The organism is Streptomyces sp. NPDC002057 (assembly GCF_040296665.1).
In the GTDB taxonomy this organism is placed as follows: domain Bacteria; phylum Actinomycetota; class Actinomycetes; order Streptomycetales; family Streptomycetaceae; genus Streptomyces.
Window position 1 is genome coordinate 1 of the sequence record NZ_JBEOXR010000008.1, and the last position, 57433, is coordinate 57433.

General features: G+C 72.5%; 49 protein-coding genes (1 of these 49 cut by a window edge). 26 read left to right on the plus strand and 23 right to left on the minus strand.

Features of this window, described 5'->3' with window-relative positions; translation table 11 throughout:
- Positions 1 to 127: 127 nt before the first annotated feature.
- The 4 genes from ABT129_RS09175 to ctaC form a co-directional block, all read right to left on the minus strand.
- Complete coding sequence (locus ABT129_RS09175; protein WP_351898560.1) at positions 128 to 1384, minus strand: L,D-transpeptidase; 1257 nt, start codon at positions 1382 to 1384, stop codon at positions 128 to 130.
- A gap of 122 nt (positions 1385 to 1506) precedes the next feature.
- A complete protein-coding gene (locus ABT129_RS09180) occupies positions 1507 to 1905 on the minus strand; it encodes a cytochrome c oxidase subunit 4 (RefSeq protein WP_351898563.1) in 399 nt (132 codons plus the stop codon).
- Positions 1902 to 3638, minus strand: coding sequence for an aa3-type cytochrome oxidase subunit I (ctaD, locus tag ABT129_RS09185; RefSeq protein ID WP_351898566.1), 1737 nt, complete (start codon positions 3636 to 3638; stop codon positions 1902 to 1904). The genes ABT129_RS09180 and ctaD overlap by 4 nt, the downstream gene beginning before the upstream one ends.
- Entirely contained in the window at positions 3635 to 4600 is a 966-nt protein-coding gene (gene ctaC / locus ABT129_RS09190) for an aa3-type cytochrome oxidase subunit II (protein ID WP_351898568.1), read from the minus strand. Before ctaC ends, ctaD begins: the two co-directional genes overlap by 4 nt.
- Positions 4601 to 4913: 313 nt before the next feature.
- Here ctaC and ABT129_RS09195 point away from each other — a divergent pair, with 313 nt between their 5' ends.
- Positions 4914 to 6332: a cysteine desulfurase/sulfurtransferase TusA family protein gene (locus ABT129_RS09195; protein WP_351898571.1), complete on the plus strand. Its 1419-nt coding sequence runs from the start codon at positions 4914 to 4916 to the stop codon at positions 6330 to 6332.
- Positions 6333 to 7237: 905 nt separating this feature from the next.
- On the opposite strand, the gene ABT129_RS09200 is transcribed toward ABT129_RS09195, so the two are convergent.
- Entirely contained in the window at positions 7238 to 8212 is a 975-nt protein-coding gene (locus ABT129_RS09200; protein WP_351898574.1) for a carbohydrate kinase family protein, read from the minus strand.
- Between the two features lie 130 nt (positions 8213 to 8342).
- Here ABT129_RS09200 and ABT129_RS09205 point away from each other — a divergent pair, with 130 nt between their 5' ends.
- Both ABT129_RS09205 and ABT129_RS09210 read left to right on the plus strand, forming a co-directional pair.
- Complete coding sequence (locus tag ABT129_RS09205; RefSeq protein WP_351898577.1) at positions 8343 to 8549, plus strand: hypothetical protein; 207 nt, start codon at positions 8343 to 8345, stop codon at positions 8547 to 8549.
- A gap of 67 nt (positions 8550 to 8616) precedes the next feature.
- Positions 8617 to 10131 (plus strand): hypothetical protein, encoded by a 1515-nt coding sequence (locus tag ABT129_RS09210; protein ID WP_351898580.1) that lies wholly within the window; start codon positions 8617 to 8619, stop codon positions 10129 to 10131.
- Positions 10132 to 10210: 79 nt separating this feature from the next.
- On the opposite strand, the gene erpA is transcribed toward ABT129_RS09210, so the two are convergent.
- Positions 10211 to 10567 (minus strand): iron-sulfur cluster insertion protein ErpA, encoded by a 357-nt coding sequence (erpA, locus tag ABT129_RS09215; protein ID WP_351898583.1) that lies wholly within the window; start codon positions 10565 to 10567, stop codon positions 10211 to 10213.
- A gap of 294 nt (positions 10568 to 10861) precedes the next feature.
- Here erpA and nadA point away from each other — a divergent pair, with 294 nt between their 5' ends.
- Positions 10862 to 12049: a quinolinate synthase NadA gene (gene nadA, locus ABT129_RS09220; RefSeq protein ID WP_351898586.1), complete on the plus strand. Its 1188-nt coding sequence runs from the start codon at positions 10862 to 10864 to the stop codon at positions 12047 to 12049.
- A 90-nt stretch (positions 12050 to 12139) separates the two neighbouring features.
- On the opposite strand, the gene ABT129_RS09225 is transcribed toward nadA, so the two are convergent.
- From ABT129_RS09225 to ABT129_RS09245, 5 genes are all read right to left on the minus strand, one after another.
- A complete protein-coding gene (locus ABT129_RS09225; protein ID WP_351898589.1) occupies positions 12140 to 15325 on the minus strand; it encodes an efflux RND transporter permease subunit in 3186 nt (1061 codons plus the stop codon).
- 223 nt (positions 15326 to 15548) lie between these two features.
- Positions 15549 to 16238: a response regulator gene (locus ABT129_RS09230; RefSeq protein WP_351898592.1), complete on the minus strand. Its 690-nt coding sequence runs from the start codon at positions 16236 to 16238 to the stop codon at positions 15549 to 15551.
- Positions 16235 to 17476: a sensor histidine kinase gene (locus tag ABT129_RS09235; RefSeq protein WP_351898594.1), complete on the minus strand. Its 1242-nt coding sequence runs from the start codon at positions 17474 to 17476 to the stop codon at positions 16235 to 16237. Before ABT129_RS09235 ends, ABT129_RS09230 begins: the two co-directional genes overlap by 4 nt.
- Before the next feature lie 320 nt (positions 17477 to 17796).
- Positions 17797 to 18075, minus strand: coding sequence for a PspA-associated protein PspAA (gene pspAA / locus ABT129_RS09240; protein ID WP_351898597.1), 279 nt, complete (start codon positions 18073 to 18075; stop codon positions 17797 to 17799).
- A 44-nt stretch (positions 18076 to 18119) separates the two neighbouring features.
- Positions 18120 to 18917 carry a PspA/IM30 family protein gene (locus ABT129_RS09245; RefSeq protein ID WP_351898599.1) on the minus strand — a complete coding sequence of 266 codons (798 nt, stop codon included), beginning with the start codon at positions 18915 to 18917 and terminating at the stop codon, positions 18120 to 18122.
- A gap of 273 nt (positions 18918 to 19190) precedes the next feature.
- On the opposite strand from ABT129_RS09245, the gene ABT129_RS09250 reads away from it, so the two are divergent.
- The 3 genes from ABT129_RS09250 (at position 19191) to ABT129_RS09260 (ending at position 21794) form a co-directional block, all read left to right on the plus strand.
- Positions 19191 to 19796 carry a DUF3043 domain-containing protein gene (locus tag ABT129_RS09250; RefSeq protein WP_351898602.1) on the plus strand — a complete coding sequence of 202 codons (606 nt, stop codon included), beginning with the start codon at positions 19191 to 19193 and terminating at the stop codon, positions 19794 to 19796.
- Between the two features lie 65 nt (positions 19797 to 19861).
- Complete coding sequence (locus tag ABT129_RS09255) at positions 19862 to 20638, plus strand: class I SAM-dependent methyltransferase (protein ID WP_351898604.1); 777 nt, start codon at positions 19862 to 19864, stop codon at positions 20636 to 20638.
- Between the two features lie 82 nt (positions 20639 to 20720).
- The gene (locus ABT129_RS09260) at positions 20721 to 21794 is read left to right on the plus strand and encodes a S1C family serine protease (RefSeq protein WP_351898606.1); all 1074 of its coding nucleotides are present in this window, start codon (positions 20721 to 20723) and stop codon (positions 21792 to 21794) included.
- Positions 21795 to 21873: 79 nt separating this feature from the next.
- Here the strand turns inward: ABT129_RS09260 and ABT129_RS09265 are convergent, their stop codons facing one another.
- Positions 21874 to 22080, minus strand: coding sequence for a hypothetical protein (locus tag ABT129_RS09265; RefSeq protein WP_056560402.1), 207 nt, complete (start codon positions 22078 to 22080; stop codon positions 21874 to 21876).
- 91 nt (positions 22081 to 22171) lie between these two features.
- On the opposite strand from ABT129_RS09265, the gene ABT129_RS09270 reads away from it, so the two are divergent.
- The 4 genes from ABT129_RS09270 to ABT129_RS09285 all read left to right on the plus strand — a co-directional run bounded on the left by ABT129_RS09270 (position 22172) and on the right by ABT129_RS09285 (position 27099).
- Positions 22172 to 23374: a bifunctional adenosylcobinamide kinase/adenosylcobinamide-phosphate guanylyltransferase gene (locus tag ABT129_RS09270; RefSeq protein ID WP_351898609.1), complete on the plus strand. Its 1203-nt coding sequence runs from the start codon at positions 22172 to 22174 to the stop codon at positions 23372 to 23374.
- Positions 23375 to 23419: 45 nt separating this feature from the next.
- A complete protein-coding gene (gene cobT, locus ABT129_RS09275) occupies positions 23420 to 24496 on the plus strand; it encodes a nicotinate-nucleotide--dimethylbenzimidazole phosphoribosyltransferase (protein ID WP_351898611.1) in 1077 nt (358 codons plus the stop codon).
- A gap of 132 nt (positions 24497 to 24628) precedes the next feature.
- Complete coding sequence (locus ABT129_RS09280) at positions 24629 to 26392, plus strand: phosphatidylglycerol lysyltransferase domain-containing protein (protein ID WP_351898613.1); 1764 nt, start codon at positions 24629 to 24631, stop codon at positions 26390 to 26392.
- Complete coding sequence (locus ABT129_RS09285; protein ID WP_351898615.1) at positions 26389 to 27099, plus strand: hypothetical protein; 711 nt, start codon at positions 26389 to 26391, stop codon at positions 27097 to 27099. The genes ABT129_RS09280 and ABT129_RS09285 overlap by 4 nt, the downstream gene beginning before the upstream one ends.
- On the opposite strand, the gene ABT129_RS09290 is transcribed toward ABT129_RS09285, so the two are convergent.
- Complete coding sequence (locus ABT129_RS09290) at positions 27039 to 27803, minus strand: hypothetical protein (protein WP_351898617.1); 765 nt, start codon at positions 27801 to 27803, stop codon at positions 27039 to 27041. The two genes, ABT129_RS09285 and ABT129_RS09290, sit on opposite strands and share 61 nt — an antisense overlap.
- 25 nt (positions 27804 to 27828) lie before the next feature.
- Here ABT129_RS09290 and ABT129_RS09295 point away from each other — a divergent pair, with 25 nt between their 5' ends.
- The gene (locus tag ABT129_RS09295; protein WP_502981696.1) at positions 27829 to 28635 is read left to right on the plus strand and encodes an adenosylcobinamide-GDP ribazoletransferase; all 807 of its coding nucleotides are present in this window, start codon (positions 27829 to 27831) and stop codon (positions 28633 to 28635) included.
- A gap of 27 nt (positions 28636 to 28662) precedes the next feature.
- Here the strand turns inward: ABT129_RS09295 and ABT129_RS09300 are convergent, their stop codons facing one another.
- From ABT129_RS09300 to ABT129_RS09320, 5 genes are read right to left on the minus strand one after another with little or no spacing between them, the layout of a single operon-like run.
- A complete protein-coding gene (locus ABT129_RS09300) occupies positions 28663 to 29451 on the minus strand; it encodes an endo alpha-1,4 polygalactosaminidase (RefSeq protein WP_351898622.1) in 789 nt (262 codons plus the stop codon).
- 31 nt (positions 29452 to 29482) lie between these two features.
- Positions 29483 to 30100, minus strand: a complete 618-nt coding sequence (locus ABT129_RS09305) for a spherulation-specific family 4 protein (RefSeq protein ID WP_351898624.1) — start codon at positions 30098 to 30100, stop codon at positions 29483 to 29485.
- A 12-nt stretch (positions 30101 to 30112) separates the two neighbouring features.
- Positions 30113 to 31660, minus strand: a complete 1548-nt coding sequence (locus ABT129_RS09310; RefSeq protein WP_351898627.1) for a hypothetical protein — start codon at positions 31658 to 31660, stop codon at positions 30113 to 30115.
- Positions 31657 to 33204 (minus strand): GT4 family glycosyltransferase PelF, encoded by a 1548-nt coding sequence (pelF, locus tag ABT129_RS09315; protein WP_351898629.1) that lies wholly within the window; start codon positions 33202 to 33204, stop codon positions 31657 to 31659. The genes ABT129_RS09310 and pelF overlap by 4 nt, the downstream gene beginning before the upstream one ends.
- A 26-nt stretch (positions 33205 to 33230) precedes the next feature.
- Positions 33231 to 35306 carry a hypothetical protein gene (locus ABT129_RS09320; RefSeq protein WP_351898631.1) on the minus strand — a complete coding sequence of 692 codons (2076 nt, stop codon included), beginning with the start codon at positions 35304 to 35306 and terminating at the stop codon, positions 33231 to 33233.
- Positions 35307 to 35620: 314 nt separating this feature from the next.
- Between ABT129_RS09320 and ABT129_RS09325 the strand changes: the two genes are divergently transcribed.
- From ABT129_RS09325 to ABT129_RS09350, 6 genes are all read left to right on the plus strand, one after another.
- Positions 35621 to 37129, plus strand: coding sequence for a leucyl aminopeptidase (locus ABT129_RS09325; protein ID WP_351898634.1), 1509 nt, complete (start codon positions 35621 to 35623; stop codon positions 37127 to 37129).
- Positions 37130 to 37419: 290 nt separating this feature from the next.
- Positions 37420 to 38808 (plus strand): dihydrolipoyl dehydrogenase, encoded by a 1389-nt coding sequence (gene lpdA / locus ABT129_RS09330; RefSeq protein WP_351898636.1) that lies wholly within the window; start codon positions 37420 to 37422, stop codon positions 38806 to 38808.
- Between the two features lie 63 nt (positions 38809 to 38871).
- Positions 38872 to 40668, plus strand: coding sequence for a 2-oxoglutarate dehydrogenase, E2 component, dihydrolipoamide succinyltransferase (gene sucB, locus ABT129_RS09335; RefSeq protein WP_351898639.1), 1797 nt, complete (start codon positions 38872 to 38874; stop codon positions 40666 to 40668).
- 119 nt (positions 40669 to 40787) lie between these two features.
- Positions 40788 to 41411 (plus strand): GntR family transcriptional regulator, encoded by a 624-nt coding sequence (locus tag ABT129_RS09340; protein ID WP_351898641.1) that lies wholly within the window; start codon positions 40788 to 40790, stop codon positions 41409 to 41411.
- Positions 41412 to 41900: 489 nt separating this feature from the next.
- The gene (gene aceE / locus ABT129_RS09345) at positions 41901 to 44606 is read left to right on the plus strand and encodes a pyruvate dehydrogenase (acetyl-transferring), homodimeric type (protein ID WP_351898643.1); all 2706 of its coding nucleotides are present in this window, start codon (positions 41901 to 41903) and stop codon (positions 44604 to 44606) included.
- Between the two features lie 53 nt (positions 44607 to 44659).
- Complete coding sequence (locus ABT129_RS09350) at positions 44660 to 45622, plus strand: helix-turn-helix transcriptional regulator (RefSeq protein WP_351898646.1); 963 nt, start codon at positions 44660 to 44662, stop codon at positions 45620 to 45622.
- A gap of 94 nt (positions 45623 to 45716) precedes the next feature.
- Here ABT129_RS09350 and ABT129_RS09355 read toward each other — a convergent pair whose 3' ends face one another.
- Positions 45717 to 46655 (minus strand): SDR family oxidoreductase, encoded by a 939-nt coding sequence (locus ABT129_RS09355; RefSeq protein WP_351898648.1) that lies wholly within the window; start codon positions 46653 to 46655, stop codon positions 45717 to 45719.
- A gap of 100 nt (positions 46656 to 46755) precedes the next feature.
- Here ABT129_RS09355 and ABT129_RS09360 point away from each other — a divergent pair, with 100 nt between their 5' ends.
- A complete protein-coding gene (locus tag ABT129_RS09360) occupies positions 46756 to 47277 on the plus strand; it encodes a DUF4240 domain-containing protein (RefSeq protein ID WP_351898963.1) in 522 nt (173 codons plus the stop codon).
- 69 nt (positions 47278 to 47346) lie between these two features.
- Here the strand turns inward: ABT129_RS09360 and ABT129_RS09365 are convergent, their stop codons facing one another.
- Positions 47347 to 48141: an SDR family NAD(P)-dependent oxidoreductase gene (locus ABT129_RS09365; protein WP_351898651.1), complete on the minus strand. Its 795-nt coding sequence runs from the start codon at positions 48139 to 48141 to the stop codon at positions 47347 to 47349.
- A gap of 151 nt (positions 48142 to 48292) precedes the next feature.
- On the opposite strand from ABT129_RS09365, the gene ABT129_RS09370 reads away from it, so the two are divergent.
- Positions 48293 to 48949: a TetR/AcrR family transcriptional regulator gene (locus ABT129_RS09370; RefSeq protein WP_351898653.1), complete on the plus strand. Its 657-nt coding sequence runs from the start codon at positions 48293 to 48295 to the stop codon at positions 48947 to 48949.
- Positions 48950 to 49069: 120 nt separating this feature from the next.
- Here ABT129_RS09370 and ABT129_RS09375 read toward each other — a convergent pair whose 3' ends face one another.
- The gene (locus ABT129_RS09375) at positions 49070 to 49573 is read right to left on the minus strand and encodes a GNAT family N-acetyltransferase (protein WP_351898656.1); all 504 of its coding nucleotides are present in this window, start codon (positions 49571 to 49573) and stop codon (positions 49070 to 49072) included.
- 38 nt (positions 49574 to 49611) lie between these two features.
- On the opposite strand from ABT129_RS09375, the gene ABT129_RS09380 reads away from it, so the two are divergent.
- Both ABT129_RS09380 and ABT129_RS09385 read left to right on the plus strand, forming a co-directional pair.
- Positions 49612 to 50532, plus strand: coding sequence for a TIGR01777 family oxidoreductase (locus tag ABT129_RS09380; RefSeq protein ID WP_351898658.1), 921 nt, complete (start codon positions 49612 to 49614; stop codon positions 50530 to 50532).
- A 366-nt stretch (positions 50533 to 50898) separates the two neighbouring features.
- Positions 50899 to 52275, plus strand: a complete 1377-nt coding sequence (locus tag ABT129_RS09385; protein ID WP_351898660.1) for an NAD(P)/FAD-dependent oxidoreductase — start codon at positions 50899 to 50901, stop codon at positions 52273 to 52275.
- A gap of 77 nt (positions 52276 to 52352) precedes the next feature.
- Here the strand turns inward: ABT129_RS09385 and ABT129_RS09390 are convergent, their stop codons facing one another.
- Positions 52353 to 53867, minus strand: coding sequence for an NsdA family TPR-like regulatory protein (locus ABT129_RS09390; RefSeq protein ID WP_351898663.1), 1515 nt, complete (start codon positions 53865 to 53867; stop codon positions 52353 to 52355).
- Positions 53868 to 54165: 298 nt separating this feature from the next.
- On the opposite strand from ABT129_RS09390, the gene lipB reads away from it, so the two are divergent.
- From lipB to ABT129_RS09410, 4 genes are all read left to right on the plus strand, one after another.
- Positions 54166 to 54975, plus strand: a complete 810-nt coding sequence (gene lipB / locus ABT129_RS09395; RefSeq protein ID WP_351898665.1) for a lipoyl(octanoyl) transferase LipB — start codon at positions 54166 to 54168, stop codon at positions 54973 to 54975.
- A gap of 137 nt (positions 54976 to 55112) precedes the next feature.
- Positions 55113 to 56081, plus strand: coding sequence for a lipoyl synthase (gene lipA, locus ABT129_RS09400; protein ID WP_351898668.1), 969 nt, complete (start codon positions 55113 to 55115; stop codon positions 56079 to 56081).
- Between the two features lie 254 nt (positions 56082 to 56335).
- Entirely contained in the window at positions 56336 to 56551 is a 216-nt protein-coding gene (locus ABT129_RS09405; RefSeq protein ID WP_030208220.1) for an SCO2195 family GlnR-regulated protein, read from the plus strand.
- 10 nt (positions 56552 to 56561) lie between these two features.
- A complete protein-coding gene (locus tag ABT129_RS09410; protein WP_351898671.1) occupies positions 56562 to 57266 on the plus strand; it encodes a DUF4191 domain-containing protein in 705 nt (234 codons plus the stop codon).
- A gap of 70 nt (positions 57267 to 57336) precedes the next feature.
- Here the strand turns inward: ABT129_RS09410 and ABT129_RS09415 are convergent, their stop codons facing one another.
- A protein-coding gene (locus ABT129_RS09415) for an RDD family protein (RefSeq protein WP_351898674.1) crosses the window boundary here: on the minus strand, positions 57337 to 57433 show its 3' end. The gene runs 371 nt beyond the window's last position; the window shows 97 of its 468 coding nt (coding positions 372–468); its start codon lies off the right edge, out of view — the gene reads right to left on this strand; its stop codon occupies positions 57337 to 57339.

The following is a 57433-nucleotide window of genomic DNA, read 5'->3' on the forward strand; positions in this document are numbered from 1 at the left end:
CTTAGTGGGGCTCTCCCTTCCGCGCGGGCCGTGCCAGCGCCGCGGCGCCGCGGGGGGGGGGGGGTGCGCCGAGGGGGCGCGCCGGGCCCTGTGTGCCCGGCGCGGCGCCTCCGGGGCGGACGGGGCCTTAGAGGGCGAGCGGCCTGAGGCGGGCCTTCTCGGTGGGGGCCACGGGGCTGTCTGCGGGCTCCACCAGGGCGCTGCCCTGGCGCCATTTGTCCCACGTCAGGTTCCAGTCGCCGAAGCCGTTGCCGAAGGTGTCCATCGTGTCGCCGTAGCTGTTGACGGTCCTGACGATGTCGCCGGCGCGGACGGTCTCGTAGAACCAGGCCGCGTTCCCCGTCGACATGCCGACGCAGCCGTGGCTGACGTTCGCCACGCCCTGGGAGCCGACCGACCACGGCGCGGCGTGCACGTACTCGCCGCTCCAGGTGACCCGGGTGGCGTAGTAGACCGGCAGGTCGTACGACTCGGAGCTGCCCTCCGAGATGCCGATGCTGGTGCCCCGCATCCGGACGTAGTACTCCTTGCCGAGCACCACTTTGATGCCGTTTCGGGTGGAGAAGCCCGGTTTCCCGGTGGTCACCGGAATGGTGTTGATCACTTCTCCGTTGCGCCGCACGGTCATGTAGTGCGAGCCGGCGTCCGCGACCGCCTCGATCCGGTCGCCGATCGTGAGCTTCAGCGGCCTGGACGGGCCGCCGTAGAGCTTGTCGCCGACCTTGAGGCCGTCCAGGTTGCCGGTGACCGTGACGCTGGCGCCGGCGGGCCAGTACTCCTTCGGGCGGAAGTGCAGCTTCTTGTCGTCCACCCAGTACCAGGAGCCCTCGACGGAGGGTGTGGAGCGGACCTTGAGGGCCCGTTCGACGGCCGCCCGGGCCTTGCGGTCCTTGACCGGGAGGCTGAGGTCGGCCGTGATGGGCTGCCCGACGCCGTACGTGCCCGCCTCCGGGCCGAAGGCGGCCGTCAGGGCCTTCTTCGCCGGAGCCGTCTCGAACGTGTACGTACGGGCGCCCGGGGCGCCGTCCTCGTCCTCCGTGGAGACGCGGACCGTGTAGCGGGCGCCGGCCGCCAGGGCGGCCGTGGAGCGCCAGCGCTGGCCGTCCGCGGTGAGTTCGCCCGCCAGGTGGCGCCCTGCGGCGTCGGTGGCGGTGACGTCGGTGATCCGGCCGTCGTCGCCCTTGGCGGTGATCTCCAGGGGCTTCTCGGGGTCCGCCTTGGCCCCGTCCGAGGGAGCGCTGACCGCGAGCTGGTCCGCCGCGTCGTACGCCCTCTCCGACAGGGGATGGTCCTCGGAGCCCGCGCAGGCACTGAGACCGGCGGTGACGGTGAGGGCCAGAAGGGTGCAGCTCAGAACAGTCCGAATGCGCGGCGTGTCGTTCATGACTTCACGCTAAGGACAATCTTCGCCGTCAGCGCGCCGAGTGCTGCAAAAGAGGGGCCCGGGCACTTCGCTGACGAAGTGTCCGGGCCCCTCGGTGTGCTCCGGTGCGGAGCGGGGTACCGCTACTGGTTCTGGTTCTCGCCCCGGTAGAACTCGAAGACCCAGCCGAAGAGGCCGACCAGGATCAGCGGGAAGGAGAAGTACAGGATCCACCAGCCCATCGCGACGGCGAGGAAGGCGAGCGCGCCACCGACGGCCAGCGAGAGCGGCTGCCAGCTGTGCGGGGCGAAGAAGCCCACCTCACCGGCCTCGTCCGCGACGTCGGCCTCCTTGTCGTCCTGCGCCATGGCGTCGACACGCTTGGCCGTGAAGGCCAGGTAGTAGCCGATCATGATCGACAGGCCGAAGGCGAGGAACAGCGCCGTCGTACCGACCGGCTCCTTCGACCAGACGCCGTACAGGACCGCCATGGCAAGGATGAAGATGCTCAGCCAGATGAACATCTTGCCTTGGATCTTCACTTGCCGGCCTCCTTGCTGCCCGTGAGGGCCTCGGCCTCGTGCGGCTTGTTCTCGAGCTGGTCGAGAGCGGCGATCTCAGGGTGGTGCAGGTCGAACGCCGGGGATTCCGAACGGATCCGCGGCAGGGTGAGGAAGTTGTGCCGCGGCGGCGGGCAGGACGTCGCCCATTCGAGCGAACGGCCGTAGCCCCACGGGTCGTCGACCTCGATCTTCTTGCCGTACTTGGCGGTCTTCCAGACGTTGTAGAGGAACGGCAGGATCGACAGACCGAGCAGGAAGGAGGAGATCGTCGAAATCGTGTTCAGCGCGGTGAAGCCGTCGGCGTCGAGGTAGTCCGCGTAACGACGCGGCATGCCCTCGGCACCGAGCCAGTGCTGCACCAGGAAGGTGCCGTGGAAGCCGATGAACAGCGTCCAGAACGTCATCTTGCCGAGCCGCTCGTCCAGCATCTTGCCCGTGAACTTCGGCCACCAGAAGTGGAAGCCGGCGAACATCGCGAAGACCACGGTGCCGAAGACGACGTAGTGGAAGTGCGCGACGACGAAGTACGAGTCGGAGACGTGGAAGTCCATCGGCGGCGAGGCCAGGATGACACCCGTCAGACCACCGAAGGTGAAGGTGATCAGGAAGCCGATCGTCCAGAGCATCGGTGTCTCGAAGGACAACGAGCCCTTCCACATCGTTCCGATCCAGTTGAAGAACTTCACGCCCGTCGGTACGGCGATGAGGAACGTCATGAAGGAGAAGAACGGTAGGAGCACGCCGCCCGTGACGTACATGTGGTGGGCCCACACGGTCACGGAGAGACCGGCGATCGCGATGGTCGCGGCCACCAGACCGATGTAGCCGAACATCGGCTTGCGGCTGAAGACCGGGATGACCTCGGAGACGATGCCGAAGAACGGCAGCGCGATGATGTACACCTCTGGATGGCCGAAGAACCAGAAGAGGTGCTGCCACAGCAGCGCTCCACCGTTGGCCGCGTCGAAGACGTGCGCACCGAACTTGCGGTCCGCCTCCAGGGCGAACAGCGCGGCCGCGAGGACCGGGAAGGCGAGCAGGACCAGGACACCGGTCAGCAGCACGTTCCAGGTGAAGATCGGCATGCGGAACATCGTCATGCCCGGAGCGCGCATGCAGATGATCGTGGTGATGAAGTTGACCGAACCGAGGATCGTGCCGAAGCCGGAGAAGGCCAGACCCATGATCCACATGTCGGCGCCGACACCCGGCGAGCGGACGGCGTCCGACAGCGGGGAGTAGGCGAACCAGCCGAAGTCGGCCGCACCCTGCGGGGTGAGGAAGCCGGCCACCGCGATGATCGAGCCGAAGAGGTACAGCCAGTACGCGAACATGTTCAGCCGCGGGAACGCCACGTCGGGCGCGCCGATCTGCAGCGGCATGATCCAGTTCGCGAATCCGGCGAACAGCGGCGTCGCGAACATCAGCAGCATGATCGTGCCGTGCATCGTGAACGCCTGGTTGAACTGCTCGTTCGACATGATCTGCGTACCCGGACGGGCCAGCTCGGCGCGCATGAAGAGCGCCATGAGTCCGCCGATGCAGAAGAAGACGAACGACGTGACCAGGTACATCGTCCCGATCGTCTTGTGATCGGTGGTGGTCAGCCACTTGATCACGACGTTGCCGGGCTGCTTGCGCCGTACGGGCAGCTCGTTCTCGTACGAGTCCTCAGCTGCGGCGGCACCCTGGGTTTCGTTGTGGATGCTCACAGTTGGTTCTTCTCCGCATTCCTGGCCGGGTCCGTCTGCTCGATGCCAGACGGGATGTAGCCGGTCTGCCCCTTCTCGGCCAGCTCCTTCAGGTGCTGCTGGTAGCGCTCCGGGGAGACCACCTTGACGTTGAAGAGCATCCGGGAGTGGTCGACGCCGCACAGCTCGGCACACTTGCCCATGAAGGTGCCCTCCCGCGTCGGAGTCACCTCGAAGGAGTTGGTGTGACCCGGGATGACGTCCTGCTTCATCAGGAAGGGGACCACCCAGAAGGAGTGGATGACGTCACGGGAGGTCAGGACGAACCGGACCTTCTCACCCTTCGGCAGCCACAGGGTCGGACCCGGGTTGCCGTTCTGCGGGTTCCGGTCGCCGGGGATACCGGCGTCGTACACGCCGCCGGCGTTCTCCGGGAAGTCCTCGAGGAACTTGTCCGGGATGGAGGCGAGGTTCTTGTCCGTCTTGGCGTCGCCGGTCACACCGGGCACGTTCTCGACGTAGTTGAAGCCCCAGCTCCACTGGTAGCCGACCACGTTGACCGTGTGCGCCGGCTTGGGGGTGAGCTCGAGGAGCTTCGACTCGTCACGCGCGGTGAAGTAGAAGAGCACCGAGACGATGATGAGCGGAGTGACCGTGTACAGCGCCTCGATGGGCATGTTGTAACGGGTCTGCGGAGGAACCTCGATCTTGGTCCTGCTCCGCCGGTGGAAGATGACGGACCAGATGATCAGGCCCCACACCAGGATTCCGGTGATGAGCGCGGCCGCCCACGAGCCCTGCCACAGGGAGAGGATCCGAGGCGCCTCTTCCGTGACGGGCGTGGGCATTCCAAGGCGGGGGAAGTCTTCCCAGTTGTACGAGCAGCCCGTGGCTGTCGCCAGGATCAGGCCCGCAGTCAGCACCTGCGGCAGCTTCCGCCGCATCGGGCGCCGCGACGAGCGGTCGGAGCCGTTGGGACTCACGTAGCGCCTTCCCGAGAGTCTCGGCCCGCGTTGGTCGGCCACGGCCGTCCGTCTCGCTGGTCGGTCGCCGCCCCGTGCCGCGGGCAGGGGTTTGGATGTTTATGCGGACCAAACCCTACTGGACGCTATTTGGGGTCGCGCGGGGAGGGTGCCCAACGCGCCGTCCGGGCCCCCGAAGGGGTGGACTCCGGGGTTCCGCAGGGGGGTCGGACACGTCCGTTCGGCGGTTCGGCGGTGCGCCGCGCCCCCCTTCTGACGAGGACTCACCACGGACGGACGAAGATCACCCACGTCCAGCGCCTACCGTGGGCGGATGCCGTACTTCGACGCCGCGTCCGCCGCCCCCCTGCACCCCGTCGCCCGTCAGGCGCTGCTCGCCTCCCTGGACGAGGGCTGGGCCGACCCGGCCCGGCTGTACCGGGAGGGACGGCGCGCCCGGCTGCTCCTCGACGCGGCGCGGGAGGCCGCGGCGGAGGCCGTGGGGTGCCGCCCGGACGAGCTCGCGTTCACTCCTTCGGGGACGCGCGCGGTTCACGCGGGAATCTCGGGATCCCTCGCGGGCCGTCGGCGTGTCGGGAACCGACTCGTGGTCTCCGCGGTCGAACACTCCTCCGTCCTGCACGCGGCCGAGACCCACGCGGCGGCCGGCGGCGCCGTCGCCGAGGTGCCGGTGGGCCGGTCCGGAGCGGTGGACGCGGACGTCTTCGCGGCGGCGCTCGACGCCGGGACGGCCCTGGCGTGCCTGCAGTCCGCCAACCACGAGGTGGGGACCGAACAGCCGGTGGCGGAGGTGGCCGAGGCCTGCCGGGCCGCCGGTGTGCCGCTGCTCGTGGACGCGGCCCAGTCGCTCGGCTGGGGGCCGGTGGAGGGGGCCTGGTCGCTGCTGGCCGCGAGCGCGCACAAGTGGGGCGGTCCGGCGGGCGTGGGCCTCCTCGCCGTACGGAAGGGTGTGCGCTTCGCACCCCAAGGCCCCTCGGACGAAAGGGAGTCGGGCCGGGCGCCCGGCTTCGAGAACCTCCCGGCGATCGTGGCGGCGGCGGCCTCCCTGCGGGCGGTCCGCGCGGAGGCGGTGGCCGAGGGCGCCCGGCTGCGGGCCCTGGTGGACCGGATCCGGGCGCGGGTGCCGGAGCTCGTCCCGGACGTGGAGGTGGTGGGCGATCCGGTGCGCCGGCTCCCCCATCTCGTCACCTTCTCCTGTCTCTATGTCGACGGAGAGACCTTGCTGCACGAGCTGGACCGGGAGGGTTTCTCCGTTTCGTCCGGTTCGTCGTGTACGAGTTCCACGCTGACGCCCAGCCATGTGCTGCGCGCGATGGGAGTACTGAGCGAGGGAAACGTCCGGGTCTCCCTGCCGGCCGGCACCCCCGCGGAGGACGTCGACCGCTTCCTCGACACGCTGCCGGGGGTGGTCGCGGGGGTACGGGAGCGGCTGGGCGCGCCGGCGGGAGCGGGAGCCGGTTCGGGGGCCGGGGCGGGAGTCGGCGTGGGGGTGCCGAGCCCCTCCGACTCGCTCGTGGTCGACGCGCTCGGCCGGCGCTGCCCGATCCCGGTGATCGAACTGGCGAAGGTGATCGGCGACGTACCGCTCGGCGGCACGGTGACGGTCCTCGCGGACGACGCGGCGGCTCGACTGGACATCCCGGCGTGGTGCGAGATGCGGGGCCAGGAGTACGTGGGCGAGTCGGCGTCGGTGGCGGGCGGGGTGGGGTACGTGGTGCGGCGGGTGGTGTGAACGGGTCGCTTGGCCGCGGGCGCGCGGGGTGATCCCGCCGCCCGCCTCGGCTGCCCGCCCGCCGCCGTCGCGAGGCGGGCTCCGCGCTGGGCTCCCCCGGCGTCGCGACCTGGACCGCCGCTGGGCTCCCGCCGCCTCGAACCGGGCTCCGCGCTGGGCTCCGGCCATCGCGACCGGGACCGCCGCCGGGTTTCCGCCTTCGCGAGCCGGACCCGCCGCTGGGTTTCCGCCTTCGCGAACCGGACCCGCAGCTCGGCTCCCGCCGTCGCGAACCGGACGCGCGGCTGGCCCCCGCCGACGCCGGGTCGGCCCTTCTTGCTGTGAGTCCCCTCGCCGCCGCCCCCGTTGTGGGCAATCGTTCCGCTGGGGCGGAACGGGTGGGCACAACGGACCTCGCCCCTGCCGGGCCCAGGCTTCCGCGCCCCGACCCGCACCCCGTGCACGGCGCACAAGGGGTGCGGGTCCAGGCACAAGGGGCGGAGGCGCCGCCGAGCGCGCCGTCCCGTGTGCCCACCCGTCCCGCCCTGCGGGACGATTGCCCACACGGGGGCGACGGACAGCGCGGGCGCAGCCCGGACCGGCGGTGAGGTGCGGAGGCCGCACGGACCGTGAGGTGCGGGGGTCATGGGGGCGCGGGCGCAGCCTAGGCGGCGGGCGCGGGGCGCGGACGCGGCCCAGGCGGTGGGGCCGGCCCCGGTGAAGTGCGGGGCGCCTGCCCGCCCGGGCCGGGGCGCCGGTGGAGTGCCGGGACGGGGCAGGTGGCGGGGTGGGTCCAGGGGCTACGAGCTCCGCCCCGGGACCGGTGGGGTCCCCGCCCGGGCCGGGGTCCGGTGGAGTGCCGGGCCCCGGCAGGCGGCGGGGTGGCCCAGGGGCTACGAGCCCCGACGTGGGGGCGGTGGGGTGGGTCAGGTCAGGTGGGACTGGACTTCGGTGGCGGCGTCGTCGCCGTACGCCTTCGTGAAGCGCTCCATGAAGTTGGCCCGCCGCAGCGTGTACTCCTGCGTGCCCAGCGTCTCGATGACCAGCGTGGCCAGCATGCAGCCGACCTGCGCCGCCCGCTCCAGGCCGACGCCCCAGGACAGACCGGTGAGGAAGCCCGCGCGGAAGGCGTCGCCGACGCCGGTCGGGTCGACCTTGGCGGTCTCCTCGGCGCAGCCGACCTCGATCGGGTCCTCGCCGACGCGCTCGATGCGCACACCCCGCGAGCCGAGCGTGGTGACGCGGTGGCCGACGCGGGAGAGGATCTCGGCGTCGGTCCAGCCCGTCTTGGACTCGATGAGGCCCTTCTCGTACTCGTTGGAGAAGAGGTAGGTGGCGCCTTCGAGGAGGGTGCGGATCTCGTCGCCGCCCATGCGGGCGATCTGCTGCGAGAAGTCGGCGGCGAAGGGGATCCCCCGCGTCTTGCACTCCTCGGTGTGGCGGAGCATCGCCTCGGGGTCGTCGGCCCCGATCAGGACCAGGTCGAGTCCGCCCACGCGGTCGGCGACGGCCTTGAGCTCGATCAGCCGGGCCTCGCTCATCGCGCCGGTGTAGAAGGAGCCGATCTGGTTGTGGTCCTTGTCGGTGGTGCAGACGAAGCGGGCCGTGTGCAGGACCTCGGAGATGCGCACCGAGCCGGTGTCGACGCCGTGCCGGTCGAGCCAGCCGCGGTACTCGTCGAAGTCGTAGCCGGCCGCGCCCACCAGGATCGGGCTGCCGCCGAGCTGTCCCATGCCGAAGCAGATGTTGGGGCCGACGCCACCGCGCCGGACGTCGAGGTTGTCGACGAGGAAGGAGAGGGACACCGTGTGGAGCTGGTCGGCCACGAGCTGGTCGGCGAACCGGCCGGGGAAGGTCATGAGGTGGTCGGTGGCGATGGAGCCGGTGACTGCGATACGCACGGCGGGGCGCTCCTGCGGGAAGGCGGTAATGACAGTTCACGCTACCCGCTGGGGGCGTTCCTGCCGAACAGTGGAAACTACCCCAGAGTAGGCCTTTTCCCCGGGGGCGTGCGGTGCATACGGTGCGCCCATGACCATCTACCCCGCTTCACGTGAGCGACACGAGTCCGAGTTGAGCCTCGCCGACCTGCGGGGCGACAGCGCTCGGATGGTTCCGCACTGGGTGACCCCGGTCTCTCCCGCACCCGCTCCGGTCTCCCCCGCGTTGATCCACGGGGTCGTCGTACCGGCGGCCTCGGCACGGCTGATCGACGCCACCGCGGAGTACGGGGGCTGACGGACGGGAACCGTCCGCCCGCCCGCTCCGTCCCATCGGCGTCCGGTCGAGACGAGGGAGCGTTGCGGTGAGCGGTACGGAGAACGTGCGGAGGCGACGGAACGTTTTGGCCGCCTCGGTGGCGGCGGGTGTGCTGCTCGCCGGGGGCGGTGGCGTCTATCTGGCCACCACGGCGTCCGGTGACGACACCGGCGCGGCCACCCGAGCGGCCGACGCGGGTGCGCCCCCGCCCCTGCGCCTGGAGCGCGGCGGCGGTACGGACGCCGGTGGTGGCGACACACGGGGCGGCCCCGGGATCGCACCCGGTGAGCCTGACCCCGGCGGCGGCCCGAACGGGACCGTCTACACAGCCAAGGGCCCACTCCCCCAAGGGCCCTCCTCGGCCGCGGTCCACCGGCCCGAGGGCCTGGTCACCTCCGCGGAGGTGACCAGGCTGGCCGAAGCGCTGGGCATCTCCGGCAGCCCCTCCCTGGTGGGTGAGGTCTGGACGATCCGTCCGGAGAAGGACGGGTCGGGGCCCCGCCTCGACGTGGCGCGGAAGGCGCCGGGGACCTGGACGTACTCCTGGTACGACGGCGGTCCGGCAGGTGACGCCTGCCTCAAGGGCAGGGCGTGCCCGCCCCCGGGGGAGTCGAAGCCCGCTCCGGGCGGTACGCCGCTGAGCGAGGCCGCGGCGAAGGCGGCGGCCGCGCCGGTCCTGAAGGCGATCGGCCAGGACGACGCGAAGGTCACCGCGACGCAGGTGATGAACGGTTCGGTGCGGGTGGTCAACGCCGATCCGGTGGTGGGCGGGCTGCCCACCTACGGCTGGTCGACGGGGCTGCACATCGCCCGGGACGGCCGGGCGGTCGCCGGGAGCGGCACGCTCAAGGAGCCGGCCGAGGCCGCCACGTATCCGGTGATCGGGGCGGCGAAGGCGCTCGCCGCGCTGAACGAGGACTCGAAGGGCACCGGCCCGATCGGCGTCGGGAGCTGCCCCACCGCTCCGCCGGCCGCGGGTGTGCCCGACTCGGGCCGGCCGGACACCGGGACCGGGCGGGAGCCCGCCCCCGGGACGCCCGAGCCGGCCGCGCCCTGCCAGACGATCGTCGACAGGGCGGCGCCGGACCGGGTGCCCGTGACCGCGGCGGTGCTGGGCCTGGCCGCGCAGGACGTGGACGGCGAGCGGGTGCTCGTACCGTCCTGGCTGTTCACGGCGGATCCGGCTGACGCGGCGCCGTACACGGTGGTCCGGACGGCGGTGGCCCCCGAGCACCTGGCGCCGCCGACCGAGCCCGCGCCGGCCCCCACGCCCCCTCCCGGGGACGGTACGGCGGCGCGGCAGGTCGAGTCGTTCCGCGCGGAGGACGACGGCCGGAAGCTGACGGTCACCTTCTGGGGCGGGGTGTGCAGCACGTACACGGTCACGGCCCAGGAGAGCGCGGACCGGGTGACGGTCCGGGTGAAGGAGGCTCCGACCGACCCCGACAAGGTGTGCATCGCCCTGGCGGTCGAGGTCACGAAGACGGTGACGCTGGAGAACCCGCTCGGCTCCCGGCCGGTGGTCGACGCGGCGAGCGGGGAGTCGGTGCCGCGCCGCTGAGACCGGCGGGGCCACGCGTGAGGGCGGCGGCCCGGGATCTCTCCCGGGCCGCCGCCCTCATGCGTACGGCGTGTGCGGCTTAGCTGAACGAGTCGCCGCAGGCGCAGGAACCCGTGGCGTTCGGGTTGTCGATGGTGAAGCCCTGCTTCTCGATGCTGTCGACGAAGTCGATCGAGGCACCGCCGAGGTACGGGGCGCTCATGCGGTCGGTGACGACCTTGACGCCGTCGAAGTCCTTCACGACATCGCCGTCGAGCGAACGCTCGTCGAAGAACAGCTGGTAACGCAGGCCGGAGCAGCCGCCGGGCTGAACGGCGACGCGCAGGGCCAGGTCCTCGCGGCCTTCCTGGTCGAGGAGGGCCTTGACCTTGGCCGCGGCGGCGTCGGACAGGAGGATGCCGTCGCTGACAGTGGTCTTCTCGTCCGATACGGACATCTGCTTCTCTCCCGGTGTGTACGGAGACTGCTTGCCGACGGTTGCAACCGACGGTGCCCCGGATTCATTCCGGGCCGAGTGGGTCTTTCCTCTTTCATGCTCGCACACCCTGTCCAGGTGCGGGGACGGCGAAGACCGGCCGCGGCGCCGACCATGGCGACGGCGGCGGAGGCGGCGGCGGGTCCAGCGAATTCGTCACATCGACACTATGGACATCGTCAACGTGACGTGAAGCGGTTATGATAGATAGCGTCATTTAGACGAAAAGGTTTCTCCGAAGAAAGGGTGCGTGACGTGACCACGGCCCAAACCCGTCATGAGCTCGACGTTCAGCCGACGCCGCTCGCCCTGCTCCTGCTCGGTCGCGAGGCCGACCCGAAGAGCGAGCGCGGCGTCGAGTGTCCCGGCGATCTGCCGTCGCCCTCCGACCCGGACCTCGTGGAGCGCGCCCGCGCGGCCAAGGAGAAGCTCGGGGACAAGGTCTTCGTGCTCGGCCACCACTACCAGCGCGACGAGGTCATCCAGTTCGCCGACGTCACCGGCGACTCCTTCAAGCTCGCGCGCGACGCGGCGGCCAAGCCCTCGGCCGAGTACATCGTCTTCTGCGGCGTGCACTTCATGGCGGAGTCGGCCGACATCCTCACCGGCGACGAGCAGAAGGTCGTCCTGCCCGACCTGGCGGCCGGCTGCTCGATGGCCGACATGGCCACCGCCGAGCAGGTCGCCGAGTGCTGGGACGTGCTGACCGAGGCCGGCGTCGCCGACCAGGTCGTGCCCGTCTCGTACATGAACTCCTCGGCCGACATCAAGGCCTTCACCGGCAAGCACGGGGGCACGATCTGCACCTCGTCCAACGCCGAGCGGGCCCTGGACTGGGCCTTCGAGCAGGGCGAGAAGGTGCTGTTCCTGCCCGACCAGCACCTGGGCCGGAACACCGCCGTCCGCGACATGGGCATGTCCCTGGACGACTGCGTCCTGTACAACCCGCACAAGCCGAACGGCGGGCTGACCGTCGAGCAGCTGCGCGCCGCCAAGATGATCCTGTGGCGGGGGCACTGCTCGGTGCACGGCCGCTTCTCGCTGGAGTCCGTCGAGGACGTCCGCGCGCGCATCCCGGGCGTGAACGTGCTCGTCCACCCCGAGTGCCGGCACGAGGTCGTCGCCGCCGCGGACTACGTGGGCTCGACCGAGTACATCATCAACACCCTGGAGGCGGCCCCGGCCGGTTCCAAGTGGGCGATCGGCACGGAGCTGAACCTGGTCCGGCGGCTGGCGAACCGATTCGCCGACCAGGACAAGGAGATCGTCTTCCTCGACAAGACGGTCTGCTTCTGCTCCACCATGAACCGCATCGACCTGCCGCACCTGGTGTGGACCCTGGAGTCGCTGGCCGAGGGCAACCTCGTCAACCAGATCCAGGTCGACAAGGAGACGGAGAGCTTCGCGAAGCTGGCGCTGGAGCGGATGCTCGCTCTGCCGTAACGGTTCTCCCCCCGTACGTACGCCGAAGGGCGCCCCGCATGCTCGCGGGGCGCCCTTCGCCGTGGGTCAGCGGCTCGCCGACTCGCCGACTCAGTCGAGGGCGTCGAGCAGGCTGGCATCCAGCGGGGAGACGTCCGGCTGGTCCGCGTTGTGCGTGTCGCCCTTCGCCTTCTTCTTCCCCGCCTTCTCGTCCTTCCGCCGGTCCGCCTTCCTGTCCGCCTTCTTCTTCGCGCGGCGCTCCTTGCGGAGCTCCACCATCGCGTAGAGCGTCGGGACGAGGAGCAGGGTCAGCAGCGTCGAGGTGATCAGACCGCCGATCACGACCACGGCCAGCGGCTGGGCGATGAAGCCGCCCTCGCCGGTGATGCCGAGGGCCATCGGCAGCAGGGCGAAGATCGTCGCGAGCGCGGTCATCAGGATCGGGCGGAGCCGGTGCCGGCCGCCCTCGATCACCGCTTCGACGACGCCCAGGCCCTGGGCCCGGTACTGGTTGATCAGGTCGATCAGGACGATCGCGTTGGTGACCACGATGCCGATCAGCATCAGCATGCCGATCATCGCCGGGACGCCCATCGCCGTGTCGGTGATCACGAGCAGACCGATCGCGCCGGTCGCCGCGAACGGGATCGAGACCAGCAGGATCAGCGGCTGGATCAGCGACCTGAAGGTGGCGACGAGGAGCATGAAGACGATCGCGACGGCCGCGAGCATCGCCAGGAACAGGTTGAGGAAGGCCTCGGTCTGGTCCTCGGAGACACCGCCGATGGTGGCGGTCGCGCCCTCGGGCAGGTCGAGCGCGTCGATCTCCGACTGGAGGGTGGCGCTCACCGCGCCGGTGTTGTCGCCGACCGGCTTCGCCGTGATGGTCGCGGCGCGGGCGCCGTCGATCCGGGTCATGGAGACCGGGCCGGGGACCAGCTCGACGGTGGCGATGTCGCCCAGCTTCACCGGGCCGAGCGGCAGGGCCTTGAGTCCGGCCAGGGTGGTGACCGGGCGCGCCGCGGTGATGAGGACGTCCCGCTCGCTGTCGTCGAGGATCGCCTTGGCCGCCGGGGTGCCCCGTACGGCCTGGGCGACGATCATGCCGAGCGAGGCGGAGTCGAAGCCGGCGTCGGCCGCCTTCTCGTTCGCCGTGACGGAGACGCGCGGCACGGACTGCGAGAGGTCGCTCTGTACGTCGGTGACGTCCTTGATCCCGGCGAGGGCGGCACGGACCTGCTCGGAGGCCTTCTTGAGGACCTCCGCGTCACCGGCCTTGACGACCACGCTGAGGTTCTGGCTGCCGAAGCCGTCGCCGGCCGCGAGGGTGGTGTCGCCGATCCCGTCGAGGGCGTCGAGACCCTTGGCGATGGCGTCGCGCGTCCTCTCGTACGGGGCGGACTCCTCCAGGCTGACCTGGTAGGTGGCCTGGTTGGAGCCGGTGCCGCCGCCGAAGGCCGCCATGAAGCCGGAGGAGCCGACGTTGACCTGGTAGTCCTTGACGCCGTCGGTGTCCGCGAGGAGCTTCTCGATCTTCTTCGCGGCCTCGTCGGAGGCGCTCAGGCTCGTGCCGGGCGCCAGCTCCTGCTTGATGCTGAGCACCTCCTGCTCGCCCTGGTCGAAGAAGTTCGTCTTCAGGAGCGGGGTCATGCCGAAGGTGATGACCAGGACGACGAGCGCGATGCCCAGGCTCGCGAGCCGGCGCCGGGTCGCGAACCTCAGGACCGGCACGTACAGGCGCTGGAGACGGCTCTTCTCCTCCTTCTCCTCGGCCAGCCTGCGGGCCTCCGCCAGGTCCTCCGAGGTGCCCTTGGGGGCGCGCAGGAACCAGAACGAGAGGACCGGGACGACCGTGAGGGAGACGACGAGCGAGGCCAGCAGGGCCGCCGTGATCGTCAGCGAGAACGAGCCGAACAGCTCGCCGATCATGCCGCCGGTCAGACCGATCGGCAGGAAGACGGCGACGGTGGTGAGCGTCGACGAGGTGACGGCGCCCGCCACCTCGCGGACGGCGGTGAGGATCGCGGCCTGGCGCTCCTCGCCGTAGCCCAGGTGACGCTTGATGTTCTCCAGGACCACGATCGAGTCGTCGACGACCCGGCCGATGGCGATGGTGAGCGCGCCGAGGGTCAGCATGTTGAGCGAGAGGTCGCGGGTCCAGAGCACGATGAGGGCGAGCACGACCGACAGCGGGATGGAGACCGCGGTGACCAGCGTCGAGCGGATCGACGTGAGGAAGACCAGGATCACCAGGACGGCCATGACGAGGCCGAGCGCGCCCTCGGTGGTCAGACCGGAGACGGCCTTGGCGACGGCCGGGCCCTGGTCGGAGACCACGGTCAGCTCGGCGCCGGCGCCGAGGTCGCGGCGCAGGTCGGGGAGCTTCTCCGCGACGGCGTCGGAGATCGCGACGGCGCTGCCGTCCTTGTCCATGGTGGCCATCACGGCGAGGCTGGGCTTGCCGTTGGTACGGGTGAGGGAGGCGCGCGGCGACTCCTCCTGGCGGACGGTGGCCACGTCACCGAGGCGGACGGCCTTGCCCTTGCCGGGGACGGCCGCCGGGATGCGCAGGTCCTCGATCTGCTTCAGCGAGGTGTAGCCCCCGCCGACCTGGATCGTGCGGCTCTTGCCGTCCTCCGCGAAGGAGCCGGCCGGGACGGTGCCGCCGCCGGAGCGCAGGGCCTCGGCGAGCTTCATGCCGCTGAGTCCGGCCGCGGCGAGCTTCCGCTCGTCCGGGGTGACGGAGACCTGGAGGTCCTGGACGCCGCTGACGGAGACCTGGCCGACGCCCTCGATGCCTTCGAGGGCGGGCACGACGGTCCGGTCGAGGAGATCGGCGAGGGCCTGCGGGTCCTTGTCGGAGGCGGCGGCGAGGACGACGGTCGGGATGTCGTCGGTCGAACCGGCCACGACCTGCGGGTCGACCGTGTCGGGCAGCTGCGCGCGGGCGCGGTTCACGGCCTGCTGCACGTCGGCGACGAGCTGCTTGGTGGACTCGTCGCCGTAGTCGAAGGAGGCCATGATCAGGGCCATGCCCTCGGAGGCGGTGGAGGTCACCGACTTCAGGCCGTCGACGGACTTGAGGTTGCTCTCCAGCGGCTCGACGACCTGCTTCTCGACCACATCGGGAGAGGCGCCCTGGTAGGGGGCGAGGACCGAGACCATGGGCAGCTCGATCGAGGGGAACAGCTGCTGCTTCAGCTGCGGTATCGCGATCGCCCCGAACACGAGGGCGACGATGGACACGAGCCCGATCAGGGCCCGTTGCGCGAGGCTGAATCTCGACAGCCAGGACATGGGGTCTCTCTTCTGTGGCGTACTCGTCGACGGGCGGGAGCAGCCGAGAATCCGGCCCCGATCCACTGGATCCGCCGGAGGTGCCCCCCGCCTATACGATCTGCCATCGGCGACCGGAAGTCCTCGGCCCCCGGGTCCACATCCTTATCCCGCGCATACCGCGTCTGGAGTACGCCGGAGCCTCCGGTCACTCCACCCTCGGAGGGATCACCCGGCCCACAGGTCACTCCACCCGAGGGCGCACCAGTCCCGACTCGTAGGCCGTGACCACCAGTTGGGCACGGTCGCGGGCCCCGAGCTTCGCCATCGCCCGGTTGACGTGGGTCTTCACGGTGAGCGGGCTGACGTCGAGCCGCTCGGCGATCTCGTCGTTGGAGAGTCCGCCCGCGACGAGCACGAGGACCTCGCGCTCCCGGGCGGTGAGCGCGGCAAGCCGCTCGGTGCGGCCTCGACCGCCCTCCCCCACGGCCTCCGCACCTGCGCCCTGCGCGAGGAACGTGGCGATCAGGCCCTTGGTGGCGGCCGGGGAGAGCAGGGCGTCGCCCGCGTGGGCGATCCGGATCGCGCCGAGCAGTTCCTCCGGCTCGGCCCCCTTGCCGAGGAAGCCCGAGGCGCCGGCGCGCAGCGACTGCACGACGTACTCGTCGACCTCGAAGGTGGTCAGCATGACGATCCGTACGCCGGAGAGCTGCGGGTCCGCGGTGATCATGCGGGTGGCGGCGAGGCCGTCCGTGCCCGGCATCCGGATGTCCATCAGGACGACGTCGGCCCGTTCGGAGCGGGCCAGGGCCACGGCCTGGGCGCCGTCGGCGGCCTCGCCGACGACCTCCATGTCCGGTTCGGAGTTCACCAGGACCTTGAAGGCGCTGCGGAGCAGGGCCTGGTCGTCGGCGAGCAGTACCCGGATCGTCATGTGTCCTCCCCCGTGCGGGACGTCACGGGCAGTATCGCCTGGACCCGGAAGCCGCCGCCGTACCGGGGGGCCGCGGTGAGGGTGCCGCCGAGCGCGCCGACCCGCTCCCGCATGCCGAGCAGCCCGTGGCCGCCGGTGGGGGTCGGGTCGGGGGCGGCGGGGGGCGTTCCGTTGTCGAGGACGGTGATCTCGACCGTACGGCCCACCCGGACGACGCTCACCTCGGCCTCGGCGTCCGGCCCCGCGTGCTTGCGCACGTTGGTCAGCGCCTCCTGCACGATCCGGTACGCGGCGAGGTCCACGGTCGCGGGCAGCGGCTTGTCCCCGTCGGTGCGGGCCACGGCCACCGGGAGCCCTGCCTTGCGGAAGCTGTCGAGCAGTCCGTCGAGCACGGCGAGGCCGGGGGCCGGTTCGGTGGGCGCCTCCGGGTCGCCGGACTGGCGCAGCAGGCCGACGGTGGCGCGCAACTCGTCGAGCGCGGACCGGCTGGCCTCCCGCACGTGGGCGAGGGCCTCCTTGGCCTGGTCGGGGCGCTTGTCCATGACGTGCGCGGCGACCCCGGCCTGGACGTTGACCAGGGCGATGTGGTGGGCGACGACGTCGTGCAGGTCACGGGCGATCCGCAGCCGTTCCTCCGCGACCCGGCGGCCCGCCTCCTCCTCGCGGGTCCGTTCGGCCCGCTCGGCGCGCTCCCTGATCGCGTCCACGAAGGCCCGGCGGCTGCGGACGGCGTCCCCCGCGGCCGCCGCCATCCCGGTCCAGGCGAACACGCCGAGGTTCTCCTGCGCGTACCACTGCGTCGGACCGAAGGCCATGGCGGCGGCGGTCAGCACGGCCATGGTGGCGAGCCCGACCCGCCAGGTGGTGGGCCGGTCGGTGCGGGAGGCGACGGTGTAGAGCGCGACGACGGCGCTCATCGCGATGGGGGCGGGCCGGTTGTCGTTGACCAGCTCCACGAGGCTGATCGCCACGATGAAGGCGAGCACCCGGAAGGGGTGCCGCCGGCGCAGCACCAGCGCGGAGGCACCGGCGACCATGATCAGCACGCTCAGCACACCGGGCGCGCGGTCGCCGAAGGTGGGCCCGGTCGGGCTGCCGTGCGGGTCGGTGAACGACCCGGCGATCATGCAGACGAGCGCACCGAACGCCAGCGTCGCGTCGAAGGCGAGCGGATGGGCGAGGAACCAGTCGCGGAGCCGCGTGTAGGGGGTGCCGGTGGCAGGTCCGGGGGGAGTCACGGGGGACAACGGTACGGGGCGGGCCGGGCGCGGGCGTGGGCGCCGTCCGAGAGCCCGGGCACAGGCGGGCCGGGCGGGCGCGGGGACGGGCGCGGTCCGGTGGTGGCTCGGGCACAGGCGGGCCGGGCGGGCGCGGGGACGGGCGCGGTCCGGTGGTGGCTCGGGCACGGGGACGGGCGCGGGCCGCCGGCGGCGCGGGCGCGGGTGGGGCGGGCGCGAGTCGCGTGTGGCGCGGGTCGCGGGTGGCGCGGGTAGGGCGGGCGCGGGGAAGCGGAAGGTCCCGTCACCCCGGAGGGTGGCGGGACCGTCGGCCGGAGTGGTCAGCCCGGGATGAGGCCGTCGTCGGAGAGCATCTCCCTGACCTCGTCCAGACTCGCGTCCGGAGCCGGGAGGATCAGCTCCGACGGCTCCAGGGCGTCGTCCGGGAGCGGCTCACCGAGCCGCCGGACGGCGTCGAGCAGGGCGCCGAGCGTGCCCCTGAAGCCGTCCGTGTCCCCCGACTCCATCTCTTCGAGCAGCTCGTCGTCGAGCCTGTTCAGCTCCACGAAGTGCCTGTCGGCCAGCTTCCACTGGCCCTCCCCCATGATCCGTACGATCATGACGCGTCCTGTCTGTTCGCGAGCCGTGGCCTGGTTCCCCGCGCCTACTTCTCGAAGCGCGGGTGGGACTGCTGCTGCGTGTTGTCCTGCGGCGCGGCCGTGCCACCGCCCTCGATCGCCTGCTTCTGCGCCGACGGGCCGCCGGCCAGCTCGGCCTTCATCCGGGCGAGCTCCAGCTCGACGTCCGTACCGCCGGACAGCCGGTCCAGCTCCGCCTGGATGTCGTCCTTCGCGAGCCCGGACTGGTCGTCCAGGGCGCCCGAGGCGAGCAGCTCGTCGATCGCGCCGGCGCGCGCCTGGAGCTGGGCGGTCTTGTCCTCGGCCCGCTGGATCGCGACGCCGACGTCGCTCATCTCCTCGGAGATGCCGGAGAAGGACTCGGCGATCCGGGTCTGCGCCTGGGCCGCCGTGTAGGTCGCCTTGATGGTCTCCTTCTTGGTGCGGAAGGCGTCCACCTTGGCCTGGAGACGCTGGGCGGCGAGAGTGAGCTTCTCCTCCTCGCCCTGCAGCGTCTGGTGCTGCACCTCCAGGTCGCTGACCTGCTGCTGCAGCGCGGCGCGGCGGGACAGCGCCTCGCGCGCCAGGTCCTCGCGGCCGAGGGCGAGCGCCTTGCGGCCCTGGTCCTCCAGCTTGGCGGACTGGCCCTGCAGCTGGTTCAGCTGGAGTTCGAGCCGCTTGCGGGAGGTGGCGACGTCGGCGACGCCCCGGCGCACCTTCTGCAGCAGCTCCAGCTGCTTCTGGTAGGAGTAGTCGAGCGTCTCGCGCGGGTCCTCGGCCCGGTCAAGGGCCTTGTTCGCCTTCGCGCGGAAGATCATCCCCATACGCTTCATGACACCGCTCATGGGCTTCGCGCGCCCCCTTCTGACGGACTTGGCTCCAGCTCTTCGACAGGGTCCACAGTACGGGCCCTGTCTCCATTACCGCACTGTTCGGGGCGGGATGCGCTCCTCCCCAAGGACGACTGCGCCCGGTCTCCCCTCCCGCGCAGGGAGTAGAGGGATCTAGGGGGAGACCCGGGTGCGTCCTCCGTACGTACCGGCGAAGACGCAGTCCGTTAGCGGATCGTTCCCGCCCGGCATGGGGTTCATGCCCACCACCCCGTACCCTTGGGTTTTGTGTTCCGTAGCCGTTCGAAGGACGAGAAGGCCCCCACCGACAAGGTGACGGCGGACCTCTCCACCAAGCAGCCCCGCGACCCCGAGGCCCCCAAGGGCCGCCCGACCCCGAAGCGGAGTGAGGCGCAGACCCAGCGCCGTCGCGCCGCGACGGTGCCGACCGACCGCAAGGAGGCTTCCAAGCGCCAGCGCGAGGCACGCCGCTCGGACCTGGCCCGTCAGCGCGAAGCGCTGGCCAGTGGCGACGAGCGTTACCTGCCGGCCCGCGACAAGGGTCCGGTCCGCCGTTTCGTGCGCGACTTCGTCGACTCGCGCTTCGCGATCGCCGAGTTCTTCCTGCCGATGGCCGTGGTGATCCTCGTGCTGTCGCTGTTCGGCAACACCAACCGGTCGCTGCAGAACATCTCTCTGCTGCTCTGGCTCGGTGTGATCATCCTGATCGTCATCGACTCGGTGGGTATCTGGATCCGCCTGCGGAAGCAGCTCGCCGAGCGCTTCCCGAACGAGCCGAAGCGCGGTGCCGTGGCCTACGGCCTGATGCGTACGCTCCAGATGCGCCGACTGCGGCTTCCGAAGCCGCAGGTCAAGCGCGGAGAGCGGCCCTGAGCGCCGACAGCTCGGAGCTCGGCGAGCGCGCTTTCGGCGCGGCGACGTCGGAGTCGGGTGGCCCGGTGCTGCCCGTCGTCGTGCACTGGCCCGCCGGTTCCGGCGTGCTGCGCGACACCATCCGGCAGGAGATCGTCGCCCGCCAGCTCGACGAGCAGATATCCGGCCGCTATCCCGTGGGACAGCGGCTGCGGATCCTCGACGCGGGCATGGGCCAGGGCACCCAGGCCCTGCGCCTCGCGCGCGCGGGGCACACGGTCACCGGCCTGGAGGCCGACCCGGATCTCCTGAAGGCGGCCCGTGAGTCGCTGGCGACCGAACCCGCCGGCATCCGCGAGCGGGTCCGGCTGATCGAGGGCGACGGCCGCGAGACCGGGGTGCACTTCCTCCCCGGCAGCTTCGACGTCGTCCTCTGCCACGGCGTCCTGATGTACGCGGACGAGCCCGACGCGCTGCTCGCGGGCCTGGCCCGGATGCTGGCCCCGGGCGGGCTCCTTTCCCTGGTCGTGCGGAACGGGGAGGCCCTCTCCATGCGGCCGGGGCTCGCCGGAGACTGGTCGGGAGCCCTCGCCGGGTTCGACTCCGACGTCTACACCGACGACAACGGCGTGAAGGTGCGGGCCGACCGCCTCGACGCGCTGACGGCGACGCTCGCGGGGATCGCGGCGCCGCTGCACGCCTGGTACGGGGTGCGGGTCTTCACCGACGCCGTGCCCGCCGAGGAGGGCCTGCCGGCCGCCGAGGAGCTGGATCGGCTGCTCGCCGCCGAGGACCGGGCCGGACGCACCGAACCGTACCGGCGGGTGGCGGCGCTGCTGCACCTGTGCGGGGTACGGGGCTGAGGAAGCCGACGGTTCGGGGACCGCACCCCTGATCGGGTGCGCTCGCCGGGCCCGGGGCGCGGGCCGATCGGATACTCCGGACATGGACGTATCCCGTGCCCATGCCCGTACCTCCCGCCTCCTCCTTGCCCTGACGGCCGCCGCCTGCGCCGCGGCACTCGTCGGCGGCTGCACCTCCGCGGGCGGCGCGTCCGCGCCGGAGCGCTCCACCCAGGCGGCGGCGCCGCTCGCCGCCAACGACCTGGAGGACGACTACCGGGCCGTCATCAGGAACGTCCTGCCGTCCGTCGTGCAGATCGACGCGGCCGAGAGCCTGGGCTCCGGGGTCGTCTACGACGACAAGGGCCACATCGTCACCAACGCGCACGTGGTCGGCCAGGAGAAGTCCTTCCAGGTCACCGCCGCCACGGGCGGGCAGCCGGTGACCGCCCGGCTCGTCAGCTCCTACCCGGAGCAGGACCTCGCGGTGATCAAACTGGAGTCGACGCCGCAGGGACTGAAGCCGGCGAGGTTCGGCGACTCCGCGGCCGTCGACATGGGACGGATCGTGCTGGCGATGGGCTCCCCGCTCGGCCTCTCCGGCAGCGTCACGCAGGGCATCGTGTCCGCGACCGGCCGCACCGTCAGCGAGGGGCGGACCGGTGGGGGCACGGGCGCGACCATCGCCGACATGGTCCAGACGTCGGCCGCGATCAACCCCGGCAACAGCGGGGGCGCGCTGGTGAACCTCGACAGCGAGGTCATCGGCATCCCGACGCTCGCGGCGAGCGACCCCGAGATGGGCGGCGGCTCGGCCCCCGGCATCGGGTTCGCGATCCCCTCGTCGATGGTGCGGACGGTCGCCGACCAGATCATCAAGGACGGCAAGGTGACGGACTCGGGCCGGGCGGCCCTGAACATCACCGGCCGCACGGTCCTGGACGACGACTACGAGCCGGCGGGCGTGGCGGTCGTCGAGGCTCCGGCGAGCGGGGCGGCGGGCAAGGCGGGGCTGAAGCCGGGCGATGTGATCACCCGGCTCGGCGACACGGAGATCACGACGATCACCTCGCTGTCGGAGGCCCTGGCCTCGCACCGGCCGGGCGACAAGGTGACGACGGTGTACGTCCGGGGGACGGCCACCGAGAAGGTGGAGGTCACGCTGGGCGAGATGTGACGGTCGCCCGCGGCGGTCACGGGCCGGAAGGGGTGCGGCGGCGGCAGCCCCCGCACCCCCGCCCTGGCCGCCGGGGGTTCTAGCCCTCGGCGTTCAGGGGCATCGGGCCGTAGATCTTCGTGTCGTCCTCCGAGAGGGTCACCTGGTCCGCGCCGCCGCCCAGGAGGTCACGCCAGTGTTCGCCGATCCAGCTCTCCGCGTCTCCCTGGGTGGTGAACTCCTCCGGGGTCACCACCGGCTCGACCTCCGTGCCGTCGGACTTCTCGAACCGCCACGTCCATGCCATGTCCGCCTCCTGGCGCTCACCGGATGATCGGTTTCCTGCCCGCAGAGTAGCCGGGCGCGCACGGCTCGCGGTGGCGCGGGAGGATCTGAGGGTGGAACTGACTCTGCTCGGCACCGGCGCCCCGCTCGGACTGCCCCGCCCCGACTGCCCCTGCGCCGTGTGCGCGCTCTCCCGCGGGCCCCGGGTCCGCGCGGCGACGTCGCTGCTCCTGGACGGGGCCCTGCTGCTCGATCTGACCCCGGGGGCCGCCCTGGCGGCCGCCCGGTCGGGCCATTCGCTGGTCGGCGTACGGCAGGTGCTGCTCACGCATCCGCACGACGGGCCCCCGGTGGAGATGCCCGCCGGGCTTCCCACCGCCGGGCGGGTGCCGGACGGCCGGGAGTTGACGCTGATCTCCGGGCACCGGGTGCGGGCGGTCCCGATGGACTCCCCCGGCACCGGGTACGAGGTGACCTCGGCGGAGGGCGAGCGGCTGCTGTACCTGCCGCCGGGCGGGGCCGTGGCCGGGCTTCCGGAGAACCACCAGGTGCCGTACGACATGGTGGTCGCCGATGTGACGGGCCGTCCGGACGGGCTGGCCCGGCTGCGGGCGACCGGGGCGGCGGGGCCGGCAACCGAGGTGATCGCCGTCCACCTGGACCACGACGTGCCGACGGGCGCGGAGCTGGACCGCCGGCTCGCGGCGGCGGGCGCCCGGGCGGTTGCGGACGGGACGACGCTGTACGTGGGCGAGTACCACGAGGTGCCGGACGTGCCGCGGCGCACCCTGGTGACCGGTGGGGCCCGGTCGGGGAAGTCGGTCGAGGCCGAGCGGCGCCTGGAGACCTTCCCCGACGTGCTGTACGTGGCGACGGGCGGCGGCCGGGAGGGCGACCCGGAGTGGGCGGAGCGGGTGGGACTGCACCGGGAGCGCCGGCCGGGGTCCTGGCGTACCGCCGAGACCTGTGACCTCGTACCGCTGCTCGAAGAGGACGGGCCCGCGCTGCTCGTGGACTGTCTGTCGCTGTGGCTGACGGACGCCATGGACCGGGTGGGCGCCTGGGACGACGAGCGGTGGGCGGCGGGCGGGCAGACGGCCCTGCGCGAGCGGACGGCGGAGCTGGTGGCGGCGGTGCGGGCCACCCGCCGCACGGTCGTGGCGGTGACGAACGAGGTCGGCTCGGGGGTGGTGCCCGCGACGGCGGCGGGGCGGCGTTTCCGGGACGAGCTGGGCCGGCTGAACGCGGCGTTCGCCGACGAGTGCGAGGAGGTCCTCCTCGTGGTCGCCGGACAGCCCCTGGTACTGCGCGGGTAGGGTGCCGATCACCGATGACCTCGCTGATGGCACAAGGCGGACCGCGTGAACCTGGACGACTTCTCCGATCTGATCGAGCGCCCCGACGGGGGGATCCGGCGCGACGCCGAGGAGCGCCGTGAGCGGCTGACCGTGCCGCCGGGGGCGCTCGGTCGGCTCGACGAGCTCGGTGAGTGGCTGTCGGCCGCGCAGGCCTCGGTCGAGGTGCGGGCGATCGAGCAGCCGAAGGTGGTGCTCTTCGCGGGCGACCACGGGGTGGCCTCGCTCGACGTGTCGGGGCGTCCGGCCGGGACCGCGTACGAGCTGGTGCGCGCGGTCCTCGACGGGGCGAGCCCGATCGCGGTGCTGGCCCGGTCGACGGACGTGCCGGTGCGGGTGGTGGACGCGGGTCTGGACTGCGACCCGGAGCTGCTGCCGGCCGAGGTGGCGCGCCACCGGGTGCGGCGCGGCAGCGGCCGGATCGACGTGGAGAACGCGCTGACGGCCGAGGAGACCGAGGCGGCGGTGCGGCTCGGTGTCGCGATCGCCGACGAGGAGGCGGACTCGGGCACCGATCTGGTGGTGCTCGGGGATCTGAGCGTGGGCGGGACGACGCCCGCGGCCACGCTGATCGCGGCCCTGTGCGGGACGGACGCGTCGGTGGTGACGGGCCGGGGCGGCGCGGGGATCGACGACCTGGCGTGGATGCGCAAGTGCGCGGCGATCCGGGACTCCCTGCGGCGGGCCCGGCCGGTGCTCGGCGATCAGCTGGAGCTGCTCGCGGCGGTCGGCGGGGCGGACCTGGCGGCGATGACGGGTTTCCTGCTGCAGGCCTCGGTGCGGCGGATGCCGGTGATCCTGGACGGTGTGGTGGGGGCGGCCTGCGCGCTGGTGGCGCAGCGGGCGGCGTTCCGGGCGCCGGACTGGTGGCTGGCGGGTCAGGTGAGCGGGGAGCCGGCGCAGGCGAAGGCCCTGGACCGGATGGCGCTCAACCCTCTGCTCGACCACGGCGTCCATGTGGGTGAGGGAACCGGGGCGTTGCTCGCGCTGCCCCTCGTCAGGGCCGCGGCGGCGTTCGCCGCGGAGCTGCCCGAACGTCCGGATCCGACCACTCCGGACACCGAGGACGGCTCCGGGGCCTGACGGGCGGGACGCGGGACGGACTGAGCGGCTCCGGAGGCGGCCGTACGCGCGGCGCACGGCAGGTGCGCGACGCGCGCGCGGCCGCCTCCGGCGTCGCCGCATGACAAACGATGCCCCATATGATCGCTTTTCATGGGAGAGGTCCGTTTGTCCGCCGAAGCAGCGCCCCGGGGCACCACCGCCCGATCACGGCGCAGCGCCGCGTTCGCCGTCTGGTACCTGCGCGTCGTCACGTTCATCAATTTCCTGAGTGCCGTCTGGGTCTCCTTCGGGCAGGACCTGCGCCGGCACAACGAGGACAACTACTTCACTCCGTACATGCTCACGGCGGGCTTCGCCTCGGGGGTCTTCACCCTCTTCCTGGCGATCACCATGCGGCGCCGCAAACGGGCCGCCTGGATCCTGAACCTGGTGCTCGGCGGACTGTTCCTGCTGCTCTTCTCGCTGGTGATGCTCTTCCCGGAGATCCGGCAGCACGCGCAGAACTGGATCTCGCTGGCCCTGACCGCCGCCTTCGTCCTGGCGCTGCTGCTGGGACGCAAGGAGTTCTACGCGAAGGGCGACCGTTCCAACCCGTGGCTGGCGGCGGTCGTGGCGGTCGGCGGGCTGCTCGTCACCTCGCTGCTCGCGGCCGCCCTGGTCACCGTCACCAACACCTCCACCGCGCACTCCACCTTCCTGGAGCGCTGGCGGTACGGCGTGATGCGGCTGATCACGCTGGCCTCCGACGACTCGCGGTTCGCCGGGATCACCACCCCCGGCTGGGTCGACGTCACCATCAACGTCCTGTCCACGCTGCTGCTCTTCGCGGTGCTCTTCGCCGCCTTCCGCTCCCGCCGGGCCACCGACCCGCTGACCGAGCAGGACGAGGAGCGGCTGCGGGCCCTGCTCGACAAGCAGGGGGACCGGGACTCGCTCGGCTACTTCGCGCTGCGCCGCGAGAAGAGCGTCGTGTGGTCGCCGAGCGAGAAGGCCGCCGTCACCTACCGGGTGGTCGGCGGGGTCTCGCTCGCCTCCGGCGACCCGATCGGCGACCCCGAGGCCTGGCCGGGCGCGATCGAGCCCTGGCTGGCCGAGGCGCGGGAGCACGGCTGGATCCCGGCGGTGATGGGGGCCAGCGAGGAGGCCGGCGTGATCTACGCGCGGCACGGACTGGACGCCCTGGAGCTGGGCGACGAGGCGATCGTGGAGACCGACGAGTTCACCCTCGACGGACGGGCCATGCGGACGGTCCGGCAGGCCTTCAACCGGGTCAAGCGGGCCGGGTACGAGGTACGGATCCGGCGCCACGAGGACATCCCGGCCGAGGAGATGGCCGAGCTGCTGCGCAAGGCCGACGACTGGCGGGACGGGGCCACCGAGCGGGGCTTCTCGATGGCGCTCGGGCGGCTCGGCGACCCGCGTGACGGCCGCTGCGTGATGCTGGAGTGCACCGACGGCGAGGGGGCCCTGCGGGCCGTGCTCTCCTTCGTGCCCTGGGGGCCGAAGGGCCTTTCGCTGGACCTGATGCGCCGTGACCGGGACTCCGAGAACGGGCTGATGGAGTTCATGGTCATCGAACTCCTCCAACGCGCCAAGGAGATCGGGATCACTCAGGTCTCACTGAACTTCGCGATGTTCCGCTCCGTCTTCGAACGTGGCTCGAAGCTCGGGGCGGGACCCGTGCTGCGCATGTGGCGTTCCCTGCTCAGCTTCTTCTCCCGCTGGTGGCAGATCGAGTCGCTGTACCGCGCCAACGCCAAGTACCGACCGATCTGGGAGCCCCGATTCATGCTCTTCGAGAAGAGTGCGGACCTGCTGCGCATCGGCCTCGCCGCCGGTCGCGCCGAAGGGTTCCTGGAGGCCCCGGGGCTGCCGAAGTGGATGCACCGCAGACATCTGGAGAGCGGCCGTTGAGCGGCTCCGTCGCGGGTTTCGCACGCCGCGAGTGGGGTCCGCTCCTCGGCACCGTGCGGGCGGCGCTCGTCACCCGGAGGTGGAGGGCGGTCCCGATGACGCTGGCCGCCGTCTGCCTCACCGCCCTCTTCCAGCTCGTGCAGAACCAGGACTGGGGCTACCAGCCGGTCCAGGACATCGGCTCCGTCCGCGCCGAGGACCCGCTCTGGCTCGCGCTGCTCCGCACCCCGCTCTCCCTGTTCGTGCCCGCGCTGGACCTGCCCGTCTGGGGCGCTCTCGCACAGGTCCTGCTGGTGTTCGGGATCGCCGAGATCTGTCTCGGGCGGTGGCGGACGCTCGCCGTCGCCTATCTGGCCACGCTCTGCGGGACGCTGTACGCGCGGGTGGGCATCGCGCTCGGCCCGGACACCCCCTTCGGACTGCCCGCCTCCGACGCGCTGGTCGTCGACACCGGGCCCTCGGCGGCCGTCGTCGGCCTCGCCGTCTACGTCTGCTGGCGGTACGGGGCCCGGTGGACGGGCGCGATGGTGGTCGTGGCGATGGTCGTCGAGGTGATCGTCAAGCCGAACCTGGCGGGCAAGGAGCATCTGGCGGCGATCGCCGGCGTCCTCGTCCTGATCGGGGTGCAGGCCTGGCGCGAGCGTCGTCAGGAGGGGGTGGAGCCCCGCCCCGGGACCCGCTCCTGGAAGCCGCCGATCAAGTCCTGAAAGCGGCGCCTGACCTTGACCCAGCGCTTGTCGTGGCGGTACGTGCGGATGCGGGACCGGGCCCGGGCCCGGTGGCGGCGCCCGTAGAACCTCCGGGCCCACCAGGAGCCGGGGCGGGCCAGCCGGACGGCGCCGACGATCGCCACGAAGGGGACGAGGGTCCCGAGGACGGCCATCCGGAACTTCCCCTTCACCAGGGTGATCAGGATGAAGAGGAAGTTCACCACCAGGGTCAGGACGAACGTGGCCCGGTCCTGGCGTTCGTCGGCGGTCACGTCGTCGACGCCGAGCGGCGAGAAGCCGCTCAGGGCGAGCAGGACCAGGGCGGCGGTGAGGACGACCACCTCGACGCTCTTGCGGCCCTCGTCGGTCCAGTACACGTCGTCCAGATGGAGGATCAGCGCGAACTCGTCGAGGACGAGCCCCGCGCCGATCCCGAAGACCACGGCGAAGACGGCCGCGCCGATCCCGTGCCGACCGCTGCCCACCGCGCCGAACCCGCCGAGGACGGTGAGCACCACGCCGGGTACGACGTGATGGATGTGGAGCCCACCGGAGGAGACGTTCCGGAAGGGTCCCTTCCCCGCCCTGATGAGCCGGGTGACCGTGCGGGTGACCAGGAATGTCACGACGAATGAGGTCAGAGCGAGAAGCGTCGGGAGCTTGCCCGGCTCGACGATGTTGCGGGCGAACCAGTGACCCATGCCACCCCCTTCCGATTTGGGCGGTATGCGCAATCTACCGTCCGGGGGCGACGATTACCCTGCCCGGATGGACGGCCTGCGTTTCGCCTTCGGCACCCTCACCGTGTTCCCCGCCCGCATCACCCGCTGGGACCGGGACGCGGCACGCGCCGGCATGCTCTGCGCACCCCTCGCCGGGCTGGTCGTCGGCCTCTGCGCCGCCGCGCTCGGCTCCGCGTTCCTGGCGCTCGGCTCCGGCCCGCTGCTCGCCGCCGTCGTCACCACCGCCGTCCCCGCCGCCCTCACCCGGGGCCTCCACCTCGACGGCCTCGCCGACACCGCCGACGGCCTCGGCAGCGCCAAGCCCGCCGAGGACGCGCTGCGCATCATGAAGCAGTCCGACGTCGGTCCGTTCGGCGTCGTCGTGCTGCTCCTCGTCCTGTTCGCCCAGGTCGCCGCGGTCTTCGAGCTGTACGGGGAGAGCTGGGCGCACGGCGCGGTCGGCGCCGTCCTCGCCGCGACCGTCGCCCGCCTCGCCCTGACCCACGCCTCACGCCACGGCGTCCCCGCGGCCCGCCCCGAGGGCCTCGGGGCCATCGTCGCCGCGACGGTCCCGGTCCGGTCCTCGACCCTCACGACCGCCCTCGTCCTGGTCGGCTGCGCCGCCACGGGCCTGCTGCTCTCGCCGTCCGACGCGGTCCACAACGTCCTGGCGGCGGGTGCGGCGCTCGGCGCGGCGGCCCTGCTGCTCCGCCGGTGCGTACGGCGGTTCGGCGGGGTGACGGGGGACGTGTTCGGCGCGGTCGAGGAGACGGCGGCGACGGCCGCCCTGGTGGCGCTGGCCCTGGGGTGACCCCTCCGGGCCCGGCGGCGGAGCGGGTCAGCAGGCCCGGCGCCAGACGCCCAGCTCGTACCGCTTCTGCAGGGAGCTGAAGCCAAGCTCGCGCACCTGGGGGCAGAACTCCTCGGCCTCCAGCTCGTACTCGACGTGGAAGACCGCCTTGCCCGCCGTCACGAACGGGACCAGACGGCCGCACTCGTCGTACTCCGCGCACTGCTCGTTGACCGCGAAGTCGAAGTCGGGGAGCAGCTGCGGGATCTGGTCCAGGTCGTTCTTGAGTCCCACCGCGAGGCCCCGTTCGTGCGCCAGGCGGGCGATCAGCCGGTTGTAGCGCAGCTGGTCGGCGGCGGTCAGGGGGAAGCCGGTGCGGTTCTTGTAGCCGTCCATGTTGTCGGGTTCGACGGCGTCGAAGCCCTTGTCGCGGCACATGTCGAGGCGCGCGGCCATCAGGGGTTCGAGGACGTCCGTGCGGCGGATGTCGAGCCAGCGCTCGCCCTTCCAGCCGTTGCCCTGGCCGAGCACGGACTTCGGGAACGCGGAGGCGTCCGGCCGGAAGTCCTCCCAGGCGCCGGTGGAGAGGTAGCAGATGACCTTGCGGCCCCGCCGGTGGAGGTCGGCGACGGTCGACGCCGGGTGGTCGAAGCCGTCGATGTCGTACACCGGGACGTCGACGGTCGGGTCGAGCCGGCCGCTGAGCTGCCACTGCCAGCCGACCCCCGGCTTCGGCCGCCACCGCTCCTCCCGCGGCTTCGGGTCCGGGTCCGGGGCCGTCGTACAGGCGGTGGCGAGGAGCAGCAGCCCCGCGAGCAGGGGCAGCAGTCGTCTCATCGGGCGGCTCGTCTCATCGGGCGGGCTCGTCTCATCGGGCGGGCTCCAAGAGGTGCGGAAGGGTGCCCCAGGGGTGTGCACCCGTGCCGGGGACGGCGCAGTGCACCCGGGTGGCCGGGCGGACCCCGGGCGGGGCCCCGTAGACGAGGTGGCAGTACCGGTCGGCGACCGGCAGATCGAGCGTCCGGTAGGTGTCCCAGGGGCCCTCGAAGGTGACGAGGAGGTCGGCGAACTCCTCGTATCCGGGGTCGGGGTGGGCGCCGTGGTTGAGCACCAGGGTCACGGCCCCGGCGGACCGGGCCGCGACCGCGATCCGGCGGTAGTGGGCGAGGGCGGCGGGCGCGGTCGCGACCTGGTCGAGGAAGGCGCCGTCGGTGCCGTACCAGTCGCGGTGGCGGACGAGGTCGGTGACGACCTCGGCGTGCGGGCGGCGACCGTAGTCGGTGTCCACGTAGCCGAGGAGCCGCACCCCGGCCCGCCGCAGCCGCCCGGCCGCCTCCGCGAACGCGGGGTCGGGGGCCTCGCCCGCGCCGCTCGCCGGGTTGACGACGACGCCGTACAGGGACGGCGCCGCGGCGACCAGCGCGGACCAGGCATCGGGGCGGTCGGCCGGGTGCTCGTAGAACGGCACCAGAAGGAGACGGTTCACGTGCCGGGTTCCCTAGACGCGGTGGGCGGTCGGTCGTACCAGCAGAACACAGGTGAGGACGGCCAGCACGGCCGCCGCCGCCCCGGCCACCAGCGGGCCCGCCGCCGGTTCCACCGTCTGCGCGGCCGCCGCGAGCAGACAGACGGCGGCCGCGCCGCGCACCGCGCCGAAGGCCTGGAGCAGCAGCCCCAGCCAGAGCACCGTCCCGATCACGAGCAGGCCGACGAGCCGCGGCAGCGTCGGCCAGGGAGCCCCGGGCCAGGCGAGGGCCACGGTGAGGGTGAGCGCGACGAGGACGGTCAGGAAGCCGCCGAGGCAGAGCACGAGGGTGCCGGTGACGGCCCGGCGGAACTCGCGGGCGGTGGAGAGGGTCCGCAGCCGGGTCAGGCTCTCGCCCCGGAAGCGGTGCAGCAGCCACTCGGCGGGTCCCATCGAGAGCGTGAGCGCTATGACCGCCCCCGCCCCGCTCACCGGGGTGACGCCGACGCCCGCCTGGAGGACGAGCAGACCGCTGCCGAGTCCGAACAGGCCGTACGGGAGGGAGGCGGCGCGCGGTGGGCCGCCGCTTCCCGCCGCGGCGCGCCGGGCGCCCGGCCGCAGGACGAGCCCCGCGAGGACGACGCTCGCGGTGAGCGCGGCGAGCAGCAGCGTCGCGCGCAGCGGGTCGGGCAGGTCCCAGCGGAAGGCGGGGACGGCGCCGGCGAGCGGCAGCAGGGCGCAGAACAGGGCCCGTTCGCGGCCGAGGACCAGGAGCACGGTCGCGGCGGCGAGGTAGACCGACTGCCCGGCGGCGAACAGGGCCGCCGGGGTCTCGCCGGGCGCGGCCGCCGCGAGGGCGACGGCCGTACCGGCGAGGGCGCCGGCCGGGGCGCCGACGAGCAGGGCGCGGGCGGCGGCGGGCCGGTCGCCGAGCCCGAGCCAGGTGTACGCGCGGTGGGAGAGTGCCTGGTTCCACACCCAGCCGGTGACGGCGCCCGCGAGCAGCGGAACCGTTCCGCCGGGGAGCCCGAACCGGCCCTGCTCCCCGGCGAGCAGGGGTGCGGCGAGGACATAGGCGAGGCCGGGCAGCGCGAAGACGAGCCCGCGCAGGAGACAGCCCGCGAGCCCGGTGTGCCAGGCGTCGCCGGGCGGCGCCTGGGGGGCGGGGTGGCGCCGCTCCACGCGCGTGTAGAGGTCCTCGGCGAGCGCGAAGGAGTCGGCGCGGCCGTAGGTGAGCCGGATGTGGTCGTCGGTCATGCCGTCGGACTCGAGGATCGCGGCGATCTCGTCGGGGTGCACGGCGACGGCGGCGAGCGCCCCGATCCGCTCGGCGAGCTCGTCGAGGGGGTCGCCGGCGAGACCGTCACCGGGATCGGGATCGGGATGGGGATGGGGATCGGGGCGGCGGTCCGGACCGGGGCCGCCGTCGTGGCCGGGGCGGGGATCGGGATCGGGGCCGGGGCCGGGGCCGGCCGGGGCCGGCGGTGCCCCGGTCCCGGTCACGCCCTCCCGTCGTGGTCTCGGGATCGTCGGCAGCGGGGTGTCCGCGGTCGGTGGTTTCAGCCAGAGGGAGCCGCTCATGCCGGGGTGCCTCCCGCCACCAGGGTCGGGGTGAGGCGGCGCGGGGCGGGGAGGCGGACCGGCCAGGGCTTCGGGTGGACGACGGGCCGCACGGGCCGGGCCCGGTCGCCCGCCAGCTCGCGGTAGATCTGGCGGAAGCCGTCCACGGAGCGGTGCAGGGTGAAGCGGTCGATCACCCGCTTGCGGGCCAGCCGGCCGAGTTCGGCGCGGCGGGCCCCGTCCTGGAGGAGTGCGGTGACGGCGGCGGCCATGACGGCCGGTTCGCGGGGCGGGACGACGATCCCGGCGTCGCCGACGGCCTCCCGTACCCCGCCGACGTCGGTGGACACGGTGGCGCGGCCGCAGGACATGGCCTCGATGAGGGAGAAGGGGAAGCCCTCGCTGATGGAGGAGAGCATCACCACGCTGCCGGCCGCGTAGGCGGAGGGCACGTCCGAGACGCGGCCCTCGAAGGTGATCCCGTCGGTGACCCCCAGCTCGGCGGCGAGCTTCTCCAGGCGGGTCAGGTAGTCCTCGTTCCCGGCGGGGACCGGGCCGAACAACCGCAGCCGCAGCGCGGGGCGTTCGGCCCGGCAGATCGCGTACGCCCGGATCAGGGTTTCGAGGTCCTTGATGGGGTCGACGCGTCCGCACCAGCTGAGGGTGGGGGTCCCCGGTTCCGGGCCGGCCTCGGGGAAGAGGGCCGGGTCGACGCCGTTGTAGACGGTGCGGATGCGGTCGGCGGGGGCGCCGCCGCGCTCCTCCCAGCGCCGGTTGTACTGGTTGCAGGGGGTGATGAGGTCGGCCTTGCGGTAGCCGAGGGTGTTGAGCTCGCGGTAGAAGCCGAGCATCAGGGCCTTCACCGGCCAGCGTTGCGCGTCGGTGCGGTAGCCGAGGTAGCGCTCGCGGAGGTAGATGCCGTGTTCGGTGAGCAGGAAGGGCACTCCTTCGACGTGCTGTGCGACGAGCGCCGGCAGGGTGGCGAGGCCGCTGGAGACGGCGTGGGCGACGCCGCCGCCGGCTATCCGGGCGGCCAGTGGCCGCAGGGCGTGTTCGAGCAGGTCGGTGGCGGTGAGCGCGTCGTGGACGGTGGGCCGGGCCGCGAGCGTCGGCAGGTGCGGCATGGTCCAGATCCACATCAGGGAGCGCAGGGCGGCCTCGGAGCGCAGGGCGCCCGTCAGCGCTCCCTGCCGGGCGAGTTCGGCCAGCTCGTACAGGCTGGTGCCGAAGTCGTACCCCGCCTCCGGGTCGAGCAGGGCGAGCAGCAGGCGCTCGTAGCTGTCGAGGAAGCGGCGGCGCTCGCGCCCCCGCGGGGGCCGGCGCGCGCGGAGCCGCGCGGCCGGACCCTGCGGGAGTCCCCAGAGGGGGTACGCGGTGTGCCGGGTGACGTTGGACGGCAGCTCCCAGGTGACGGGTTCGCGACCACTGCCGGTGAGGGCGAGGATCTCGAAGTCGACCTCGGGCATGCCACGGACGAGCTGGTCGCACCAGGTGCTGACGCCTCCGTGGACATGCGGGTAGGTGCCTTCGGTGAGCATGGTGACGTGACTGCCACGGCTCGGCATGTGCGGTTCCCCCCAGAACGTGCAGGTCAGACGGTCGGGAGCGTGAGTGTGACGGTGCTCTGGAGAAGTTCGGGCGTGGTCCAGGCGGAGCGGGTCCCGGCGTAGGCGCCGCCGAAGGCGGTGGTGCCGAGGAGGAGCCGCTTGCGGGTGCCCTCGGGGGCGGTGACGGGCGCGGCGACGCCGGCGGGCGCCTTGACGGTGACCGCGGTGCCGATGCGGTAGGCGGTGACCTTTCCGGCGGCGACGGCCTGGTCCCAGGCGGCGCGGCGGGTCAGCTCGGTGCCGACGTCGCGCTGGGCCGGGTTCACCAGGGGCGCGCTCGGCGCGAACAGGCCGCGGTAGTCGGCGAGGATCCGGTCGAGGACGGGGTAGAGGAGGCGCTCCTCGGCGAGGTTGGACTGGTGCACGTAGTGCGGCCGCGGGTCGTTGCCGAGCACGTGGGAGAGGGCGGTGCGGGCTTCCTGCGGGACGATGTGGTCGGCGTACCCGGTGCTGGTCGGGAGCGGCTCGGCCAGGCAGGTGGAGAGCGGGTTGGACTCGCAGACGCCGCTGCCGCCGTCGGCGCGGGAGGTGTAGATCCAGTTGTACTCGTCGGCCATCTCGGCGGCGGTGCCGACGTTGTAGTAGACGTTCATGGGGTGGCGGGGCACGGTCTTCGCGGCGCCGGAGGCGGTGCCGACCGAACGCTGCTGCGGCTCGCGGGAGTTGTCGCTGCCGGTCCACTTGACGCCGTTGTCGGCGAGGGCGCCGGCGAGGTTCGGGTTGTCGACGGGCTGCTGCGGCAGGGTCCTCAGGCCGGAGTGCTCGCCGGTGACGAGTTCGGAGCGGTCGACGGAGATGCCCTTGCGGACGGCCCAGTTGTGGTTGTCGCGGATCTGGGCGGAGAGCTCGGCGCGGCTGACCCAGAGGGTGTCGCCCTTGGCGTCCTTGGCGCACTGCCAGGGGACGATCGTGTTGTCCTGGACGCAGCCGAGGAAGGGGTGGGTGTAGGTGTGGTTGATCCACCGGTACTGGGCGCGGTCGGCGACGAGCCGGTCGGTGAGCGGGTCGGCGCCGCCGTGCTCGGTCTTCCACTGCTCGCCCTGGCCGCCGTTGTAGACCATGTCGAGGGTGAAGCCGGAGGACTTCTGCCAGGCGGCGGCGTACTGGGCGTCGGCGACCGACATCCGGATCGGGTTCGCCCCCTCGCCGTCGTCGCCGACGCAGTCGAAGTCGCCGGGGGTGCAGTTGAGGGCGGAGTCCCAGCGGGCGTCGGGGGCGAAGACGTCGTCGACGTGGACCGAGAGGTAGTTGCGGCTCTGGCCGAGGTGGACGCCCTGGGTGAGCCATTCGACGATGCCGCGGGCGAGGGCCCGGAACTGCCGCTGGTACTGGTTGTAGGCGAAGGTGACGACCAGTTCGCGGCGTCCGTCGGCGGTGTACTCGCCGACGAGGCTGGCCCGGCCGCCGCCGTCGACGGGGACGTCGAGGTAGCTGGTGTAGCCGGCGCGGGGGCGGCCCGCGTAGCCGTAACTCTCCGCGATCGTGGGGTCGTTGTCCTCGAAGGTGAGCGCTCCGGCCAGGTACTGGAAGGGGCCGGTCCGCCCGGCGGCGGTGACGCCGGCCGTGGTCCCGTCGAGGACGCCGGACCAGCCTCCCTCGTTCGTGTAGTCGAGACCGACCCCGGGGTGCGACCAGGTGTAGGCGTCGACCTGCGGGATCCCGAAGGTCCGTTCGTACGTCCGGAGGGCGGTGTCCTCGGCCGAACCGGGGGTGAGCGCGCTCTCGTGGGGCAGGACGACGCCCTGGTACTTGGCGCGCGGACGCCCGTCGAGCGTGTCGCTCAGGAAGGCCGTGTCCAGGACCGGCCGGTTCGGGTCGTTCAGGTCGATCCTGCGGTACGGGACGCCCGCGCCCTTCAGCTCGGCGGTGATCGCGCCGACCGCGCTGCCGCCGTCGTCGACGACGAGGACGGTGAGGTCGATCCGGGGCACGACGGCCGCGGGGGCCGCGACGGCCTGCGCGGACGGGACGACGGTGGCGAGCAGCGCGGCGGCGGCGAGGGCCGCGATCCGGGCGGTGCGGGGCGCGGTTCTGGGCGTACGGATTCGGCCGGATTCCATCAGGTGGTGTCCCCCCTCGGCAGGTCCCTCCGCGTCCGGGCCGGAGCGGGGGATCTGTGGAGATGTTGCAGATGATGCGAAGACGAGAGCGTCGTCCTTGCGTGGCTGAGGCGAGTGTGAAGGAGCCGTCCGGGCCGGAACGGTAAACATGAAAGAGACACCACGGATGAGTGAATCAACGCCGCCGTGAGCGAACCGGGTGAGCGAGCGTAGGCTCGTTCTCGGCGCTCTCCGGGCCGAAATACGATGCGGCGGGCACGGTCGGCCCATCCCTCGACCGCCACAGAACTCAATGGAAGCGAGATTTCACCACCGTGACTGCTCTCACTCTCAGCACTGCCGGCGCGGCGACGCTGCGCGCCGACGCCCTCGTCGTCGGCGTCGCGAAGTCCGGGAAGACGCTCGTCGTCGCCCCGGGCGCCGAGGCCGTCGACAAGGCCTTCGAAGGCCGGCTCGCCGCCGTCCTGGAGACCCTGGGCGCCTCGGGTGCCGAGGGTGAGGCGACCAAGCTGCCCGCCCCCGCGGGTCTCAAGGCCCCGCTCGTCCTGGCCGTGGGCCTGGGCTCCGCCCCCGAGGACGGCGAGTCCTACGGCACGGAGACCCTGCGCCGCGCCGCCGGCACCGCCGCCCGCACCCTGACGGGCGCGAAGAAGGCCGCGTTCGCGCTGCCGATCGCCGACACCGAGGACGCCGCCGCCATCGCGGAGGGCGCCCTGCTCGGCGCGTACGCCTACACCGCGTACCAGGAGACCGGCAAGGACGCGAAGAAGCCGCTCGGCGAGGTCGCCCTGCTCGGCGCCAAGCCGCGCGACAAGGCGTTCAAGGCCGCCGCCGAGCGCGCGCAGGCCGTCGCCGAGGAGATCAACCGCGCCCGCGACCTGATCAACATGCCGCCGAACGACCTGACCCCGGCCGCCTTCGCCGCCGCCGCCCAGGCCGCCGGCAAGGAGCACGGCCTCAAGGTCCAGGTCCTCGACGAGAAGGCGCTCGCCAAGGGCGGCTACGGCGGCATCCTGGGCGTCGGCAAGGGCTCGGAGAACCCGCCGCGCCTGGTCCGCGTCGCCTACACCCACCCGAAGGCGGAGAGGACCCTCGCCCTGGTCGGCAAGGGCATCACCTACGACTCGGGCGGCATCTCGCTGAAGCCGGCCGGCCACAACGAGACGATGAAGTGCGACATGAGCGGCGCCGCCGCCGTGTTCTCCGCCGTCGTCGCCGCGGCCCGTCTCGGCCTCGAGGTCAACGTCACCGGCTGGCTCGCCCTCGCCGAGAACATGCCGTCCGGCTCCGCCACCCGCCCGGGTGACGTGCTGCGCATGTACAGCGGCAAGACCGTCGAGGTCCTGAACACCGACGCCGAGGGCCGGCTCGTCCTCGCCGACGCGCTGACCAAGGCCTCCGAGGAGCACCCGGACGCGATCGTCGACGTGGCGACCCTGACCGGCGCCATGGTCCTGGCCCTGGGCAACCGCACCTTCGGCATCATGGCCAACGACGACGACTACCGCTCCACGATCCACGAGATCGCGGACGAGGTCGGCGAGGCGTCCTGGCCGATGCCGCTCCCCGCGGACCTGCGCAAGGGCATGGACTCCCCCACCGCCGACATCGCCAACATGGGTGAGCGGATGGGCGGCGGCCTGGTCGCCGGTCTCTTCCTCCAGGAGTTCGTGGGCGAGGGCATCACCTGGGCCCACCTCGACATCGCGGGCCCGGCCTTCCACGAGGGCGCCCCGTACGGCTACACCCCCAAGGGCGGCACCGGTTCCTCGGTCCGCACCCTGGTGAGGCTGGCGGAGCGCACGGCGGCCGGCGAGCTCTGATCGCCGTGTGACCCCGTGTGCGACGGGGACGGCCCCGGGCTCCGTGCCCGGGGCCGTCCCCGTTCGCCCGCGACGAAATCCGTAGGTTCGCACGCTCTGCCCGGCCCGCCGTACGGACGATCGGCCGTCTCAGAGCACGGCCCCGCGTCCCGCCATCCGTCAACAAGTGCGAAGATGGGTTCTCGGCAGGACAGGGCCCCCACCACAGGGCCGAAAATAAGCGGCCGAACACCAGCCGCCGCCCGGTCATCGAGGACCGGCGACGAGCGCACATGCATGGAGGACGTGACGTGGCGAACGACGCCAGCACCGTTTTCGACCTAGTGATCCTCGGCGGCGGTAGCGGCGGTTACGCCGCGGCCCTGCGCGGAGCGCAGCTGGGCCTGGACGTCGCACTGATCGAGAAGAACAAGCTCGGCGGCACCTGCCTGCACAACGGCTGCATCCCGACGAAGGCCCTGCTCCACGCCGGCGAGGTCGCCGACCAGACCCGCGAGGCGGAGCAGTTCGGTGTCAAGGCCTCCTTCGAGGGCATCGACATCAAGGCCGTGCACAAGTACAAGGACGACGTGATCTCGGGCCTGTACAAGGGTCTGCAGGGTCTCGTCGCCTCCCGCAAGGTGACCTACATCGAGGGCACCGGCCACCTGTCCTCCCCGACCTCCGTCGACGTCGACGGGCGTCGTGTCGAGGGCCGTCACGTCCTGCTGGCCACCGGCTCCGTGCCGAAGTCCCTGCCGGGCCTGGAGATCGACGGCAACCGGATCATCACCTCGGACCACGCGCTGACCCTCGACCGGGTCCCGGAGTCCGCGATCATCCTCGGCGGCGGTGTCATCGGCGTCGAGTTCGCCTCCGCGTGGAAGTCCTTCGGCACCGACGTCACGGTGATCGAGGGCATGAAGCACCTCGTCCCCGTCGAGGACGAGAACAGCTCGAAGCTTCTTGAGCGCGCGTTCCGCAAGCGCGGCATCAAGTTCAACCTCGGCACCTTCTTCCAGTCCGCCGAGTACACCGACAACGGCGTCAAGGTCACCCTGGCCGACGGCAAGACCTTCGAGGCCGAGGTGCTGCTCGTCGCGATCGGCCGCGGCCCGGTCTCCGCCGGTCTCGGCTACGAGGAGCAGGGCGTCGCGATGGACCGCGGCTACGTCCTGGCCGACGAGTACATGCGCACCAACGTGCCGACGATCTCGGCCGTGGGCGACCTCGTCCCGACGCTCCAGCTCGCGCACGTCGGCTTCGCCGAGGGCATCCTCGTCGCGGAGCGGCTGGCCGGCCTCAAGGCCGTCCCGATCGACTACGACGGCGTGCCCCGGGTGACGTACTGCCACCCCGAGGTCGCCTCCGTCGGCATCACCGAGGCCAAGGCCAAGGAGATCTACGGCGCGGACAAGGTCGTCGCCCTCAAGTACAACCTCGCGGGCAACGGCAAGAGCAAGATCCTCAAGACCGCGGGCGAGATCAAGCTCGTCCAGGTCAAGGACGGTGCCGTGGTCGGCGTCCACATGGTCGGTGACCGCATGGGCGAGCAGGTCGGCGAAGCGCAGCTGATCTACAACTGGGAGGCGCTGCCGGCCGAGGTCGCGCAGCTCATCCACGCCCACCCGACGCAGAACGAGGCGCTCGGCGAGGCCCACCTGGCCCTGGCCGGCAAGCCTCTGCACTCCCACGACTGACGCTCATCGTCATCACAGGGCGCGACGACCACTTTCCGCAATTCGTTAGGAGCAACTGAAACCATGTCGGTTTCCGTAACCCTGCCGGCGCTCGGCGAGAGCGTCACCGAGGGCACCGTCACCCGCTGGCTCAAGGCCGAGGGCGAGCGTGTCGAGGCCGACGAGCCGCTGCTCGAGGTCTCGACCGACAAGGTCGACACCGAGATCCCCGCCCCCGCCTCGGGCATCCTGGCCTCCATCAAGGTCGCCGAGGACGAGACGGTCGAGGTCGGCGCCGAGCTGGCCATCATCGACGACGGCACCGGCGCCCCGGCCGAGGCTCCGGCCCCGGCCGCCGAGGCCGCTCCGGCTGCCGAGGCCGCTCCGGCTCCGGCCGCCGAGGCCGCCCCGGCCCCCGCGGCCGAGGCCCCGGCCGCCCCGGCGCCTGCCGCCGAGGCTCCGGCCGCCGCTCCGGCGGGCGGTGCCGGCGGCACCGACGTCGTGCTGCCGGCGCTCGGCGAGTCCGTCACCGAGGGCACCGTGACCCGCTGGCTGAAGTCGGTCGGCGAGACCGTCGAGGCCGACGAGCCGCTGCTCGAGGTCTCCACGGACAAGGTCGACACCGAGATCCCGGCACCGGCCTCCGGTGTCCTCCTGGAGATCGTCGTCGCCGAGGACGAGACCGCCGAGGTCGGCGCCAAGCTGGCCGTCATCGGTGCCGCGGGTGCCGCTCCGGCCGCCGCCCCGGCTCCGGCTCCGGCCGCCCCGGCCCCGGCTCAGGCTGCCCCGGCCGCTGCCCCGGCTCCGGCCCCGGCCCCGGCTCCGGCCGCTCCGGCTCCGGCTGCCCCGGCCGCCGCTCCGGCCCCGGCGCCCGCGCCGGCGGCTCCGGCCGCTCCGGCTCCGGTCGCGCAGACCCCGTCCCTCGCGCCCGCGCTCGTCACCCCGGCTCCGGCCGAGGACGGCGCGTACGTGACCCCGCTCGTCCGCAAGCTCGCCACCGAGAACGGTGTCGACCTCGCGGCCGTCAAGGGCTCGGGCGTCGGCGGCCGTATCCGCAAGCAGGACGTCCTCGCGGCCGCCGAGGCCAAGAAGGCCGCCCCGGCCCCCGCCGCCGCTCCGGCCGCCGCCGCGAAGGCGCCGGCCCTGGAGGCCTCCCCGCTGCGCGGTCAGACCGTCAAGATGACCCGCATGCGCAAGGTCATCGGCGACAACATGATGAAGGCGCTGCACGGCCAGGCCCAGCTGACCTCGGTCGTCGAGGTCGACATCACCAAGCTGATGAAGCTGCGCGGCCGCGCGAAGGACGCCTTCGCCGCCCGTGAGGGCGTCAAGCTCTCCCCGATGCCGTTCTTCGTGAAGGCGGCGGCCCAGGCGCTGAAGGCCCACCCGGTCATCAACGCCCGGATCAACGAGGACGAGGGCACGATCACCTACTTCGACACCGAGAACATCGGTATCGCGGTGGACTCCGAGAAGGGTCTGATGACCCCGGTCATCAAGGGTGCGGGCGACCTCAACATCGCCGGTATCTCGAAGAAGACCGCGGAGCTGGCCGGCGCCGTGCGCGCCAGCAAGATCACCCCGGACGACCTGGCCGGCGCGACCTTCACCATCTCCAACACCGGTTCGCGCGGCGCGCTCTTCGACACGATCATCGTGCCCCCGAACCAGGTCGCCATCCTGGGCATCGGCGCCACCGTGCGCCGTCCGGTCGTCATCAACCACCCGGACCTGGGTGAGACGATCGCGATCCGCGACATGACCTACGTCGCGCTGTCCTACGACCACCGTCTGGTGGACGGCGCCGACGCCGCCCGCTACCTGACCTCGGTCAAGGCGATCCTCGAGGCCGGCGAGTTCGAGGTCGACCTCGGTCTGTAGGACGTACGCCGAAAGGCAACGTAACGAGCCTCACCTGCGGCGCCCCCGTCCGGAAGTGTTTCCGGACGGGGGCGCCGCCGTATTGTCTTCAGAGTCAACACTCCCCGAGGAGCCGCTTCATGACCGTCCCCGTCGTCCACTCGCTGCGCGAGCAGATCCGCGAGCACATCGTGGAGGGGATCGTCAGCGGCCGCTGGAAGCCGGGCGAGCGGATCGTGGAGCGCCGGATCGCGACCGAGCTGGAGGTCTCCCAGACCCCCGTCCGCGAGGCGCTGCGCGAGCTGGAGTCGCTGCGACTGATCGAGTCGGCGCCGAACAAGGGCGTCCGGGTCCGCAACCTGACCGCCGCCGACCTGGAGGAGAGCTACCCCGTACGCGCCGGTCTGGAGCAGATCGCGGCCGAACTCGCGGCCGGGCGGCTCGCCTCGGACTGCTCGGCCCTGGAACCGCACGTGGCGGCGCTCTACGAGGCGGACGCGGCCTCGGACGGGACGGCGCAGGTGCGGCACACGGTGGCCTTCCACCGGGAGCTGGTGAAGGCCGCGGGGAACAAGGTGCTGCTGCACACCTGGGAGACCCTCGGCATCGAGGTCTTCACGGCCCTGTCGATCCGCTGGCTGGGCACGGTCCAGAAGTCGTACGCCGAGGAGCACCAGGAGCTGGTGGAGGCCTTCCGGCGGGGCGACCCGAACATCGGGGCCCTGGTGAAGGCACACGTACTGGGCTGCGCGCCGCGCGCTTGAGGCCCCGTCCGCTCTTCCGCGCCGCGCGCGTGAGGCCTCGGCCTTCCGGGTCCACCGCACGTCCGGGACCTCGCTCCCCCTGTCCCGTCGCGCGTACGAAACCTCACATTTCCCCTGCCGTCGCGCGCCTTCGGCCTCACCGCTCCCTCCTCCTCCCTCACTCCTTCCTCACCCCTCCCCCATCACTCCGTAACGGAGCGTGGCGGAACACAGCGGGTCCACCCTCCCGGGCGGGCCCGCTCATTCGTGCGGGCACCCCCTCAGAAAGCCGCTCCCACCTGCGAAAACAAGGCGAAAACGAGGCACCGGGTGCCCCGTTTCGCGGCACCCTGTGCCGACTTTCTCGATCTGAAGAGGTTTTCCCCTTCAACCCTTTGATCGATCATCGATCGCCGGTTTACAGTCTTCGGCGGGCCACACCCGGCCCTTCGCCCTGTCCTGCCAGACATGGCCACCATCTCCACCCCACCTGTCCGGAAGGCGGCGATCATGACCGATCCCGTAGGCAAGATTCCGAGCGAGCTCGACCAGCTCCCGGACCGTGACACCGAGGAGACCGCCGAGTGGGCGGCCTCCCTGGACGCCGTCACCAAGGCCGCCGGCCCCCACCGGGCCGCCTACCTGATGCGCCGCACGCTCCAGCACGCCGAGGGCGCGGGCCTGGCCCTGCCCAAGCTGCTGGAGACCGATTACGTCAACACCATCCCGACCTCCGCCGAGCCGACGGGCGCCGCGTTCGACGGCGACGAGGACATGGAGCGCCGGATCACCGCCTGGAACCGCTGGAACGCGGCCGCGATGGTCTCCCGCGGCTCGAAGTACGGCGTCGGCGGTCACATCGCCACGTTCGCGTCGGCCGCCTGGCTGTACGAGACGGGCTTCAACCACTTCTTCAAGGGCAAGGAAGCCGACGGTTCCGGCGACCAGCTCTACATCCAGGGTCACGCCGCCCCCGGCATCTACGCCCGCGCGTTCCTGGACGGCCGCCTGAACGAGGCGCACCTCGACAACTTCCGGCAGGAGTCCGGCGGCAACGGTCTGCCCTCCTACCCGCACCCGCGCCGCCTCCCCTGGCTGTGGGAGTTCCCCACCGTCTCCATGGGTCTCGGTCCGCTCTCCGCGATCTACCAGGCGCGCTTCAACCGCTACCTGACCAACCGCTCCATCAAGGACGTCTCCGCCTCGCACGTGTGGGCGTTCCTCGGTGACGGCGAGATGGACGAGCCCGAGTCGACCGCGGCCCTCGCCCTGGCCGCCCGCGAGGGTCTGGACAACCTGACCTTCGTCATCAACTGCAACCTGCAGCGCCTCGACGGCCCGGTCCGCGCGAACTTCAAGATCGTGCAGGAGCTGGAGGCGCAGTTCCGCGGCGCCGGCTGGAACGTCGTGAAGTCGCTGTGGGGCAACGCCTGGGACGAGCTGTTCGCGCTCGACACCACCGGCGCCCTCGTCCGCCGCCTCCGCGAGGTGCCGGACGCTCAGGTCCAGACGTACCAGACCCGCGACGCCGCCTACATCCGCCAGGACTTCTTCGGCAAGGACCCGGCGCTCGTCGCGATGGCGCAGCTGCTGAGCGACGACAAGATCCTGGAGTGCTTCCACCTCTCGCGCGGTGGCCACGAGCCGCGCAAGGTGTACGCCGCGTACAAGGCCGCCGTCGAGTTCAAGGGCGCGCCGACGGTCATCCTCGCGCAGACCGTCAAGGGCTTCACCCTCGGTGAGGGCTTCGCGTCGAAGAACGCGAACCACCAGATGAAGAAGCTCTCCACGGACGAGTTCAAGAACATGCGGGACCTCCTCGACCTGCCGATCCCGGACGCGCAGTTCGTCGACGGCCAGGTGCCCTACGGTCACCCCGGCGCCGACTCCCCCGAGGTCCGCTACCTCCAGGAGCGCCGCGCGGCCCTCGGCGGCCCGGCCCCGGCCCGCCGCACCCAGCCGCTGGCGCCGCTGCCGGCCCCGGCCGACAAGTCCTTCGCCGCCTTCGACAAGGGCTCCGGCACGCAGTCGATGGCCACCACGATGGCCTTCGTCCGCCTGGTCAAGGACCTGATCCGCGACAAGGAGACCGGCAAGCGCTGGGTCCCGATCGTCCCGGACGAGGCCCGCACCTTCGGCATGGAGTCGCTGTTCCCGTCGCTCGGCATCTACTCGCCGAAGGGCCAGACGTACGAGCCGGTCGACCGCGACCAGCTGATGTACTACAAGGAGGCCGTCAACGGCCAGATCCTCAACGAGGGGATCACCGAGGCCGGTTCGATGGCCGACTTCATCGCCGCGTCCACCGCGTACTCCACGCACGGTGAGGCGATGATCCCGTTCTACATCTTCTACTCGATGTTCGGCTGGCAGCGGACCGCCGACCAGATGTGGCAGCTCGGCGACCAGCTCGGCCGCGGCTTCCTCGTCGGCGCCACCGCGGGCCGTACGACCCTGACCGGTGAGGGTCTCCAGCACGCCGACGGCCACTCGCCGGTGATCGCGGCGACGAACCCGGCGGCGCTGACGTACGACCCGGCGTTCGCCTACGAGGTCGCGGCCATCGTCAAGGAGGGTCTGCGCCGGATGTACGGCGAGGCCGCCGAGGGCGAGGACCAGAACGTCTTCTACTACCTCACCGTCTACAACGAGCCGATGCCGCAGCCGGCCAAGCCGGCCGGGATCGACGAGGGCATCGTCAAGGGCCTGTACCGGTTCAACACCGCCGAGTCGGCCGGTCTCGACCTGCCCGCGAACGCCTCGCGCATCCAGCTCCTCTCCTCCGGTACGGCCATCCACTGGGCCCTGGAGGCGCAGAAGCTGCTCGCCGCCGAGTGGGGCGTGGGCGCCGACGTGTGGTCCGCGACCTCCTGGACGGAGCTGCGGCGCGACGCCCTGGAGGCCGACGCGGCGCTGCTGCGCGGCGAGGAGCAGGTGCCGTACATCCGCGAGGCCCTGGAGGGCGTCGAGTCCCCGGTCCTCGCGGTCTCCGACTACATGCGCCAGGTCCCGGACCAGATCGCGCAGTGGGTCGAGCAGGACTGGTCCTCGCTCGGTGCGGACGGCTTCGGCCTGTCGGACACCCGTGACGCGGCCCGCCGCCACTTCGGCGTCGACGCCCAGTCGATCGTCGTCGCGGCCCTCGCCCAGCTCGCCCGCCGCGGCGAGGTCCCGGCCTCGGCCGTGAAGGAGGCGCGCGAGCGCTACGGCCTGTAGTTCCGGTGGGCCGAGGAGGCCCGCCTGTCGGTGCGGGCACGCATGATGGAGTCATGCGTGCCGCCCGGCTGATCAAGATGGTCCTGCTGCTCCAGTCCCGTCCGTCGATGACGGCGGCCGAACTGGCCACGGAGCTGGAGGTGTCCGAACGGACCATCACCCGCGATGCCCTCGCCCTCTCCGAGGCGGGGGTTCCGGTGTACGCGGACCGGGGCAGGAGCGGTGGGTACCGGCTCGTCGGCGGCTACCGGACCCGGCTGACGGGTCTGGCGCGCGGCGAGGCCGAGGCGCTGTTCCTCTCCGGACTGCCGGGCGCGCTGCGGGACATGGGGCTGGAGGACGCTGCATCGGCGGCCCGCCTGAAGGTGTCCGCCGCGCTGCTGCCCTCGCTGCGCGACGCCCCCGACTCGGCGGCCCAGCGCTTCCACCTCGACGCGCCCGGGTGGTACCAGGAGCCGGAGACACCGGAGTTGCTGCCGCCGATCGCGGAGGCCGTCTGGGACGACCGGATGCTCTCCGCCCGCTACCGGCGCGGCGACCGCGAGGTGGAGCGGGAACTCGCTCCGTACGGCCTCGTCCTGAAGGCGGGCGTCTGGTACCTGTGCGCGCGCTCCGGCACGGCGTTCCGTACCTACCGGGTGGACCGCTTCGCCGCCGTCGCCCTCGCCGGGGAGCGGTTCGTCCGGGACGAGGCCTTCGACCTGCCCGCCTTCTGGGCCGACCGCGCGGCGGAGTTCGCCCGGTCGATCCTGCGCGGTCGGATCGTCGTACGGCTCACGGAGGCGGGGGCGCGACGGCTGCCGTACGTGACGGACCGCGCGGCCGCCGAGGAGGCCCTGGCGGCGGGCGAGCGGGACGCGGAGGGCCGCGTGACGGCGTCGCTCCCGGTGGAGAGCGAGGAGGTCGCCTTCGCCCAGCTCCTCACCCTCGGCGCGGAGGCGGAGGTGCTGGCCCCGGACACGCTCCGCGCGCGGTTCGCGGAGGCGGCCCGGGGCCTGGCGGAGCTGTACGGGTGAGGCGTGGCGGGTGAGCGTCGCGGGTGGGGGTGTCGTGGGTGAGGCTTCGCGGGGCAGCGGTGGCGACCGGTGGTCGCTCGCTCCCGGCGCCGGCCTACCGGTAGTCGTCCACGGACACGTCCTGGTCCGTCTCCTTCGCGATGATGAAGCCCCACGCGTCCGGCCGTGATCCGTCCGCGTCGGTGAAGCCGTACTCCTTCGCCAGCTGTCCGCTGGAGAGGGAGCCGCCGTTCCAGCGGGCCCGGTCGGGGTCGGCGGCGAGGGCGGCGACCGCGCGGCCGACATAGACCGGGGACTCGGCGACGGCGAAGTCGGGGAGCTTCTCGGCGGCGTCGCGCCAGTTCTCCTCGGTCACGCCGAAGTGGTCCAGCATCTGCTCGGAGCGGAGCCAGCCGGGGGTGAGGGCGACCGCCGTGCCGCCGGATTCCGCCAGCTCCCTGCCGAGGCCGAACGCCATCCGGATCGGCGCGTTCTTGGCGAGGTCGTAGAAGACGTTCTCGCGGTAGCGGGTGCTGTTGTACTCCTGTGTGCCGTCGGTGACCTCGATCAGGAGACCGCCGGGGTTGCGGACGAGCAGCGGGACCGCCGCCGCGCTGGTGATCAGATGGGTCTTCACGCCCAGCTCCAGCATCCGCAGCCCGTCGGCGAGCTCGACCTCCCAGATCTTCTTGCCGAAGCCGGCGACCACCAGGTGCTCGCCGCCCCAGACGTCGTTGACGAGGACGTCGAGCCGCCCGCGCTCCCGGTCGATCCGGTCGACCAGGGCCCGCACCTGCTCGACCTCCAGGTGGTCGGTGGGGACGGCGATGCCCTCTCCGCCGGCGGCCGTCACCAGTTCGGCGGTCTCCTCGATGGTCTCGGTGGTCCGGCCGACCTCGCTGACCTTCTCGCGGGTGGTCCGCCCGGTGACGTACACCGTGGCTCCCGCCGCGCCGAGCTGGACGGCGATGGCCCGTCCGGCGCCCCGGGTGGCCCCGGCGACCAGGCAGATCCGTCCCCGCAGGCTGTTCGTGTCCGTCGTCTCCGTCGTCATGAACACCAGACTGACAGGAAAGTAAGACATCCTCTGTCCGGATTCATTTCGGGCTTTCCGGGTGCGTCGCACCCCCCGAGCCAGGATGCTTGGTCCCGTGATGGACGAGACCGAGTTCTGGGAGATCATCGACGCCAGCCGAGAGGACGCCGAGGGCGACCCCGAGGAACAGGCCGATCTGCTCGTGGAACGGCTGACCCGGCTGGACCCCGACTCCGTGCTCGACTACGCGCGCCATTTCGAGGCCCGCTACAACCGCGCGTACCTCTGGGATCTGTGGGGCGTGGCGGCCGTGCTGTTCGACGGGGCGGGGGACGAGGCCTTCGACTCGTTCCGCTGCTGGCTCATCGGCCAGGGCCGGGAGGTCTACGAGGGCGCGGTGCACGATCCGGACGCGCTGGCGGAGCTGCTCGACGACTTCGACGTGGAGATCGACGGGGACGGCGAGGAGATCGGTTTCGCGGCGGACGAGGCGTACGAGCGGCTGACCGGCGCCGAGACCCCGGACCTGGGCATCCCGATGCCGGGCGGGGAGCCGCTGGGCGCCCCCTTCGACCTGGAGGACGACTCCGTGCTCGCGGCCCGCTTCCCGCGCCTGTGGGAGCGCTTCGGGGCGGCGTGAGGGGCGGGGTTCGGGGCGGTCCCCGGGGCGGCCCCGGGGACCTGTCGCCCAGGCGCGGGCGTCACGCCGTCAGAAGTGCGTTCCGCCGTCGATGCGGACCTCGGTGCCGGTGATGAACCTGCCGTCCTCGCTCGCCAGCATCGCGACGACTCCGGCGACGGTCTCGGGGCCCGCGAAGCCCTGGCCGAGGGCCGGGGCCAGCTTGGCGAAGAGGGAGAAGTCGGCGTCCTCGGGGAGGCCGGGGCCGACGCTCTGACGGCTGGCGCCGGTGCCGTCGGTCATGCCGGAGGAGATGGAGCCGGGCTGGACGGCGGTGAAGCGGATGCCCCGCCCGGCGTACTCGGCGGCGAGCGCGTGGGTCATGGACTGGATGCCGCCCTTGCTGGCCGCGTAGGCCGCCATGTAGGGGTGGGCGAACATCGCGGAGGTGGAGGAGAAGTTCACGACGGCGGGGCCGTCGCCCTCCAGGAGCGCGGGTATCGCCTCCCGGATCACGAGGAACGTGCCGGTGAGGTTGATCCGTACGACCTGCTCGAAGGCGTCGAGGCTCGTCTCGTGGGTGTGCGAGGAGCGCAGCACGCCGGCCGCGTTGACCAGGACGTCCAGGCCGCCGAGCGCCTCGACGGCGGCGGCGACACCGGCGCGTACGGAGGCCTCGTCCGCGACGTCCAGGACGACGGTGGTGAGGCGGTCGGCGGCGGCGCCGGCCTTGGCGACGGTGTCCTTGAGGCCGTCCTCGCTGATGTCGGCGGCGACGACGCGGCCGCCCTCGGCGAGCACGCGCAGCACGGTGGCCTGGCCGATGCCGGAGCCACCGCCGGTGATGAGGGCGCGGCGTCCTTCGTAACGGGTCAGCTGGTTCATGGCGGCAACCTCTCGATGTCGAGTTTCCGGGGATCCGGTGAGCCGTTCGGGCGACGTTCCGGAGAATGACGCCACCGTACGCCCATGTGGCACGTTTTGCCATGACTGCACATCGTGCAGGCCAGACCGTCGCGGGCGTACGCTTCGTCCGGTGAGCACCAAGCCCGAGGGGGCCACGCCCCCCGCCCGGACGCTGACGGAGCGCCGCAAGGCCGCCACCCAGCTGGACATCGCGCGCGCCGCCGCCGAGCTCTTCACCGAGCACGGGCCCGACGGCACCACGGCCGAGGACATCGCCCTGCGGGCCGGGGTCGCGCTGCGCACCTTCTACCGGTACTTCCGCTCCAAGCAGGACGCCGTGGCCCCGCTCCTCGCGGGCGGCGCCGACCGCTGGCGCGAACTCCTCGCCACGACGGAACCCGGCGCGGGCGTGCCCGAGGCCCTGGAGCGGTCGATCGCCGCGTCGCTGACCCCCGGGGACGCGGCGGCGGAGGAGGGACTGCGCTGGACGCGCGGACTGCTGCGCGCGGCCGCCGAGGACCCCGCGCTCCGCGCCGTCTGGTACCGGGTCAACCAGGAGTCCGAGGAGCGGCTGCGCGAGGTCGTCGCCGGGCTCGCGGGACCGGACGCCGACCCGCTGGAGGTACGGCTCGCGGCGGCCGCGGCCACGGACGCCATCCGGATCGCCCTGGAGAGCTGGGCGGAGACGGAGGCACCGGTCCGCGGCGAGGGCGCTCCGGCGGGGCTCGCGGTCCGGTGCCTGCGCGAGCTGATGGGCGGGATGAGGCTGCTGAACCCCGGCTCCTGAGGCCGGGGGCGGCCGGGAGCGCCCGGGGGCCACCCGGCCGGTCGTCAGCCGGTGGTCGTCAGCCGGTGGTCATCGGCCGGTGGCCGGGTGGTGGTCGGCCCGGTGGTCGTCGGTCGGTGGTCAGGTCGTGGTCAGCGACCGGCCCATGAGGATGTCGTCGACGTACGCCCCGGCCAGGAACATCTCCCCCGGCAGCACACCCTCGACCGCGAACCCCTCGGAGGCGTAGAGCGCGCGGGCCGGGGCGTTGTGGCCCAGCACGCGGAGGGTCATCCGGACGGCGCCGTCCGCGCGCGCCTTCTCCATCGCGGCCCGCAGCAGCGCCCGCGCCACCCCGTGCCCCCGGGCGGACTCGGCGACCACCAGGCCCTGGACCTGGCGTACGTGGGCGGTGGCGGCCAGCGGGGTCGGCGGCACGATCCGGATGTAGCCGACGACCACGCCCCCGCGCACCGCGAGGAGGTAGTCCTCGGGCAGGTGGCGCTCGTCGAAGAAGGGTTCGTACGGCGGGGTCGGCGCGGGCAGCACCGCGTGCAGGGGCGACCAGGTGACCCGGTCGAGCTCGGCGAGGACGTCGTCGTCCTCCCGTTCGGCGGTACGTATCAGTGTCTCCGGCACGATCATGACCGTCACTGTGCCACGGGTCGGCCGAGGAGGGCAGGATGGTCCCCATGCAGCGTTCCGCCACCCGCAAGCGTGTCGCCGTCACCGGCGCCTCCGGGCTCATCGGCTCCGCCCTCGTCCGCTCCCTGCGCGCCGACGGCCATGAAGTCCTCCGGCTCGTCCGCCGGCCCGCCCGGACCGCCGACGAGGTCGAATGGGACCCGAAGCGGCTGTACGTCGACGCCGCCGGGCTCGTCGGCGTCGACTCCGTCGTCCACCTGGCGGGCGCCGGCGTCGGCGAGCGCCGCTGGAACGAGGCGTACAAGCGGGAGATCCGGGACAGCCGGGTGCACGGCACGACGGCGATCTCCCAGGCCCTCGCCTCGCTCGCGGAGCCGCCGGAGAGCCTCGTGTGCGGCACGGCGCTCGGCTGGTACGGGGACACCGGCAGCCGCGCGGTCGACGAGAGCGCCCCCGCGGGCACGGGCTTCCTGCCCTCGGTCTGCGTCGAGTGGGAGGCCGCGGCGGCCCCCGCCGAGGAGGCCGGCATCCGGGTCACGTACGCCCGCACCGGCCTGGTGGTGGCACGCGAGGGCGGGGCCTGGGGACGACTCTTCCCGATCTTCCGCGCCGGGCTCGGCGGGCGGATGGGCGACGGCCGCCAGTACTGGTCGTTCATCTCGCTCCACGACGAGGTGGCCGCGCTGCGCCATCTGGTCGACACCCCGGCGCTCTCGGGCCCGGTGAACCTGACCGCCCCCGAGCCGGTCACCAACCGCGAGGTGACGGCGGCGATGGGCCGGGTGCTGCGCCGCCCGACCCTCTTCCCGGTGCCCGCGTCCGCCCTGAGGGCGGTGCTCGGGGACTTCGCGCAGGACGTGCTGGGGAGTCAGCGGGTGCTGCCGGGGCGGCTGTTGGAGACCGGGTTCGACTTCGCGTTCCCCACGATCGACGACGCGATCCGCGCGGCGACGCGCTGAGACCCGGGACGGACCGCACTCCGAAGCCCGGCTGCGGCGCCGCTACGGCTCGACTGCGGCTCCGTTGCGGCCCGGCTGGGGCTCCGTTGCGGCTCGGCTGCGGCTCCGCTGCGGCCCGTCGAAGCCCGGCGGTGGCGGCCTGTCGGTCGTCGGTGCGCCCCGGCTCCCCCTGACTCCCCGTCCGCCCCACCCTCCCCGGGTGTCCGCACCCCCTGCGCTCCCCCGTGCCGCACGCACCCCCGGTGCGCGCGGCTGGCACCCGTGGGGGCGCTGCCTAGGCTCGACACGAACGGCGAACTCGGGCATTCCGGAGGCCCGTTGGGGGCATAGGCCTCCCACCGGCCGCGCCGACCTGGGGAGGGGCACGTGCTCAACAGCGCAGACAGCGCAAGGAACGCACAGCGTACGGACGTCGTGGAGGCCGTCGACGTCGTCATCGTGGGAGCCGGGGTCGCGGGTCTCGCGGCCGCCCATCGGCTCACCGGCGCCGGACTCTCCGTCGCCGTCCTGGAGGCGGAACCCCGCATCGGGGGGCGGATGGCGACCGAGGCCGTCGACGGCTTCCTCCTCGACCGGGTCGGGCCGCTGCTCACCCTGTCGTACGAGGAGCTGCGCGCCGCCCCGGGGCTCGACGGGCTCGTGCTGCGCCCCTTCACCCCCGGGGTGCTCGTGCACAGCGACGGCCGGTACGCGCGGTGGGGCGCCCCGCATCCGCGCCGGGCGCCCGGCGTGCCCCGGGGGACGGGCCACCGGAGCGTGGGGGGAGCGTTCAGCGTGGCGCGCGCCCTCGCGAGCGCCCCCAGGCATCCGGCCGCCTCGCTCGACCAGGCGCGGCTCGGGGCCTCGCTCGTCCGGCTCGCCGCGACTCCGACGCAACGGATCCTCGCCCGCCCCGAGCGGACCGCGCGCGAGGCGCTCACCGCCCGGCTGCCCGCCCGGACCGTGCAGGGGGTGCTGCGCCCGCTGCTCGCCGCGCTCCTCGGCGATCCGGACCTCGGCATGTCGAGCCGTCGCGCGGACCTCGCGCTGCGCGCCTTCGCGCGGGGCAGGCTGGCCGTCCCCGAGGGCGGTTCGGCGGCGCTGCCCGAGCTGCTGGCCGCCGCGCTGCCGCCGGGCGCGGTCCGTACCGGCGTACGGGTCACGGAGGCCTCCATCTCGCGGGTCACGACGGAGGCGCACGGGGTGCTCCGGTGCCGTTCGGTGGTGCTCGCGACGGGGGCGCGGACGGCGGCGGAGCTGCTGCCGGGGCTGCGGACGCCGGCGTTCCACGCCGTCACGGTGCTCCATCACACCGCGCCCTCGGCGCCCACCGGGGACCCGACGCTGATCCTGGAGTCCGACCAGGGCGGGCCGGTGGCCCACACGGCGGTGATGAGCGCGGTCGACCCGGTCCGGGCGCCGGAGGGCCGGACGCTGATCACCTCGACGGTGCTCGGGACGCCGCCGGACGACACCGAGCGGCGGGTCCGCAAGCACCTCGCCACGCTGTACGGCACGTCGACCGACGAGTGGGAGCTGCTCGCCCTGCACCACACGCCGGACGCGGTGCCGGCGATGACGCCGCCGCACGACGCCGACCGCTCGGTGCGGCTGCTCTCGGGCCTCTACGTCTGCGGCGACCACCGGGCCGTGAGCACGCCCCAGGGCGCCCTCACGTCGGGCCACCGCGCGGCCACCGCCCTCCTCGCGGACCTGGGCCTCCGCCTCCCGGCCGAACCGTCGACGGGGGAGGTGGCGGCCTAGCGGCCCGGCGGCCCGCGCGGCCGCCGGGCCCGGCGCGGGGCGAAGCCGGGCCGGGGCCGCGGGACGGGGGGCCGCGGTCAGCCGATGGCCGCGACCCGGTCCCGGTACGTGCGGGCCGCCGCCGCGTCGCGGTACGGCTCCAGGCGGCGCTCGAAGTCGCGTACGTACTCCACCGCCCGCGCCGACCGCATCTCCGAGGCCTGCTGGGCCGCCTCGGCCCCCAGCGCGCACGCCTGCTCCAGTTCGCCCAGGGCGAGGCGGGAGGTGGCGAGCACGACCCGGCAGAAGAGGCGGCTGCGGGCGAAGCCGGGGGCACGGAGCTGGAGGGCGCGTTCGGCGTGCTGCGCGGCGGGCCGGTACTGCTGGAGGTCGCGGTGGCAGTGCCCGAGTTCGTCGGCGAGCTGGGCCTCGTCGAACATCCGGGCCCAGTACGGCACCTCGTCGCCGGGCCGGGCCGCTTCGAGGGCCCGCTCGGCGCGGACGACGGAGGCGCTGCACGCGCGCGCCTCGCCGAGGACCGCGTGCCCGCGCGCCTCGACCGCGTGCAGCATCGCCTGGACGACGGGCGGGGCGGCGGTCCCGACGCCCTGCTGGGCGACCCGGGCGAGCTGTACGGCCTCGCGCCCGTGGCCGAGGTAGACGGCCTGGCAGCTCATGGTGACGAGCACGTAGGAGCCGTAGGCCCGGTCCCCGGCGGCCTGGGCGAGGCGCAGCGCCTGGACGAAGTAGCGCTGGGCGAGCCCGTGGGCGGCGATGTCGTACGACGTCCAGCCCGCGAGCCGGGTGAGGTCGGCGGCGGCGGCGAAGAGACGGCGGCCGGTGGACTCCCCGTACGTGCCGCGCAGCATCGGCTCGGCCTCGTGCTCCAGGTAGCGGACGAGGGCCTGGCGGGCGTGGCCGCCGCCGTAGGCGTGGTCGAGGGTGCGGAAGAGCTCGCCGACGGAGCGGAGCGCCGCGATGTCGCCGCTGGAGACCCGCTGGCCGGGCCCCCGGTCCGTGCCGCGCTGCCGCGGCACGGAGAAGCGGCCCTGCGGCGGGACCCGGGGGTCGTGCGGGACGCGCGCGTCGTGCGGGTGCCGGGCGGCCTCGGCGGTGGTGGGCGCCGTGGTGGGGACGCGGGGCCCGGGCGGCTGGTCCCCCCTGGCCACCCGCTCGTCGGCGCGTCCGATCAGCCAGTCGCGGCTGGGGACGACCAGGCCCGCCGGGGTGAAGGCGATCTTGCGGAGTTCCGCGTGGCTGCCGGAGTCCTTGCGCCAGAGGCCGCTGACGATGTCGACCGCCTCTTCGGGGGTCGCGGCGAACTCCAGGCCCGCGTAGACGGGCGCGCAGGCGTCGAGGCCGAGGTCCTGGGCGGAGAGCCGGCGGCCGAGGCGACGGGTGAAGACCTCGGCGATGAGGGCCGGCGTGGTGCCCCGCGGCTGCTGGCCGCGGAGCCAGCGGGTCACCGAGGTCTTGTCGTACCGCAGGTCGAGACCGTGCTCCAGACCGAGCTGGTCCACTCGTCTCGCCAGGCCCGCATGGGAGAACCCGGCTTCGGCGATGAGTGAGGCGAGCTGGCGGTTCGGGATGCGCTGCGGTGGTCGTTCCGTCATCAGCTGTGCGGTCTCCTGCCTTCCGGGTCCGGGCGGCAGCCCCGTCGGACCCTCATGGAACGGCGTGAATTTAGCGGTCCTCACGGCCTGTACCGCCACCTTCGCCCCACATTCATCCGATCGTGTGAGGATTGACGGCATCGCTGACGTGGCGGCCCCGGCCACCCCCCGTCCACCTGCCGGAGGGGCGTACCGGGCACGGTCGTACAGTGGCATGGGCGCGAATGACGCATGGTGCCGCGCCGGCCCGGGCTGATCCCCGGTTCCCGGCCCGCGGCACCCAGGAGGAGGCATGGCCGTGAGTGAGCTGCGATTCGTCCGCCTTGGATTCGGCGCGGAAGCCGTCGAGTACCGGGTGGCCTGGGACAAGCAGCGCGAAGTGCACGCCGCGCGGTTCGCCGACGAGATCGACGACACCTGTCTGCTGCTGGAGCACCCTCCGGTCTACACGGCCGGCCGGCGCACGGCGGAGAGCGAGCGCCCCCTCGACGGGACGCCGGTGGTGGACGTGGACCGCGGCGGCAAGATCACCTGGCACGGCCCCGGCCAGCTGGTCGGCTACCCGATCATGAAGCTGCCCCGCCCGGTGGACGTCGTCGCGCACGTCCGCCGCCTGGAGGACGCGCTGATCCTCACCGCCGCCGAGTTCGGCGTGGAGACGAGCCGGGTGGAGGGCCGCAGCGGGGTGTGGGTGCTCGGCGATCCGGTGGAGCACCGGCCCGCGCTCGGCGGTCTGTCGCTCGACTTCGACCCGCGTCTGAACGACGAGGAGTTCGACCCGCGCCTGAACGGCCCCGAGTACGCCCCGTCCAACGCCGGCCAGCGCCGCGAGGACCGCAAGCTCGCCGCGATCGGCATCCGGGTCGCCAAGGGCGTCACCATGCACGGCTTCGCCCTGAACGTGAACCCGGACAACGCCTGGTTCGACCGGATCATCCCGTGCGGCATCCGCGACGCGGGCGTGACCTCCCTCGCCAACGAGCTGGGCCGGGACATCACGATCGAGGAGGTGCTGCCGGTGGCGGAGCGCCACCTGCGGTCGGTCCTGGAGGGCGCGGAGCTGAGGCCCCGCGAGATCGCGCGTCCGGTGGAGACGGCCTCGGCCTGAGAACCGGAGGAACCCCGAGGAACCTGAGAGGCTGAGGAATGCGGGGCGCTGGCCAGAGGTTGGCCAGACGTAGTAAGGCATGGGAAGCAACGGCGTACCCTGGTGTGCGCCGAAGAATCGAAGCTACAGGAGCCGATGTGTCCGCAGTCGCACCCGACGGACGCAAGATGCTGCGCCTGGAGGTCCGGAACGCCCAGACCCCCATCGAGCGCAAGCCCGAGTGGATCAAGACCCGGGCGAAGATGGGGCCCGAGTACACGAAGATGCAGAGCCTCGTGAAGAGCGAGGGGCTGCACACGGTCTGCCAGGAGGCGGGCTGTCCCAACATCTTCGAGTGCTGGGAGGACCGCGAGGCGACCTTCCTCATCGGCGGTGACCAGTGCACCCGGCGCTGCGACTTCTGCCAGATCGACACGGGCAAGCCCGAGGCGCTGGACCGTGACGAGCCCCGCCGGGTCGGCGAGTCGGTCGTCACGATGGACCTGAACTACGCCACCATCACCGGCGTCGCGCGCGACGACCTGGAGGACGGCGGCGCCTGGCTGTACGCGGAGACCGTGCGCCAGATCCACCAGCAGACGGCGGACCGCGCCGACGGCCGTACCAAGGTCGAGCTGCTCGCTCCCGACTTCAACGCGGTGCCGGAGCTCCTGGCGGAGGTCTTCGCCTCCCGCCCCGAGGTCTTCGCGCACAACGTGGAGACGGTGCCGCGGATCTTCAAGCGCATCCGTCCGGGCTTCCGGTACGAGCGCTCCCTGGACGTCATCACGCGGGCGCGTGACTACGGTCTGGTCACGAAGTCGAACCTGATCCTCGGCATGGGCGAGACCCGCGAGGAGATCAGCGAGGCGCTCCAGCAGCTGCACGACGCGGGTTGCGAACTGATCACGATCACGCAGTACCTGCGCCCCTCCGTCCGGCACCACCCCGTGGAGCGCTGGGTGAAGCCGCAGGAGTTCGTGGAGCTGAAGGAGGAGGCCGACGAGATCGGCTTCTCCGGTGTGATGTCGGGCCCGCTGGTCCGCTCCTCGTACCGCGCGGGACGCCTGTTCCAGCAGGCGATCGAGAAGCGCGGCGCGGTCGACAACGCCACCCAGGCTGTGTGAATCCGAGCACAAGAGGTTACCGGCCGGTAATGGCCGGACCCGGCGCGGCCCGTACGCCCCCGCAGCTCAGCGGGGATGTACGGGCCGCGTCAACGTTTCCCCACTGCTCCGCCTGGCCGCATCAACGTTTCATCAGTGTTTGACCACCGAGTCACGCCCTGGTAACACCAGTCTGTGAGCCTGGTTTCACTCACCGCCACCACACGCTCACGCCCCCCGCCTCGTCTCACCCGCTATCGAGGGAGGACCCCGACATGCCGGCCGCATCGACGCACGTCCGCGTCACCGCGATCCCGTCCGTCACCGACGCCCTGAAGGCCGTGGAAGCACTGCTCCTCGGCGCCGGGCAGCGCACCGCCCGGCGCAACGCCTGGAACTCCGTCCTGGAGGACCGCCGTCGCGCCAAGGACAGGGTCGAGGCCCAGCACGTGATGGAGGTCGCGTCGGGCCGGACTTCCCGGGCCACGTAAACTTCAGGACATGGCGAGGAAGGCAAACACGGGCAGCGCTGACGCTGCGAACCAGGGGCGGCTCAAGCAGATCGCCCTCACGTACAAGATGACCCGAAAGGCTGACCCGAAGGTCGGACTTGTCGTCGCAGGCGTGGGCATCGTCGTACTCGGTGTCCTCCTCGCGATCGGCTTCCTGATCGGTCACCCGGTCTACCTGGGCATCCTGGGCTTCGTCCTGGCGCTCCTGGCGGCGGCCATCGTGTTCGGGCGGCGCGCCGAGCGCGCGGCCTTCGGGCAGATGGAGGGCCAGCCGGGTGCGGCGGCGGCGGTGCTGCAGAACGTCGGGCGCGGCTGGACGACGACCCCCGCGGTCGCGATGAACCGCAGCCAGGACGTCGTGCACCGCGCGGTCGGCCGGGCGGGGATCGTGCTGGTGGCGGAGGGCAACCCGAACCGGGTGAAGCCTCTGCTCGCGGCTGAGAAGAAGCGGATGAACCGCGTCGTGGTGGACGTGCCGGTGACCGACATCATCGTCGGTGACGGCGAGGGCCAGGTGCCGCTCAAGAAGGTCCGCACGACCATGCTCAAGCTGCCTCGGGTGCTCACCGGCCCGCAGGTGACGGTGGCCAACGACCGGCTTCGGGCGATGGGCGACCTGATGAGCAACATGCCGCTGCCGAAGGGTCCGATGCCGAAGGGCATGCGGATGCCGCGGGGCGGAAAGACGCGCTGACGCGCCCGACCGAACACGAAGAGGGGCTCCGGACCGCCAGGTCCGGAGCCCCTCTCTCATGCCCGGAAGGTCAGATGCGGACCTGGACGGCGCCCGAGAGGCGGTCGTGGAGGCCGCGGCCGTCGCGGTCCCAGATGAGGGCCGGGATCGCCAGGCAGACGAGCAGG

Bases quoted from the DNA above. Each gene is read 5' to 3' on its own strand.
- ABT129_RS09175 (WP_351898560.1), bottom strand. From the start codon at position 1,384: ATGAACGACACGCCGCGCATTCGGACTGTTCTGAGCTGCACCCTTCTG.
- ABT129_RS09195 (WP_351898571.1), top strand. From the start codon at position 4,914: ATGCCGTACTTCGACGCCGCGTCCGCCGCCCCCCTGCACCCCGTCGCC.
- ABT129_RS09205 (WP_351898577.1), top strand. From the start codon at position 8,343: ATGACCATCTACCCCGCTTCACGTGAGCGACACGAGTCCGAGTTGAGC.
- erpA (WP_351898583.1), bottom strand. From the start codon at position 10,567: ATGTCCGTATCGGACGAGAAGACCACTGTCAGCGACGGCATCCTCCTG.
- ABT129_RS09225 (WP_351898589.1), bottom strand. From the start codon at position 15,325: ATGTCCTGGCTGTCGAGATTCAGCCTCGCGCAACGGGCCCTGATCGGG.
- ABT129_RS09230 (WP_351898592.1), bottom strand. From the start codon at position 16,238: ATGACGATCCGGGTACTGCTCGCCGACGACCAGGCCCTGCTCCGCAGC.
- pspAA (WP_351898597.1), bottom strand. From the start codon at position 18,075: ATGATCGTACGGATCATGGGGGAGGGCCAGTGGAAGCTGGCCGACAGG.
- ABT129_RS09245 (WP_351898599.1), bottom strand. From the start codon at position 18,917: ATGAGCGGTGTCATGAAGCGTATGGGGATGATCTTCCGCGCGAAGGCG.
- ABT129_RS09260 (WP_351898606.1), top strand. From the start codon at position 20,721: ATGGACGTATCCCGTGCCCATGCCCGTACCTCCCGCCTCCTCCTTGCC.
- ABT129_RS09265 (WP_056560402.1), bottom strand. From the start codon at position 22,080: ATGGCATGGACGTGGCGGTTCGAGAAGTCCGACGGCACGGAGGTCGAG.
- ABT129_RS09280 (WP_351898613.1), top strand. From the start codon at position 24,629: ATGGGAGAGGTCCGTTTGTCCGCCGAAGCAGCGCCCCGGGGCACCACC.
- ABT129_RS09290 (WP_351898617.1), bottom strand. From the start codon at position 27,803: ATGGGTCACTGGTTCGCCCGCAACATCGTCGAGCCGGGCAAGCTCCCG.
- ABT129_RS09295 (WP_502981696.1), top strand. From the start codon at position 27,829: ATGCGCAATCTACCGTCCGGGGGCGACGATTACCCTGCCCGGATGGAC.
- ABT129_RS09300 (WP_351898622.1), bottom strand. From the start codon at position 29,451: ATGAGACGACTGCTGCCCCTGCTCGCGGGGCTGCTGCTCCTCGCCACC.
- ABT129_RS09310 (WP_351898627.1), bottom strand. From the start codon at position 31,660: ATGAGCGGCTCCCTCTGGCTGAAACCACCGACCGCGGACACCCCGCTG.
- pelF (WP_351898629.1), bottom strand. From the start codon at position 33,204: ATGCCGAGCCGTGGCAGTCACGTCACCATGCTCACCGAAGGCACCTAC.
- ABT129_RS09320 (WP_351898631.1), bottom strand. From the start codon at position 35,306: ATGGAATCCGGCCGAATCCGTACGCCCAGAACCGCGCCCCGCACCGCC.
- sucB (WP_351898639.1), top strand. From the start codon at position 38,872: ATGTCGGTTTCCGTAACCCTGCCGGCGCTCGGCGAGAGCGTCACCGAG.
- ABT129_RS09340 (WP_351898641.1), top strand. From the start codon at position 40,788: ATGACCGTCCCCGTCGTCCACTCGCTGCGCGAGCAGATCCGCGAGCAC.
- aceE (WP_351898643.1), top strand. From the start codon at position 41,901: ATGACCGATCCCGTAGGCAAGATTCCGAGCGAGCTCGACCAGCTCCCG.
- ABT129_RS09350 (WP_351898646.1), top strand. From the start codon at position 44,660: ATGCGTGCCGCCCGGCTGATCAAGATGGTCCTGCTGCTCCAGTCCCGT.
- ABT129_RS09355 (WP_351898648.1), bottom strand. From the start codon at position 46,655: ATGACGACGGAGACGACGGACACGAACAGCCTGCGGGGACGGATCTGC.
- ABT129_RS09360 (WP_351898963.1), top strand. From the start codon at position 46,756: ATGGACGAGACCGAGTTCTGGGAGATCATCGACGCCAGCCGAGAGGAC.
- ABT129_RS09365 (WP_351898651.1), bottom strand. From the start codon at position 48,141: ATGAACCAGCTGACCCGTTACGAAGGACGCCGCGCCCTCATCACCGGC.
- ABT129_RS09375 (WP_351898656.1), bottom strand. From the start codon at position 49,573: ATGATCGTGCCGGAGACACTGATACGTACCGCCGAACGGGAGGACGAC.
- ABT129_RS09380 (WP_351898658.1), top strand. From the start codon at position 49,612: ATGGTCCCCATGCAGCGTTCCGCCACCCGCAAGCGTGTCGCCGTCACC.
- ABT129_RS09390 (WP_351898663.1), bottom strand. From the start codon at position 53,867: ATGACGGAACGACCACCGCAGCGCATCCCGAACCGCCAGCTCGCCTCA.
- ABT129_RS09405 (WP_030208220.1), top strand. From the start codon at position 56,336: ATGCCGGCCGCATCGACGCACGTCCGCGTCACCGCGATCCCGTCCGTC.
- ABT129_RS09410 (WP_351898671.1), top strand. From the start codon at position 56,562: ATGGCGAGGAAGGCAAACACGGGCAGCGCTGACGCTGCGAACCAGGGG.